The sequence below is a fragment of the Nocardia sp. NBC_00403 genome, assembly GCF_036046055.1.
In the GTDB taxonomy this organism is placed as follows: Bacteria; Actinomycetota; Actinomycetes; order Mycobacteriales; family Mycobacteriaceae; genus Nocardia.
The window spans coordinates 4,423,447-4,479,727 of record NZ_CP107939.1; the positions used below are offsets into that span (position 1 = coordinate 4,423,447).

Below are 56,281 nucleotides of genomic sequence, written 5' to 3' on the forward strand. Positions count from 1 at the left end.
GCTGGGCGTGGTGATTCGGGTGTAGTCGTGGAGTCGATTGCGGGAGTAGTCGATGTCGAGTTGCGCACGTACCCCGGGCGCTGCCGTCGCCGAGGCAGAGAATTCGAACATGTCGAGCCAGTGCTCGGCTGCTGCCGGATCTTCGAGCGTGCGGGGTGACAGATTGAGGGTCGCCTTGATCGCCGCCGCGTACTGGGGTGGCAATCGAACGTCCTGATCGTGGAGCGCCGCCTCGCCGGCATTGAGTGCGAGCAGCATCGGATGTGGGCGACCCGCGGTCGCCATCATGACCGCGTGATCGACCAGTTCGGGGTGTTCGAGCGCCAGGTCTTGCACTACGAGTGCCCCGAGTGAGGTGCCCACGACATGCGCAGGCGCACCCAAGTATTCGATCAACGCGGCCGAATCGGCCACCATATCGCCGAGGGTGATGCCGTCTGCGCCCTCCTCGGACGGAGCGATCCCTCGATTGTCCACCGTCGCCACCCGGAATCCGGCCGCTACCAGGGCGGGCACCTGGTAGGTCCGCCACACTCGACCAGGACTGCCGCTTCCCATGATCAGCAGGACCAATGGCCCCTCGCCGACCACGTGGTGGCTCAATCGGATTCCATTGACGATCGCTATCGACATGAGCTTGTGAATACCACCTGGTCCGCGGGCTCGGCGAGCCGCGTCGAGCCCGACTTCCGGGCCGAAAATAGCAAGCGTGGCCGTGCTTCTGCGGCCGCTGCTTCCCAGTGATGGGAGGGGTGATCAGCTATGGACCAGACTTCCTGCGTACCCGGCGGGCCAGAGCCGATCCGGGGTCGGTCGGCATTCCCGTCGACTCGCGCCGCCGAGTCGAAGGGCTGCGTCGTGAGGAGGTCGCGCACCTGTCCGGCGTGAGCGTCGACTATTACGTGCGCTTGGAGCAGGGACGGGCCACGCAGCCCTCCGCGCAGGTCCTGGACGCGCTTTGTCCGGGTCCTCGGGCTCGACGCGGTGGAGAGCGAGCACCCGCCCCGGCTCGCGCGCAGGACGCAGCGTGCGGCGAAGTCGGCGCCGGGGGCGGGTTCGGCCCGAGCTGGTACGCGTGCTCGATCTCATCGCCGAGGGCCCCGCGTTCATCGTCGACCACCGGCTCGCTGTGACGGCGGCCAATCCGCTCGCCGAAATGCTGTACAGCCGCCCGATGAAGGGCCTGAATTTCGCCAGGCACATCTTTCTGGACGAGGACGGCCGCACCCGCGACAAAACCTCCGGTCAGCGGGCGACAATGGAGTCATAGGACATCCTTCGGACATGGTGGCTTCGTGTCGCGAACACTGTTGGCTGCACCGGGATGGCTTCGAGCTCGACAGGTCGCGTTCCTCGATGCGGCAAGGTCGGGGTTCGTGACTCCAAGAACTCGTCGACCCCCGCACGTACAGTGGACCTGGCAGGTGGATCGGCGCGGCCATCGGCAGTCCGATGGTGCGCATCGACCTCGGCTGATCGGAGACGGACTGGTCGGTGCTGTTCGCAGACCCATCCGACGTTGCCGACGCGCCGAAGCCCTTATATGCAGGCAGCGACGCAGCATGACGGGTGGCGTATCCGCAATGGACCGAACCGAGGCCAGACTTGTCTGACCGGACGTGAGCTCCGATGACCGATACCGAGCAGCCTGTCGAAGACCTGCTCGATCTTGCCTATCCCTATGCGTTGGATGCGGTCGACGAGCCTGGGCGACGGTATATCGAACAACGTGTTGCGAACGCCGACGCGGCGACGGCAGCGGCGTTCGCAACCTCGGTACGCGCTATCCACGAGACGCTTGCCGTCATCACCATTCTGGACGAGTCGACACCGCCGCCCGAGCTGGCGGTGCGCGTATTGCGCGCGGTCGCGAAGCAGACCGCGGAGATCGCGAGGCGCCGGGCCGAGTTGTTCGGCAGGCGGCGGTCGCAGCGACTGCGGCGGTCGGCCGCGGTTGGCGCCTTGATCGTCGGCGTGGGTGTCGCGGTGCTCATCGGGCGGCGCCGGCGGCGCGCAGCGTAGCGGGAGCCCGTCGCAATGACAGCGGTTCAGTCGTGTGCGTGCAGCCGGGCCTGTACTTCCGGGCGTCGCAATGGCGGCAGGCTTTTAGGCGGAACCTTGCGGTCCGGCAGCTGGTCGAGCAGTCGAGTGGTGGCCGCCGCTATATCGGCGACGGCGGCATCGACCGCAGGGCGGGTCGATGCGGAGATGCTGGACAAGCCGCCGACCTTGCGGACGTACTGCAGGGCCGCCGCATGTATTTCCTCGGGCGTCGCCGCGGGCTCCAGCCCACGAAGACCGGTGATGTTTCGGCACATGCTTCGAGGTTAGCCCTCAGTTCCCAGGGGTTCCCGTCGGCGGGATCGGCAGGGCGCGGGCCAGTCGGTCCAGCCAGTGGTCCATCTCGCCGTGGACTTGCGGGTGCCCGCGCCGGAATTCCGTCCAGTCCACCTGCCAGTGGCGGATCGCATCGGGGCCGAATCCGTGGCGGTGGGTACCCAGCACTTTGCGCAGAAGTCGGGGTGTCAGGTGAGTCTGTGGGGATTCGGCGAGGAGCACGGCGTCGTAGAGATCCTTGCCTGCGGCCTGCCCGGTATCGGTCGCATCGAGGTGCAGCCACAACAGCTTCCATGCCAGTGACAGTTCCCGGCTTGCCGTGACGACCGGTGTCGGTGGGCCGCCGTCGGCGCGCGGGACGGCCGTCCAGACCGGTGCGTCGGGCAGCGTTTCGTCCGAGGCGAAGTCCAGCTGTATCTTGCCCGACACTTTGGGGTCGTCGGTGTACCACGGCACAGTGAGTCGCTCGCCGGGAGTGTCGTAGCTGACTTTGTAGTCGTAGGTCCATTGCTCATCCGGGTCTACGCCGTATGCGCTGAGCCACACGCCGCCTGCCGTATGCGGTTCGCCGCGTATCGCCTCGACCACTGCGTCGTACAGCGAGATCGGTGTGTATTCCTCGGATCGCATCCAGCGCAAGCCTTCCGGGGGCAGCATCGGGCGGAACCCGAATGTTGCGAACTCTTCGTCTGCCCACATCCGGTACCGGGCGGCCCCATCCGTGGCTTCCGGCCACTGCTGCACCGCCGCGATGTCATCGACGTAGGGGAATGGATGCAGCGGATCCGGAAAGGTGGTTTCGGCCGGTTTGGGCACGATCCAGTCCAAATCCCCTGGTGGCCGCGCCAGCTCGCCCACCCATGCCGGCAGCGTCATACTGCCGCGCAGCACCAGCCCCGCACCGACCTCCGAACCGGCGGTCAGCGCCAGCATGTGGTCCAGCGCGATGCGGTGGGCCTGCTCCGGAGTCATCACGCCGCGGCGGCAGGCTCGATGATCCAGCCCGCGTCGAGGGCCGGATGGTCGTCGTAGACGACGAACTCGCGTTCCACCTCGATGGCCGGAAATCCGGCGGCTCGGAGGACTTCGAGCAGTATCTGGAGCCGACGGCCTGCCTCCGGCAGACCGATGTCGCGACAGCGCTGGGTCACGAACCGCTCGTGCCGCCCGCTGCCCGCAGCTCGGCGGGCGTTGCGTGAAAGGTGTGCGGCGTGGGGTTCGGTGAGCTCGCGCACACGGGACAGGTCGGTCTCGTCGCGCAGGATGAGCTTGACGTGGTGCTCGAAGTAGCAGCCCGCGGGCAGCACGGCGGCCTCGGCTGCCGTCTGCGGCACGCCCTCGTTGAACGGGCTCGCCTCGATTTTCGCGCGCGTCACCGGAAAACCGGCTGCCTGCAATGCTTTCGAGTATTCGCGCACCGCCTGAGCCAGGTCATCGACTACCCCGGATCGGGTGAACGTGAGCATCGGCTGATCGGCTACCGCACCACGATCGAGCTCGATGCGCGTGTAACGCATCCCGTTGGCCGCGGCCCAGTCGATCAGCCGGGATTCCTCCGCTGCGGCGAGCAGGACAGTCAGGTGCGACTCGAATTCCCCGGCGAACGTATGTTCGACAAACACGGAAGTAACCGTAGCAAAATCGTGCCGGGGTGCCCAGACGACAGGACTGGGGCCATCGCACACTCGGGCTGAGCGGCCGCGCGGACAGCCCAGTCGGGTTCGTGCGTCAATTCTGTTCGCTCAGTGGCTATTTCGTAGGGCCGTGCCGATGGCGCAGCCGATGAGCGCGCCGACCGAGAAGAACCGGATTCCGATGAAGATGCCGATCACGCAACCGATGGCCGCGCCCGCGAAGATGCGCCCGGCGCCCCCGGCATAGTGCATCGAGGCAAGGCGCGGGTGCTAGTCGGGATCGAGCGTTCATCTGGGCCATTTCGAAGGACTGATGTGCACGGCACGACTTCGAGCACGTCGCCGGGTGAGGGGTAATCGAAGCGGTCGGCGCGGAGATTTCCGGTCGGATCAGCCGAGCTCGTTCGGGAAATCGGCAGCAAACGTCGAGTTCGCTGCTGTCGGACGGTCGGTCGAGTCACGCAATTGCGGCGGCGGGAATATCCTCGAAGTAACTAACCGACAGTTGTATCGAGGTCGTCGTGGCGCATATCGATCCGCTTTCCACGCAACGCGGCCTGACCTCAGGGTTCGCGGCGGAGCTCGATGCCGTCGGGTTCGCCGAGGCTGTCGAGATCGGTCGTGGCGGGTTCGGTGTGGTGTATCGCTGTTTTCAGGCGGAGCTGGATCGGGAGGTCGCGATCAAGGTGCTCACCGCCGAGTTGGAATCGGAGAATCTCGAACGGTTTGTCCGTGAACAGCTGGCCATGGGCAAACTCTCGGGCCATCCGAACATTGTGAGCGTGTTCGAGGTGGGGTCGACGGCGGCCGGGCGGCCCTACATCGTGATGCCGTATCACCCGCATGGTTCGTTGGATGCTCGAATCCAGGACCATGGGCCACTCGGCTGGCAGGACGTGCTGCACGTCGGAGTGAAGATCGCGGGGGCGCTGGAGACCGCGCACCGGCGCGGAATGCTGCATCGCGATGTCAAACCCGGGAACATCCTGTTGAACGAGTACGGCGAGCCGCAGCTCGCCGATTTCGGAATTACCCGCTTGGTCGGCGGTTTCGAGACGACCGCAGGGACTGTCACCGGTTCGCCCGCCTTCACCGCACCGGAGGTGCTGCAGGGCCGCACCCCGGATGCGACGGCCGATATCTACAGTCTCGCCTCTACGCTGTTCTGTGCGGGCACCGGTCATGCCGTGTTCGAGCGGCGCAGCGGCGAACAGCTGGTCGCCCAGTTTCTCCGCATCACCAAGCAGCCGATACCGGACCTGAGCGATGCGGGTCTGCCCGCCGACGTGACGCGCGCGATCGAACGCGCCATGTCCCGTGACATCGGCGAACGGCCGACTACCGCAGCGGAATTCGGTGAGAGGCTCCGCGAGATCCAAGCCAGGTACGGGCTTGCGCCGGACGAGATGCCGATTCCGTTGGCCGCCGCGGAACCGGTCGGACATCGCCAGGCCGCCACGCCGACCGGAACGGGTCGGCGTCGGACTTCGGGGAGGTCTTCCGCGCGGGCGACCCCACCCGTGCCGGCGACGCGATTGCGGCCGCCGGTGCCGACGCGCCCGCTGGTCGGGCGAGCGCGACTGATAGAGCTGCTGCGGGCCGGGCGTGGCCGTCGGCTGGCGGTCATCCACGGCCCCACTGGTTTCGGCAAGACCACACTCGCGGCGCAATGGTGCGAGGACCTGACCGCCGACGGGGTCGCGGTGGCGTGGCTGACCGTCGATGACGACGACAACAACGTCGTCTGGTTTCTGTCGCACCTCATCGAGGCCATTCGCGCCGTGCGTCCCGCACTCGCACAGGAGCTCGGCGAACTGCTGGAGGAGCACGGCGACGAGGCCGAGCGTTACGTGCTGACCTCGCTGATCAACGATATCGACCGGCGCGGTGAGCAGTTGACCGTCGTGATCGATGACTGGCACCGGGTACTCGATCCGACCACCACGGGGGCGTTGCGCTTTCTGATCGAAAGTTGCAGTCCGGCCCTGCGCACCGTAGTGACCAGCCGCAATCAAACCCGGCTGCCCATGAGCTCGATGCGGGCGCGCGACGAGCTGGTCGAGATAGGTACCGCGGCCCTGCGTTTCGATGTCGAGGAGGCCTATGCCTTCCTGGTCGACCTCGGTGGGCTCGAGCTGGACCGCGGCGATGTCGAGGACCTCACCGAATCGACCGAGGGCTGGGTCGCAGCGCTGCAGCTCGCCGCGCTGTCATTGCGCGGCAGTGACGATCCCGGCGCACTGATCGCTCACCTGACCGGACGACACCATGCCATCAGCGAATTCCTTGCCGAGAACGTCCTGGACACCCTCGAACCGGGGACGCTCGATTTCATGGTGGCGACCTCGATCACCGAACGCATCTGTGGCGAGCTGGCCGCGGCGCTCACCGGCGTCGCCGACGGACAGGCGTTGCTGGAGCGGATCGAGCAGCAGGACCTGTTCCTGCGCAGGCTCGACGACGAGCAGTGGTTCCGATACCACCACCTGTTCCAGGAATTCTTGCGGCAGCGGCTGGAACGCGATCGGCCGGAACGGATTACGCAGCTGCACCGCGCGGCGTCGCAATGGTTCGCCGAGCACCGGCAGGTGAGCGAAGCGGTCGACCACGCGCTGCTGGCCGGTGACGAGCTGCGCGCTGTGGAGATCGTCGAAACGGACGGGATGTCACTGCTCGAGTACGGGCAGTTCGCCAGCCTCATCGGGCTGGTCGGCAAACTACCCGCGACAACCATCGAGACTCATCCTCGACTGCAGCTGGATCTGGCATGGGCGAACATCCTGTTGCACCGCGCCGCAGCCGCGGAACGGGCACTGCGGCTTGCGGAGTCGAGGTTGGACAGCGCGGGCCTCGACGAGACCGTGACCGCGAATCTGCGCGCCGAAGCGGGTGTTGTGCATGCGGTGGTGACGGTGCGCGCGGATGTGCTGGCCGGTGTCGACGACATGCTGCGGCCGTGCCTGGCCCGTGCGGACGAGATGTCACCGTACGTCGTGGCCATCGCCGCGAACGTCGCGTCCTTCGCGGCAGGCTATCGCTTCGACTTCGATGAGGCGGTGCGTATTCAGGAGTGGTCCGCACCGTACATGCGGCAGAACAAGGGCTACTACAACAATGTGAACGGGTTGTGTTTTCTCGGACTCGCCGCCAGCCTGCGGCTCGACATCGCCCATGCGGAACAGTATTTCCGGCGGGCGATGAAGGTGGCCAAACAGTCCGGCGGCAGCCACTCCTACGGCGCGCGCCTGGCCGGATCGCTGCTGGGCGAGCTGCTCTACGAGCGCGGCGAGATCATGGAGGCGGAACGGCTGCTCGACGAAGGCTACAAGTTGGGGCCGGAGGCGGGTGTCGTCGATTTCAAGCTGGCCCGCTACGTGGTCGGCGCCCGCATCAAGGCGTTGCTCGGCGACCGGGCTGCCGCGATCCGCAGGTTGAACGAGGGCGCCCGTGTCGCACGGTCGATGTCGTTGCCGCGGTTGCGCGCCGAGGTCGAGAACGAGCGGTTGCGGCTCGGGTTGCCGCCGAACCCCGACACCGGTCCGCTGCCGGTGGTCGACTACGCCGACCGTCGTACCCCCGCCGACCCGATCGACGAATTCACCGTGCTGTACGAGGAATTCACTGCGATCCGGCTGCTGCTGACCGAAGATTCGCTGGAGCGGACCGAGCTCGCCTGCGCGTGGGCGCAGGAATGGGTGGACCGGCTCGAAGCGGTCGATCGTCCCCGAGAACTGTTGAAGGCGCGCCGATTACTTGTCGCCTGCCTGGCCGCCGCCGGCCGGACCGATGCGGCGAAGGCGTTGCTGGCCACCGTCACCGCCCAATGCGCCGAGCTCGGCTCGGTCCGCTACCTACTCGACGGGGGACCCTATGTGCTGTCGATGCTGGCGGAGCTGCGGGAGGAGCAGACCGCGGGTCGCTGGCAGCCCGGCTGGCCGGACGTGCCCGAGCCGTTCTTGCTCAGGTTGGTCAATGCCGATGCGGCACAAACGATCTGATGCCACGACTTCCGAGATTATTGCGGGTCGGGTCGGGTCGGGTCGCGCTGTGCGCTGTGCCGTCAACTCTTTCTCGCGATGTAATAGCTGTTGAAGATATCGGCGTCGATGTGTTCGATGTCCACCGAACCGAACCCCGCTTCCCGCAGCATCCGGGTGGCGACCTGCTCACCCCACATCGTCCCGAGCCCTTCTCCGCCGAGCGCCAGCGACACGGTCATGCAGTGCATTGTCGAGATGGCGTACATACCCGGTCCGAGCGGGTGTTCCATATTCTCCTCGAGGTTGCTGGAGGCTCGAATATCCACCATCAGGAAGGTGCCGTCGTCTTTCAGCGCGGTAGCGACGCCGCGCAGCACCTCGGTCGGGTGGGCCTGATCATGGATCGTGTCGAACGCGGTGATCAGGTCGAATCTGTTGGAGGCGTCGAGATTTGTGACGTCGCGAACCTCGAAACTAGCGTTGGTGAGCCCCAAGGCCTGAGCCTCCGTGCGGCCGGCCGAAACACCCTCCTCGGAAAAGTCGTAGCCGACGAACCGGCTGGCGGGAAAGTGCCGGGCGAGCAGGTTGACGGCGTGTCCGCTGCCGCAGCCCACGTCGGCCACGTCGATGCCCTCGCGGAGCCGCTCGGGAAGTCCGGGGGCCAGGGCCATGGTGACGTCGATCAGCGCGACGTCGTGAATCGCCGCGCTCTCCTCCGCCATGACCTGCTGAAATCGGCCGTACTTCGAATAGGGGACACCGCCGCCGTGCCGGAAGCAGTCGACGATTTCGGGCTCGACGCTCGCGGCCAGCGGAATGTACTGCGTGAAGGCCGCGATATTGTCCGGACCCGCCGCTCTGGTCAGTGCGGCGGCGTGTGCGGGTGGTAGTGCGAACCTGCGATCGCCAGGGCGGTAGTCGACGATCTTGCCGACGGTGAGACCGGCCAACCATTCGCGCACATATCGCTCGTTCAAATTCGCGGCTCGGGCAATGTCGGCACTCGTCGCGGGCGGTAATCCGCTCATCGTGTCGAAGAGGCCGGTCTGGTGGCCGATGCTGATCAAGAGGGTCAGAAAGCCGTCATTGAGGATCTCCAGCATTCGCCCACCGAACGCCTCTGCGCGCGCGGCGAATTCCGGATCGGCATCTGGCGTGGGACTGGCCGGGGTGCGGATATGTGTGCTGTCCGACATGGCTACTCACCGCTTGGCGTGGTCGGCGACGCCCTGCCAGTCGACCACTCGACGTAGTTGAATGTGATGCGCATCACAGGCTACCTGTGGCGTGTGTCAGCTGCAAGATAGCTGAGGGTCGGCCGAAGGCGGCGGGTCGTGGCAGATGTCCACACGCGAACCGGATCAGTGCAGTTCCCAACTGTCGGCAGGACCGCGTCGCCGTCCCATCTGGCGCCGTCTGAAGAACACCTCTTCCACCGATACCGAGGGAATCTCGTTCGTCATTGCGGCCAGTCGGGTGTCGAGGTGTAGTTCGTGGATGCGCAATTCCAGGCCTGCGCGACGTTCCGGTGGCAACGTCGCCCAGACCGCTCCGATCTTGGCGTGCACCTCGGCATCGGCGGCCGCGAGTACCGGCAGCAGCATCGGCCACAGATTGGCTTCGGTGGCGATAGAGGGCAGCGCTGCCACGGCCTGGTCGGACATGTCCGCGAGCATTCGCGCGGTCCGTCGCTGGGCGTCGGCGTCGACGCGCCCGACCAGTTGGAACAGCCCACCCCAGATCGCGGGTTCGCTGCGGCCGTCGAGCTCTTTGATGATCGCGGCGAGCGCCGCCTCATTGCCGACGACAGGATTCGCGGCAATCCGATCCAGCGCGGTCGGGCTCGAGTGGCTGATGAACGTGAGCAGCTCCGGTATCGCACCCACGTGGATGGCGGTGACGATGAGGTTGCTGATCGATTCGGTGGATCCGATGGTGACCATGATGTCGCCGATCGCGGTGATCACGTCGTCGTCGCAGCGCGCGAAGGCCGAAAGCGCCGCGAGTTGGAGACTCGACGACCCGACGAGGACGGTGTGCACGATCCGCGGAATCCGCTGCCATTGACCAATGAGCAGCCTGCGCAGAATGGCGCTGATGCTCTCCGCCGAGAACGCGTACGCGGCGGAGAAGATCAGGCCCTCGTCGTCGTGCGCGCCTTGTTCGATGGCATCGATCAATGCTGGTGTCGCATAGGCAAGAAAGGGCCCGGCCGTGATGTAATCCCTGCGCCGCAGTACCTCGTTGAGTACATTCACGATCGGTTCGGGCGGTGCGACATCGGCGATCTGGCCGACGGTACGCGGATCCATGTACGGTGCGCAGTCCGCCGCGTAGGACGTGCCGAGCAAGGAGACCGTTTCGGCGGCTTTCTTCGGATACACGACGCCGATAGCGCCCGCGGCCCTGCCCGTCATCATCGGCGGCACGATCCGCTGCACCAGCGGCATCGAGATGCCGAGCGGAATGATCGGCACCAACTTGCTGATTCGGTGAAATGTCTCGGCGTGCTGATCGAAGACGATGCCTGCCATACGTTGCTGCAATTCGTGCAGATGCTCGGCGCCGAGGCGTTCCAAGTGCGCCAGTCGCTCCGCTGGGACGTGCAGTGTGCGCGCCAGCAGCATGATCTGGGCGCGAATTACCAGGTCGCTCATCAGTGGCGGCGGTCCCCGAACATAATCCGGCGCGCCGGTCCGCGCAGTGGCCGGGGCAGCGAGCCCACCACCTTATCGATGGACTGCGACAGTGCGTCTGCCTCGTGTTGCCTGGCCGCGCGGAACAACATGAGCAGGTCGGCGGCCTCCTGGTCGGAGAGTAGGTCGAGCGTCGCCAACGGCCCGCGTAGTTCGTGTTCGAGGTCGGTTCTGACGTTCATGCTGCTCCTCGTTGTGCATAGCCTCCGGCAGCCCGGATTACCCGCGGAGACCGTCGTTGAATCATAGGCGTGGCCACGGAGTCCATCGCGAGGTTTTCACATCGAGGCACCGGAATGGTTTCCGCGAGACGAGCTCTCGATCGTTGCCTGTCCTTCGGGGGAGCGAACCGACCGATCGCCTTGGCGCTTGTTCAGATGAAAGTAGGTGTGGCAGAACATCATTGGGCGTACGATTCTGTGTTCGCGACCAGGTTGCTGCCATTTAGTGACAATCAAATCATCTCTGCCCCAATAGATTTGGCGGACAGTCTCTATTTTACGGTAAAAAGACTTTGGAGTCCGGTAATGCCCAGAACAGTTCTTGTGCCAGGTCAGAACGCGAATTTCGGAGCGGGCGTGCTCGCAGGAGACTTAGTGGTCACCACACCGACAGCGGGGGCCTTTGCCGTCACGCTGGAGGGTGCGGCTCCGGTCGCGCACGCGCCCGGTGTCGCAGGCGGCGTGACGATCGCTGTCAACGGTTCGGCCGTCACGGTTGCCAATACCACGCCGGGTGTGGGCTCGCCTGCCGGGGACATCGTCCTGAACTGCTGACCGGCTGGTGCGCTACCGGCCAGGTGGTGCGGCTCCGGAGCGGGCCGCGCGGTGCGGCGCGGGTGACCGGACTGCGAGCAGATCGGTCACCTCGTCGACAGGCATGGGTCGATGGAACAGCCAGCCTTGGGCGGTGTCGCAGCCCAGATCGTGAAGTCGGCTGGCCTGATAGCTGGTCTCCACACATTCGGCGGTGACGGTGAATCCGAGGGCGTGACTGAGTTCGATGATCGATTCCAGTACCAGCACGTCGGAGGGGCTGGCCGCGTCGGGGGTTCGGATGCGGTGGACGAAGGGGCCCGCCAGTTTGATCACATCGAGCGGAAGTTGGCTGAGGTAGGCCAAATTGGAGTAGCCGGTGCCGAAATCATCGATCGCGATGTGGACACCCAGCGCGGCCAGCGTCCGCAGGGCTTGCAGTGGGCGTCCGCTGGTCTGCATGAAGGCCCGTTCGGTCAGCTCGAGTTGCAGGCTGTCGGGTGGGATGCCGGTGTCGGACAAGACATGTTGCACACGGTCCAGCCACGTGGGGTCGGAGACCTCGGCGGCCGAGACATTGACGCTGACGGTCGGCGTGCTGCCGGGGTAGCGGTCGTGCCAGTCGCGGCTGTCGCGGCAGGCCCGTTCGAGGACCAGCGCGCCCAGCGCGCCGATATGGCCGTTGTCTTCGGCGAGGTCGACGAACTGAGCCGGGGTGAGCACCCCTAGCACGGGATGTCGCCAGCGCACCAGGGCTTCCACCGCCACCATCTGCGCGTCGGCGAGGTCGACGATCGGCTGATAGTCGAGGAAGAGTTCGTCGCGGGTCAGCGCCGCGGGCATGGCAGCCGAGAGTTCGGTGCGGGTGTGCTCGCGCCTGCCCCGGTCGGCGTCGAAGATCACGTAGCGGCCGCGGCCTGCGGCCTTGGCCCAGTACATCGTCGTGTCGGCGGCCTGCAGGAGTTCGTCGGCGCTGGTGTGCTCGGTGCGGGCTGCCATCACGCCGATGCTCGCGGTGACGGTCAGGTGGTGGCCGTGGATGTCGAACGGTTGGGTGAAGACGTCGAGCACGGTCTCGGCGACCTCGCTCGCACCCGCGGATTGTGGGACCAGGATGACGAATTCGTCGCCGCCCATGCGAGCGACGAGCTGGCCGGGCCGGGTGGCGCAGGCGCTCAGGCGGGCGGCGGCCTGCACGAGTAGTGCGTCGCCGATCGCGTGTCCGAAGGTGTCGTTGACGATCTTGAAATGGTCGAGGTCGATGTAGCAGAGACCGAAGCTGCGGGTGGGGTCGGCGAACGCGGCGGTGAGGGCGTCGATGAAACGGGACCGGTTCGGCAGGCCGGTCAGTTGATCGTGGTGGGCCCGATAGTTCAGATGTTCCCGCAGTGCACGCCATTCGGAGATGTCCTCCACCAGCACCAGCGTGTACTGCGGGTCACCGTGCTCATCACGGATGAGTGAGACGTTGAGGTTGGTCCACACCGTGTGGCCGTCGCGATGGAGGTACGCCTTCTCCAATTGCACGTTGTCGTGGTCGCCCCGCAGCAGCGCCAAGTAGAGGTCCCACATGCCGTGATCGTCGCTGGGGTGCACCAGATCGGTGCCCGAGAGCTCGCGCATTTCCTCGGGCAGATAGCCGAGCATGGTGGCGAACGCGGTGTTGACCTCGATGATCCGGCCGCTCAGATCCGAAAGCCCGGTGCCGATCCCGGCCTGGGTGAACACCGCGCGAAACCGGGCTTCGCTGGCTCGCAGTTGTTGCTCGACGCTGCGTCTCGCGACGATCTCGGCGGCTCTGACGCTTTCCTGCTCGGCGAGCAACCAGGCGCGGAAGGCCCTGACGTAGCCGTTGGCGAAGGCTGCGAGCATGTCGGCGAGACGATCGGGCGGTATGACGGCCGCCGCGCCGAAATGCGTGCCGAGCACGGCAATACTGCGACCCAGCACCTCATCCCCGACGAAATGCGATCGAGCGAGCTCGGCCCCGAGCTCGGCGACCCTGGCGGCCGGTTCCGGCACCCCGGCGATCGCCTCGAATTCACCTGCCAGCCTGGCCAGCAGCGCACATGTTTCCTCGGCACTCATCGGCACCACATGGTCTCGGACCCCACCTGTGAGTGCAGCCGTCCAGCGGCCGGCCAGGGCGTGCGGGTCGTCCGAATCCGGCCCGGGCCCGGCATCCCAACCCATGGGTCATGATCCTAACCGCGTTGGCCGCCGCGCGTGAACTACAGCAGGCTGAGCGCTGCTGGGATACTATGGCGGCGCCTCCGCCCTTTGGGTGCGGGCGTGGCCGAAATATGCGCGGCACGAAAGGATTTCATAATCCATGACCAGACCGAGTTGGGCTCCCGATGACATTGATCTGGATCGCCCGAGCGCGTCGCGGGTGTACGACTATTTCGTCGGCGGCATGCACAACTTCGAGATCGACCGGCAGCTCGCACAGCAGATCGAGGCGTTCACGCCCGACGTCGCCGAGACCATGCGCGCGAACCGAGACCTGTTGCGCCGCTGCGTGCGCTTCCTCATCGATGCCGGGATCAGCCAGTTCCTCGACATCGGGTCCGGAATTCCCACGGTCGGCAATGTGCACGAAGTCGCCCAGGGGCGTGACCCGTCGGCCCGCGTGGTCTACGTCGACATCGATCCCGTCGCGGTCGCGCACAGCCGAGCGATCCTCGGCGATGACCCGAACACCGCAATCATCCAGGCCGACATCAGCGACCCCGACGCCATCCTGTCAGACCCCCAGGTAGCCAAGCTGATCGACTTCGACCAGCCGGTGGCGGTCCTGCTGCTCGGCGTGCTGCATTTCGTCTCGGATGCGGCCGACCCGCTCGGCTGCGTGGCCGGTCTGCGCGACGCGGTCGCCCCCGGCAGCTTCCTGGCCATCACCCACGCCACCTCCGATGGCCAGCCCACCGAGGTCCTCGAGGCGCAGAAACTCTCCGGCCGCACCTCGACCGAAATCGTGCTCCGCTCGAAGGCCGAGATCACCGAGTACTTCGACGGCTGGTCGCTGGTCGAACCCGGACTCGTCCACTTGCCGCTGTGGCGGCCCGACAACCCCGACGACATCGGTGCGCATCCCGAACAGTCCGGTGCCTATGGGGGCGTGGCACGTAAACACTGACGAGAAGTGTCGTGGCGCGATCTTTTCACCTCTGTTTAACCCGCGTCTCATCACGAGGTTCGCCCAAGGCCGCGCTGTCCCGGTCGGGGCATGTTCTTCGTGAATGCACGATTGCGGCCATAGTTTCCGTGTTAAGAGTGATTCGTGGTGGAGGCAATCGAGCCAGTCGGCAGTTCGGGCGTGGGCGACGCGGCCTGGTTGCGCCTGGAGGATCAGGTGCGCTGGTACGCAGACAAGAGCCGGCGAGCCCAAAAAGCTTATAAGCAAGTAAAACTCGGTCAAATCGCAGTCGGTGCGATCGTTCCGGTGCTGGCAGCGACGGGTGTGGCGGGCTACGTTACGGCCATCGTCGCCGCGGCGGTGGTCATCGCGGAAGGGGCGCAACAGCTGTTCCAGTGGCAGTCCGATTGGATCCACTTTCGTGCCGCCGCAGAAGCGCTCAGACATGAGCGGTTTCTCTACCTGGCCGAAGCCGGTCCCTACACCGGAGCGGACCGACGCCGGATACTGGCCGAACGGGTTGAGGCACTTACTGCCGGGGAGAACAGAGCATGGGCCGTCGAGCGGGCGGGTCCGGACCGGTCGAATCCGACCGCGGGGAACCGGGCGCCGGTAGACTGAGTCCGTGGGGGCGTCCCGAGGCGCTGGGTCCAGTTCTTCTGTGAGGCAATGGAATGCGCATCCGTGCCGGTGGGTCGGTATTTCTCAGTCATACCTCCGACATGGCCGGATACCCGGCGGACCGATCGTTCGTACAAGTAGCTATCGATGCGGTGCTGAAGGCCGGTCTGCGGCCGGTCGATATGAGCCACTTCGCGGCATCCAGCGACGTCCCGGCCGAGTATTGCGAGCGGCGGGTCCGCGAATGTGATGTCTATCTGGGCCTGATCGGTTTCCGGTATGGCAGCCGGGTACCGGGAACCGCCGAGGACCTCTCGTATACCGAACTCGAGTTCGCCGCCGCGACGCGGGCGCGTATCCCGCGGATCATTTTCGTATTGCATGAAGACGCGCCGATACCTGTTCGGCTGCTCGATCGCGATCGCGACGACATCGATGCCTTCCGGTACCGGCTGCAACATGCCGGACTGATTGTCCGAAAATTCGAGTCGGCGCAAGACCTGGGCGCGGCGGTACTGCACGCCCTGTTCGAACGCCAAAACGAACAGCAGGCCGCCGATGACGTTTCGGGCTTCCCGTCGGTTGCCGCGCGTCGGCCGTGGATGGCGCCGCCGCTGGACCGCATGGTCGAACGCCCGGAACTCGGCGGTTGGCTGATCGATGCGCTCTGTGCCCCGAGCCCTGTCGACGTCGGGTTGACGACGGGGCTGCGCGGCGCGGGCGGGTTCGGCAAGACGATGCTCGCCAATTGGGTTTCCCACCAAGCTGAAATAAAGCAGCGCTACCCGGGTGGGCTGCTGTGGGTGGCGCTCGGCCAGGAGGTACACGGCGCGGACCTGGCCGAGCGCATCAACGACATCGCGTACCTGTTGGACGGGAAGCGGCCATCGATCTCGGAACCTGATATCGCCGGTGCGGAACTGGGCCGACTACTCGACCAGCGCCCGCCGGTGCTGATCATCGTCGACGACGTCTGGGAGGAATCGCAGCTGCGACCGTTCCGCTACGGCGGGCGGGAATGCACCCGGTTGGTTACCACCCGTATGCCAGATATATTGCCGAGCCGCTGTGTGAGCATTCCGGTCGACGAGATGTCCACCGCACAGGCCGGCGAACTGGTCGGCAGTGGCGTCGACGGGCTCCCGCCACTCATCATTGATGGGTTGATCCGAGCGTCGGGCCGGTGGCCGGTGCTGCTCAACCTGATCAATGGAGCGCTGCGCCATCGGGTTTCCCGGGGGGAGTCCCCGCAGCATGCCGCCGCGGATGTGCTGGCGCTGCTGGCGAAACAGGGGCCTTCGGCACTCGATACCGCCAGGTCCACGGAGCGAGCGCGGGCAATCGAAGCGACCATGAACGCAAGCCTGCGTCTGCTCGACCACGAAGACCTGGGACGCTACCTCGATCTGGCAATCTTTCCGGAGGACGTGGAGATCCCGATTCCGGTGCTGGAGATGCTGTGGCCGGGCCGTCGGGGCGACGCGCTGTGCGGGGAGCTGGTCAACCTCGGGCTGGTTGCGGACTATCGGCTCGATCCGCCGGGCCCTCGGTTGATTATCCACGACGTGATCCGGGCATACTTGCGCGCGCACCGCAGTCCGACAGAACTGCGAGACGCACATGCCCGCTTGATAATCGCGGTGCGTGCGCGATTGCTTCCGTCCGAGGAGACCCCACCGACGCCCTGGTGGCTGTTGCCCGCGGAGGATTCCTACCTCTGGCGCTTCGTGCCGTACCATCTCGCCGAGGCACACCTGATCGACGAACTGGCCGCCTTGGTCTGTGACCTGCGCTGGACCGAGGCAAAAACCCGGCTACTCGGTTCGGTGATCGGTGCCGCGGCCGATGTGGCACTGGTGGACTCCGGTGTCGCCAACGTGCTGCATAACGTGCTGAACCGGTCGTCCCGCCTGCTGGAACCGATACCACCGCCTACCACGCTGGGCGCGACGCTGGCCAGTCGAGTGCACGGAATGCCCGAACTGGCAACGGTTTTGGACCGGTACCTGCCCTCTCTGCCCGCCCCCCGGCTGGAGCCGCGGTGGCTGCTACCCGACCGGGTCACGTTTGAGGACACCACAAGCGCGGCGGTCGGCGCGGTGACCAGTTGCGCGTTCTCTCCGGACGGCGTGCTGCTCGCGACCGCGTGCGGCGACGGCACGATCCGATTCTGGTGCACTGCGGATGGATCCCTGAACTCGATACTGCCCGGCCATGCCGGTGAGATTTTCTACTGTGTCTTCGCACCGAACGGCCGACTGGTCGCGGCTGCCAGTACCGACGGCCGGGTGTGGCTGTGGGAACTGGCCACCCGCACGCTGTGGACCGTCCTCGTACACGCCGAGTGGGTGACCAGTTGCGAGTTCTCCCCGGATGGACGACTTATCGCGACGTCCAGCGATGACGGCGTCGTCCGGCTATGGTCGGTCGCCGATGGCACCTTGTCCGGCACCCTCACCGGTCACATCGGCCGGGTGACCGACTGCACGTTCTCCCCGGACGGAACCCGCATCGCCACCACCGGTTTCGACACCACGGTGCGCTTGTGGGAGGTGGCCACCGGGCGGCTCGAGCTGGTGCTGCGCGGTCATCGCAACAATGTGTGGGGCTGCGCGTTCTCCCCGGACGGAACGTTGCTCGCGACCACGGGGCACGACAGCACCGTCCGATTGTGGCGCTGCGCCGACGGGACGGAATCGGCGGTGCTGATCGGACCCGACATGTGGATGCGCAAATGCGCGTTCTCTCCGGACGGAACCCTGCTCGTCGCCGCCGCAGGAAACGGGGCGGTGCCGCTGTGGCGGGTATCGGACCACACCGAGTACGGCACCATGACCGGGCATACCGACTGGGTCCGCGAGTGCCACTTCTCGCCGGACGGAAACCTGGTGGCCACCACCGGGTTCGACGGAACAGTACGGCTGTGGCAGGTGGCGGACTGCACCGCACAGCTGGTACTCGGTGGTTCGTCCACCAGAGTGAACGGTTGCGCGATATCCCCCGACGGGAAGACACTTGCCGCAGTCGGCAACGATCAGACCGCGCGGCTCTACGAAGTGTCGAGCGGACGCGAACTGGCTACGCTCCGTGGACACGTGGACTGGGTGCGCGACTGCGCGTTCGCTCCTGACGGAAGCCTGGTGGCAACCGTCGGTAGCGACGGTGTGGCGCGACTGTGGGAAGTCGACTCCGGGGCCGAATGGGCCACGCTGCACGGCCATTCCGACCGGATCCGCCGCTGCACCTTCTCGCCGGACGGCAGGCTGCTCGCCACCGCGAGCAGTGACCGCACAGTCCGCCTATGGGATGTCGATGCCCGCCGCGCGGTGAAAGTGCTTACCGGCCACCAGGAGTGGGTGGAGAGCTGTGCTTTCTCCCCGGATGGAAACCTGCTCGTGACCACCGGGTTCGACATGAAGGCCCGAGTGTGGCGGGCTCCCGACTGGACCGAGGTGGCCGTGCTGTCGGGGCACACCGACAGCGTAACCCACTGCGCCGTTTCTCCGGACGGAGCGTTGCTGGCCACTGCTTCCGACGACCAGACGACGCGAATCTGGCGGATCGCCACCGGTGCGGGCGAGACTGTGCTCGAGGGCCACACCGGATGGGTCGAGAACTGTGCGTTCTCGCCGGATGGTGGCCTGCTCGCCACAGTCAGCAGTGATCAGACGATACGGCTGTGGGACCTCGCGACCGGTAAATGCCATTGCGCGCTGCGGCTCGCCGCGCCACTGCTCGGCGTCGCCTGGCATCCGGACGGCACCCGCCTGTGCGCCGTCGGAGACGCTGGGATCTACCTTCTCACGTACCGGAGATGACGCCATGGTTCACGGCCGAGACCCGGGTACCGGCTGCGCAGACGGGCGTCGAATCTATATCCATCGACACACATTGCGCTGCCTCATAACTCAGGCACCCGAGCTGGGCCCGGAGGTGTGCGATGTACTGGCCGTAGTGCGCGCTGCGAAGCTGATCCACCATCACCTCGTCGAAACAGGCGGCCTCCTCGGCTTGGTGCGCCCGGTGATCGCGGAGCGGTTCGACGACTCGTTCTCCTGGAAGGCACCGCTGTCGTCGCTGTTGCACCGACTGGCATACCGTCCGTGCTTCCCGCGGGACCGCGGGGCCGTGTGGCCGGTACTCCAACCGGAGGAAGGTGTGGTAGCCACCTGTACCGAGGCCGGTTACTACACATTCGCCACTGGAGATGCCGCGGCGGAGCGCATGTTCGCCGATCATGTACCGATGGCAGAACTGCAGCACTCGCTGGCCGCCGGTCGAGGGCCGGGCGATCTCACCCTCATCAAGGGTCGGAGCTTGGCTCGCATCGACCCACGGCTCGGAGTGGGCCGGGTGGGCCATCGATACGCGGCGGCACTGGCCGCCGGTACGGCCGACGGGCACCGGGCAGACGAGGTCGACGCACACAGCCGTGCCGACTGTCTGGCACGGGTACAACAGCTCGCTGATACGGTGCTGCCCGATGCCACCGCCGACGAACGTCGGGTAGTCGGCGACCTGACCACGTCGCTGGCGCGTTCCTTCCAGCTGATGAATAGCCTCTAGCGGAGATAGGCAGATGACCGGCGACCTCGAGAACGTGGAATCCCGTCTGCGTAGCCAGCCGGGGCAATCGAATACCGATCGGGCGCTGGGCACTTTGGATGCCAGGCTGCGGATGTGGGAGCAGGAGCGCGGCTATTCCGGTATCGCTGTTATCGCACGCGGTGGGGTGCGGGAGTTCGAGGGTTGTTATGGGCTGGCCAATCGGTCCGAAGGCATTCCCGTCAGTACGGAAACCCGCTTCGGTTTGGCGTCTGTGACGAAGATGTTTACCGCCGTCGCCGTGGCCCGATTCGTCCGCAGCGGGCTGGTCTCCTTCGACACGGCGGTGCGGGATATCCTCCCCGCTGGCCGCTGCCCGACCACGCTGCGCCCCGACGTCACCGTCCACCATCTGCTCAGCCATACCTCCGGTATCGCGGACTACTTCGAGGAGGGCGACGACTACGCAGCGTTATGGACGGACCGGCCCAACTACCGGATCCTGTGCCCGGCGGACATGCTTTCCCTGTTCGCGAACCTCGCACCGCATGGGCGACCCGGACAACGGTTTCAGTATTCCAACGCAGGCTTTGTCCTGCTCGGGCTGATCGTCGAGGAGATCGCCGGGGTGCCCTATCCTGACGCAGTCGCGGAGTCCGTGCTCGAACCCGCCGGTCTCACCTCGACCGGCTTCTTCGCGTTGGACGAGGTGCAGACGCACCTCGCCATCGGCTACCTGCCGCCACGAGAGGCAGGTGGGCCGTGGCGGTCGAACATCTACTCGATCCCGTCGATGGGTGGTCCCGACGGCGGAGCCTTCGCCACCGCCGCCGACCTGGACCGGTTCCTGCGCGCCTATGCCGATGGCACTCTGCTGGGTGAGCAGTTGCGGGCCGCAATGCTCACGCCACGCTGCGTGGTGCGCGACGGTGTGGAGGTGGGCTACGGCGTATTCCTCTACGGCGGTGGCCGATTCGGGCACACCGGCGAGGATCCCGGCTGTGAGGTGATGGTTCAGCACCTGCCGGAGTTCGACACCAGCGTTATCGCGCTGTGCAACATGAACGGCTTTGCCCACGAAATCGGTGACCTCATGGTCGAGTTGGTGCTGAAAGGTTTCTCTAGCCGGTAGATCTCGGGTCGGAGCCACATGCGAACGGGCTGATGCGGAATGTGTTGCCCCGGAGATGCGTTTCGTCAGCGATGCGCTTGTAGTAGTCGACAATCGCTTTATCGGCGAAGCGGATCTCGACCGGAGGTTCGAGGGTGACGCCGCAGCGCTCGGCGATCTCCAACCGCCCCTGGTCAGTTGTGCTGATCCCAGCGTCCAATCGCGTCCCGCCCTGATTACGGACGCGGTTAGTCCAGCAGTGGTCGGGTCGGCCACAGCATCCACCTCCTGGGTAGGCTGTGATGATCGTTCCGTTGCAGGCCACGGTAGCCGCCGGGCGGGAGTAATTGTCAATACCTGTGGTTCGAGAGTGTTTCCAGTCAGGGATGGCCGGGGTGTACTCGCGATAGCCACCCGGACAGTCGGGATCGCCGTGGCCGGTCCATCGCGGGGAGCGCGTGTAGGAAGTCTGTCTCGTCTTTGGTTCGTCGGGCTTTCGCCTTGAACAGGAGTACGACCTCGGGGATCACGTAGGGATTGCCGTCGGCGGTGCGGAGAATCAGCTCGTCGTAGGGCAGGGTGATCGATGCGTCGCGGCGGCACACCCATCGATCGCCACGGTGTGGCTCGCGGAACACGTCGAGGCGATATAGCCCGGTCGCCGGTTCGCGCAGCCATGTCTGATGCTGGTTGTCCGCTTCCTCGGGAAACGGCCAGGCGTGCCCGTCGCCGACGACGTCCCATTCGTAGCCGGGGAACGCGTCCACGATCTCGGCGAATCGTGCACGTGGAACTCCGATTTCGAGATCGGAGTGCTCACGTCCGAGGCCGCCGACAAACAGATCCAGCGCCCACCCGGCTGCGACATACCAGCATGGCGGGGTGCTCGACAGCCGTTCGGCGGCTTCGGCGGGAGTCCATGCTTGCCAGAGTTGGTCGCATTCCTCGACGGACAGCGGGCGTCCGGCCATCTCAGGTGGCCTCCTTCACATCGGACGGGTCGACCGGCCGTTCCACGAGTTTGCCCTTCTCGAAGACGGCTTCGGCGCGGACGAGAGCGACCAGGTACCCGGCGTTGACAGCGCGCCGCCAGCTGCAGAGCGGCCGGGGCGTCGGCGTGCTCCTGGGGAGATAGCTGGTGCGCGTTGGTTGCTTTCGTTCGCTCATCCGGATTGGTGCTCGATCCCGTGGCCTGGGTCGGGAAGCTCTTCATGAGACCTGACCAGCGTGGTGATGTACTGCATGATGGGTCCGATCTGCAGGTGTGTCTGCGGTTGCAGTTCACCGGGTTCGGGTGGCACGTAGGGGTCGGGTGTGCCCGGCTTGATGGGCGGCTCGAGCACGAGCGACTTGAGGAATGCGCCGGCCCCGGCAGCGACCGGGTGTAGGACCCAGGCATGGGGGAAGTCGACCGGATGCTCCTCGCGTGGATCCCACTCCAGGTTGTAGAGGATCGGCACGTTGGTCGGAGCCCAGGTGGAGTAGAAGTCGTCCTGCTGGAACAGGTGAACTTTCCATTGATGCCACTTTGCGGCCTGCAGCCGGTTGCCCTGCATGCACAGGACCATGTCGCGGCCCGAGTCCTCGTCCGTGCCCAGCAGGAAGCCCGACATGTCCATACCGTCGATCTGCCGGTCTCCCGGGACCGTGCCACCCGCGGCCGTCACCAGGGTGGTGAAGAAATCGACCTCGTGCACGAGTTCGTTGCTGCCCCGGCCTGCGGGCACCTTTCCAGGCCAGCGCACCAGGCACGGTGTCCGATTGGAGCCCTCGAGGGTGGTGAACAACCCACCCCGCCACGGCCCGGAGAATCCGTGCCACTGACCGCCTACCGGATCCGGGTCGATCGCCGGGAGGTGGTTCGTGGTGTCGGCGCCGTTGTCGGAGGTCCAGACAACGATCGTGTTCTCGGCGATGCCCAGTTCGTCGAGCTTGTCGAGGATCGTGCCGGTGAAGGCATCGATCTGGGTGAGAATGTCGGCCCAGTTCCCTCGCTTGGTTGTGCCTGCATACTGCGGGTCCGGGATGGACGGATTGTGGACCTGTGTGTAGGGCAGGTAGACATAAAACGGCTTGTCCGTCTCCGTGGCGCGGGTCATGAAATCGCAGGCCCATTCGGTGATCTTCCGATCGAATCCGGCCCGGAACTCGGCGTCGTAGTTCGAGATCTTCTCGGACTTCTCGCCTTTCCTGCGCGAGTAGATCGGCTGCGGTTCCAGAGGGATCTGCGTCGACCCCGCATATGGGGCGGCGGTCACCGCGCCATCGGGGAAGTAGGACTGCATGGTCCACAGCACTTCATCGGCCGTGCGCGGGCACCACACCGCCTCGTCGAACCCGAAGTCGACCGGGCTGCGATGCTCGGGGTCACTGCCCAGGTGCCATTTGCCCCACATCCCCGTGGCGTACCCGGCGTCCGAGAGCGCCTGGGCGATCGTGATCTCCCACCGGGTCATCCCGTCAGGGCCGCCGGCGATGGGCACTGTCTGGGTGCCGGAACGGATCGCATGGCGGCCGGTCAGCAACGCCGAACGGCTCGGCGTGCATTGCGCCTCGACGTTGAAATTCAGCAGCTTGAGGCCCTCCTCGGCCAGGGCGTCGATCCGCGGTGTGGGTGCACCGCGCAGCACCCCGCCGCCATAGCATCCGAGCTCGCCCCACCCGAAGTTGTCCCAAAAGAAAAACACGATGTTCGGCTGCTCGTTCATGCCTCACCTCGCCTGCGGTCGTGACATTCGCCGTCCGGTCGGAGCCGAGCACACGTCCTGTACCGGGAGTGACCATCCCCGAGGGTGTCGGGACCTTCCGGGCGGCTCAGAAGGGCCGACACAGAAACGGTAATCGGTCGGACGCAGCCGGATCAGTAGTTTGGGAATGGATCGCCTGGCTGGCCCGCTGATGCGATCGAACCTGGGCCGCGCGGCGGCGGGCCCTGCTGATCTTCTCTGTCGGGGTTGTCTTCCCGGCCCGTACACGCCGCCCGTCTCGCGTTGCCGCTGGGCGCATTCGTCACCGTCGCCCCGGCGAGTCAATAGGTGTTGTGTCAGGTCGCGAGGGTGATGGGTGCTTCGGGTGGCCCTGAGACCAGCAGGGCGGCCAGGAGAGAACGCAGATCGCCGGGCACCAGTCGGTCGCTGGTCGCGTTCAACTCGTCCTGTGTCCACCAGCGGTGGCCGGTGATCGAGGTGCGCTCGTCCTCGGTGAAACCAGCGGTGTCGATGTCGAAACTGCCGACCCGGGCGAGGAAATAGTGCTCCTGGCAGCCTGACGTCGTTCAGCGACCGAGCACCATATCTGCGCCGAACGACTCAGAACCAGTACGCCCTCATCGTCTCCAGGAATTCGGTCGTGATCGGGTACCTCGAGCGATCACCGATTACGCTGTCGATGCCGCACCGGGGGCACAGCGCAGTCTGCCCTTGCCCTGCATCCTCGTCGGTCCATTCCCGAATCTCCGTGGGCGGGAAGGTCGCGCAACAGTGGAAACAACCGCAGATGGTGCTCTCGTCGAGCTCGACGCGATGCAGACTGGAATGGCTGTGAGCTCCTCGAACATCAGTGGGCGCTGCCGTATCTCGGTGATGCGGATCGTGCCAGTCCATTGCCCGATCATGGCACACAACAACCGATCGAGCGCGTAGACAAAGCTGCCGACATCATGCACATGTCGCAGGATCCAGTGATACGGATAGGAACTCTCTCGAGCCTCGGGTTCGCCTGCTCATGGCGCTAGGTAGAGCTGTTCGCAGGGGAGGCGGGGTAGGCCGCTGCCGTCACCGGGGACCACGGAAACGTTGTCTATGTAGCGGTGGATCCGCTGGTCTTCGATCAGTCGATACGCAGCATCCGGGTGTGCGGCGTAGTGCAGGATCACTCCTTGTAGGTCTATCCGCAGATGCACATCCGGTTCAGCGGGCCACGGCACGGTCATCGCATCCGGTTTCGAAAGTACTCGCAGTTGTTGCGCGTCACGATGATTGCGGCAACCCTGGTGGAACACTCCAGTGGATCGCAGTACTGGTGGACGCTCAGCGCCTTCTCGGCATCGGCACGGCTCGACACCGGCCAAGGGGGGTTGTCGTGGCGCAGTTTGTCTTTCAGCGCAGACGGCCGGGCTCTGCTGTCGAACTCGGGATGGTCCCCGCTGTCGTAGGGGAGAACAAGGAACAGGGTTGCGCTCATCGCATCTCCCGTGCTGCGCATTCGGCCAGCATGGTGAGAACGGTTGCCATGGTCGGCCGGAACAGATCCCTGATCGGCGTTGCCTAACCACGGACACCGTCTCCAGGCGACGGCAGGATGATCGGCCTGCCCGGTTCGACCAGCACCGAATCGGTGCGCCGCAACAGATCTCGCATTGCAGGGTCGTGTTCATCGATGGGATACGCGCCCGTCAAAATCGTCAGTCGCCGCACCGGATGCCAGATCGTCGGCCCACTCATCCGCCAAGCAGCCAGCTCTTCCTGGACTCGGTAACCCCAATATTCAGCGAGCATGAGCGCGCGAAGTGTGCCGCCGATGGTGACGGCGAGTCTGCCGCGTTCATCGACGTGGCAGGGGAGTGCGCACGCGGTGCGGCAGTAGTGGCATCGGCCGAGGACTTCCTCGGCAATCGTGGGCGCGGGCATCCTGACTCCTGGTCAGCTTGGTTAGCAAAGTAAGTAGCGTCCGGGGACGTGAGGAGGGGTAATCCGAAGATCCGGGCGCGTGATCAGTACACACCTACCGGCGGTGTTCCAATGGGTCATTTTGGGATCCCAAACGATCTAGGCGAAAAGCCCAGCGGCGATCCCGATGCGGATGCCAGAATCTTCCCAACATGGGACGCGCGGACATCTCAGGACGGAACGTCAATGCCGGACAACGCAAGCAGCACACTCCCACGACGTCAACTCGGCCGCTATCTCAAGGAAGGCCGCGATGCGATGGGCATGACCTTGGAAGACGCTGCCCAGCTCATGCAGTGGGGAAAGAGCACGCTACAGCGTCTAGAGCGTGGACAATCGGACCGCGTACGAGACGTTGATGTCCGCGAATTGTGCCGCATTTACGGTTTGGACGACGACCGCACTGCCGCTCTCGTGGGACTCGCGCGGCAGGCCGCCGTGAAGTCGTGGTGGCATGAGTTCGGTGATGTCATCCCGGCGAATTTCAGCATCTACGTTGGCCTGGAAGCATCCGCGCATAGATTGACCACGTACCAGCCCGACCTCGTACCCGGTCTACTCCAAACTGCGGACTACACAGAGGTGCTCGCTCGGGCAGCAAATCCAGACGATACGGACTCGGAGCTGGACAGCCGCGTTCGGCTCAAACTTCAACGCCAAGCGCTCATCACGCGGGGCACCAAGCCGGTTCGGTTGGAAGTGATCCTTCACGAGAGTGTCTTGCGTCGAGTAATCGGAAGTCCGAAGATCATGGCGAAGCAACTTCGACACCTCGCAGACGCGGGCACTCGCCCGAACGTATGCGTGCGAGTTCTGCCCTTCGCTGCCGGTATGCCGACGGGCGACCAGATCGGCCCGTTCGTAGTCCTCGACTTCGGTGTCGACAGCCAGGGCAAATCAGTTGAGCCGACGATCGTGTACGCCGAGAATTACACCGGAGACATGTATTCGGAGAAGGTAGGTACCGTTCAGCGGTACGTACAGGCGTACGACATCTTCCAACGCACATCGTTGGATGAGAGCAGTAGCAGGATCCTGCTAAGGGATGCAGCAAGGGAGCATGAGCGTGAACGCTGACCTGTCCGGAGCCCGCTGGTTCAAGAGCAGCCGCAGCGGCGGCAGTAAGGAATGCGTGGAGATCGCGCACCTCAACGGTGGCATGGTGGGTGTTCGTGACTCCAAGAATCCGACCGGTCCGGCGCTGGTGTTCACTCCTGGGGAGTGGGACGCTTTCATGGCTGGGGTGCATGACGGGGAGTTCGACCACCCGTAGTCACATGGGAGCCCGTATCTTTGATGTTCGAATGAGATACGGGCTTTCCGCTGTTCGGGGTGAGTGGTGGTAGATGGGATCCCTGAGGCGCTGAGCTCGAGGGTTACTCGAATCTGACTTCCCAGCGTTTGATCCCATTGAGCCAACCCGAGCGCAGGAGCTCGGGCTCGGAGACCTGGGTGATGTCGGGAATGGCGTCGGCGATGGCGTTGAACATCAGGTCGATCTCGAGGCGTGCCAAGTTTGCGCCGAGGCAGTAGTGGGTGCCCGCGCCGCCGAAACCGACGTGTGGGTTGGGGTCGCGCAGTATGTTGAAGGTGAAGGGGTCGTCGAAGGCTGTTTCGTCGAAATTGGCTGAACTGTAGAACATTCCGACTCGCTGGCCCTTTTTGATCGCTTGGCCGCCGAGTTCGACGTCGCGGGTCGCGGTGCGCTGGAAGGCGGCGACGGGGGTGGCCCAGCGCACGATCTCGTCGGGTGCGGTGCGCGGGCGGCGTTCACGGTAGAGCTGCCATTGGTCGGGGTGGTCGACGAAGGCTTTCATGCCGTGGGTGATGGAATTGCGGGTGGTTTCGTTGCCTGCCACCGAGAGCAGGATGACGAAGAAGGCGAATTCTTCCGAGCTGAGATGCTCGCCGTCGATGTCGGCGTGCACCAGTGTGGTGACGATGTCCTCGGCCGGGCATTTGCGCCGCTCCTCGGCCAAATTCCAGGCGTAGCCGGTCAATTCGAGCTGTGCGGTGGCCGCGTCGCCCGCGAATTCCGGATCATCGGCTCCGATCATCTGATTCGACCAGTGGAACAGTTTCTTACGGTCCTGCTGGGGGACTCCGAGTAGCTCGGCGATGGCTTGCAGTGGCAGCTCGGAGGCGACCAGTTCGACGAAATCTCCGCTTCCGATGTGTTTGGCATCGGCGACGATGGCGGCGGCCCGCTCGGTGAGTGCGCGCCGCAGGCTCTCCACCGCACGCGGCGTGAATCCCTTCGAGACGATGCGGCGGCTCTTGGTGTGCGCGGGCGGGTCCATATTGAGCATGATCACCTGCTGCACCTCGATCTGTTCGCGGGTGATCTGCGGCTGATACCGGATGATCGCGGTGTTCTCGGTGGAGGAGAAGATTTCCGGGCGCCGCGAAATTTCTTTGATGTCTTCGAGCTTGGTGACCACCCAGTAGCCGCCGTCATCGAACCCGCTCACACCGTGAGGCTGCGCGTTCCACCAGACGGGCGCGGTGCGCCGCAGTTCCGCGAACTCCTCGACCGGTCGGCCTTTTGCCCACAGGTCGGGGTCGGTGAAATCGAACCCGGCGGGTATCGACGGTGTGGCCATGGCCACCTCCAACTGAAACGTGTTCTAAACCACTATTCAAACACGGGAGAGGGTCGTGGCGGGGCGGTTCGGGATGGTGGCGCGGTACCTGCCCGGCGGTGTGCCGATCTCTCGTGCGAAGGCCTTGCGAAATGCGACTTCGGAGTCGTATCCGAGTTGGCGCGCGATGACTGCGACTTCTTGACCGCTGGCGAGAAGTCGGGTCGCGTACTGCATGCGCCACCGGGTGAGGTATCGAATTGGTGGCTCGCCGACGAGGTCGGTGAAGCGAGCGGAAAACGTCGAACGAGACAGGGACACTGCGCCGGCCAGTTCATTAACGTTCCAGCGGCGTTCGGGATCCTGGTGGATCAGGCCGAGAGCGCGGCCGATCGTAGGGTCCGCAAGCGCGCGAAGCCACCCATGAGCCTGCTGCGGTTGGTGCTCCAACCATCCTCTGATGACCTGAATGAAGAGGATCTCGGTGAGCCGTCGTAGCACCGCCTGTGCTCCGGGTCGCGGCGCTGCGGATTCCGTGGCGATCAAGGCCACGATGTCGCCGAAGTCGGGTGACGCGTGGCCGTACGCCGCTGGGATATGGATCAGCCGCGGCAGCGACAATAAGAGCGGCCGGTGGTGCTCATGGTCGAGCCGGAACGCTCCACACAACATGACCGTTGCGGAACCGCCGCTGCCGAACGGGAAGATCTGATGCTCGCGACTCGGCTCGTACTCCAACGAGACCTGCTGTATCAGCGGTGAACCGGGATCGTCGCAGATCGTATGCGCGTCTCCGTACGGAAAGACGACGACGTCACCAGCGGCGACGGGTACCGATGCCACCCCATTCTCCTGAGCCGCATCCGGCACCATCAGGTGACCACCCCCGGAGCCGATGATGTGGAAGGTGCTGTCCGGGCTCGGCGTGAAGTCGAACCGCCATGGCGGCGTGATCTCGGTGCGTGAGTACAGCCATGCCCGCAGCCGCAAGGAGACCAGTACGTCTGTCAACACATCGATGCCCGCCCCAGCGGTCGGATTATCAGGCATGAAATCAAGACTATATGACATAGAAACGCCGAGCATGGCTGGTTAGCGTGAATCCATGCATCCTCTGACTCTTCATCTCACACGCGGCGTTGCCGCCTCGACCCTGGACGATGCCCGTGCGCTGCACAATTCGTTCACCGGCGACGGCCCGCAGCCCGGGAGCGAAATCGCCCGTGCCCTCGGCGACCTGAGCCACAACGTCTACACGCCGGCCAAAGGCATCGAAGGCGCATTGGCCGCCGGCCCCGGCGAGTTGCTATTCGTCGATTACTGGGCCGATGCCAACGGTATGGAGACCTTCTTCGCCAACCCTTTCGCGCAGGAGGCGGGGGACCGGCTGTACGCCTCCCGCGACGAATCGGAATGGGATTGCGCGCCAGCTGGATTCGGCTTCAACCTGCCGGTCCCGTTCGGCATGGCACCGCAGTTCATCGGGATGATGCGGGCTCCCGTCCGGTCTGCCGACGAGACCATCGCCGCCGTGGGCAAGCTCGTATCGGCGGGACTCTCAACCGCACGTCGTCGCGGGCAGATCTCTCACGCGCTGTTCATTCGTCACGCCGATAGGGCCACCCAACGCCCAGCGGCCAACATCCGCAGGATCCGCGGCGAGACATATGCCCAACCGGCCCCAGCGACAGAGATCCTGGCCCTCGACTGGTGGTCGACCCTCGACGGGTTGCAGGAACACTACAACGACGCCGCAGTGATAGGCAGCCTCAACGATGCCGTTGCGGGGCCACCCGAGACAGTCGTGTGGCAGCAGGAAGCAGGATTTTCCGAATGGTGAGACCCCGGCTGTCCTCTTCGGTGCGGTGTCGTAAACGGCCTTGCGGAATTGTCCGAACCGACCCTGCTGTTCGGCCGCCCGTGCGACATCCTCGGACTCGTTGCCGAAGATCGGAAATTTGCGCCTCTCGATCGACAGCACACCGCTGTCGATATATTTCTGGATCAGCACGGGTTCAGTGTTCTCGGTGAACAGGCGGCTATACGAGCATTGGAAGTCGGAGTACTCGATGGTCACCACGGGCGCCTTCGCCGACCCCTGTGTTCCGAATCCGCAGCACCATTCCTGACAGACGAGAGGGCCCGCGGCGCGCTCCCGGGCGAGTGGACGTCAAGGGTGCTTCCGGTACTCCAATGAAGTCGTGTCCGCGCAGGTGAGGACGAGTAGGGCACTACCCGTGTTATTGCGCGGGCGCGGTCATACCTTCGGTGGGTAGCGGGTGACATCCCAGCGGCGGTGAGCGATGGGCAGCGCAATCGTCGCAGGGAGGGACGCTCGTCCCATCACAGGAGAAAGGTTGCGACGATGACTGTCGAACTGGGTGACCATGCGTGGTACTTCGACGGAATGATATCGATGGACAAGAATATTCCACGGGCTCAATGGTTTCCGGATTCCAACCCAGCGGTTCCGACCGACTATCAGGAACACGGTATGGAGATCTTCCATTACGTATTCCACGACAACGACACCATTCTCCGTGGTCAGCCGCACATGAAACACGGCAAGGGGAGTTTCGCCTGGCTCAACAACAACCCGGGCAACATCACCAAGACGAACTTCGACTTCGGCCAGTATTCGGGAAAACTGAACTGGCACAACTTCCTGATCTTCCCCGACCGGCAAACCGGCTTCGACGCGATCGGCCTGCTGCTACAGAGCGATTTCTATGTCGATCTGTCGATCCTGGCTGCCTTCAGCAAGTATGCACCGGCGTCGGACGGCAACAATCCCGCCCAATACGCCGCCGATGTCGCCAGTGCCGCAGGCGTTTTCACCTCGACGACGATCCGCGAGCTGGATAGCTCTCAGCTGGAAATGATGCAGAACAAGATCGAATCCATCGAGGGCTCGGTCGAAGGCGACACCCTGAGCTACGACTCCGACGACCTTGATCAGGCGATCAAAGACCTGATCGCCTGATCCACCCTATCCATACCCGCTGTAGCCGGCGCGCGCTGAGATAAGGAGACGCGCATGGCACTCACTCCGATCCCCGACCTCGGAGACCTGCTTCTCGTTGCGCTGCAGGATGCGCAACAAGCAACCCCGGAACACGCGATCGACCTCATCGAGGCGATGCCCGAGTTCCATCCCAGCGCAGAAGACCTTCAACCGGACCCGGCGCGGGCGAATATCCTGCGATGGCAGTCGCGCGTCTACTCGGCCCGGCGGTATCTCGGTGACGAGGGCTTCGTGCTGTCGAACCGCCATCAATGGCGTATCACCGAATCCGGGAAGTATGCCGCCCAAGAGGCGCGGCGCCGCTTGACGAACCCCGACCTGCCCTCTGTGACGCAGAGTCCGGACCAGCGCAACCCCATCCAGCCCAGTGTGATCACCAGGCCACTGCTCGATCCGGATGTGCGAGCGCGCGTGCTCGATCAGCCGAGCGACGACAGCGAACCGCTGTCGGTTGTCATCGAATTGAATGTCGGCTACCCGGGTGGCGTGAAGGCGGCGACCGCCGCGTTGACGGGGCTGCTCGACCAGCTCAACCATGGGGAACGCAGGCCTGCGGCGGTCGAGCTGTTCGACGAGTATGTGCGTGCCAAGATGACGATGGAGCAGGTCAAGCGGCTGGTCGAGATCGACCATGAGCAGCAACCGAATACCCACGGGCAGAACGTGATTCATCGCATCTGGCCCAACTTCCCGGTCAAACCGCTGATCGATGTGTCGGGACGCACGGTCAAAGCCGATGCGGCGCGGCGCTCGTTCGACGCGTGTGGGCGCGGAATTCGCTGGGCGGTAGTCGATTCCGGGATCGATCGGACGCATCCGCATTTCGATGCCGGGAAAACCGTACTCGCCGACGACGTCTTCCCATTGCATCGTGACTTCACCCAGTCGGTGAATCCGGGCCCGGAGACTGCCGACGCGGCACTGCAGGACGGGTTGGGCCACGGTACCCACGTCGCAGGCATAATCGCGGGCTACCTCCCGAATTCCTTCCCCGGCGAGAACCTGCGGGTGGTCACCGAGCAGTACACCGAACTCGATGCGCGGCCGCTGCGCGGTGTCCGGCAGGTCGAACCCGCGGCGGTTTCCGGTATGGCGCCGCAGGCGCACCTGGTCAGCCTGAAGGTGCTGCGCTCGGAGGGCGCCTCCGACATGATCTCGGTGATGGCCGCGCTGCGGTATGTCCGGGAAGTCAACGGCGACAACGACAGGATAACGAAGATCCACGGCGTCAACATCAGCTTGGGCTACGAGTTCGATGCCGAATGGTTCGCCTGCGGGCAGAGCCCGCTGTGCAAAGAGGTCGACCGCTTGGTGCGGTCGGGGGTGGTCGTCGTGGTCGCGGCGGGCAACACCGGATACGGCCGGTTCAGTGCGCGGGAGCGGCAGACCAACGTCGGTCTCACCATGACGATCAACGATCCCGGCAATGCCGCGCGCGCCATCACCGTCGGGTCGACGCACCGCGAATCACCGCACACCTATGGGGTTTCGTACTTCTCGTCCAAGGGGCCGACCGGCGACGGCAGGCTCAAACCGGACCTGGTCGCACCCGGCGAGCGGATCACCTCTTGCGCCACCGGGAAAGCGGCGGCCAAATGGGGCATCACCGATATCCCGCCCGGCGTCGCCTGCTACGGCGCCGACACCGGTACGAGCTTTGCCGCACCGCATGTCTCCGGAGCGATCGCCGCATTCCTCTCGGTGCGACCGGAGTTCATCACCGAGGCCGAGGAGATCAAGGAGATCTTCGTGAAATCGGCAGTCCCGCTCGGCAGGGAGCGCTATTTCGAGGGCGCTGGTCTCGTCGACCTGATGCGCGCACTGCAATCCGTCTAGAACATCGGAGTACACAATGACCAAGGACATCGGTGGGCTGCCACTGCTCGAGCTCAGGATCGACGAGAACGGTGATGTCGACCCCGATGGCGAGCGCGCGCTGGCCGCTGAACTCGACACGATCGAACCAACGGATCTGCTTGTCTTCACCCACGGCTGGAACAACACGCCGAGCGTGGCGAGCCGCCTGTACGAGGCCTTCTACGCACAGCTGCCGCCACTGCTGGCCGCGCACGGGCTGCCGGATCGGAAGATCTTGCTGCTCGGTGTTTTCTGGCCCTCCAGCCGCTGGTCCGACGAACCGATTCCCGACTTCGAACCGGCCGTGGCCGTCGATCTCGGGGGCGGCGGAGGCGCCGCGGGCCTCGGTGACGGACTCGAATTCCCGCCGCCCGCACCACCGAACGCGGACATGCAGGCGATGATCCGTGCGGCGTTTCCCGATCAGCAGCGCGCCGCCGTCGACGAACTGCTCGGACTGCTCGTCGAACGTCCCGACGACGGTGCGGCGCTACAGCGCGCACGCGACCTCATCCAGACGATCGCCGCGGCGACCACCGGCGACGGTGACGGCGAACAGGCCGACGAACCGCCCTTCATCGCGCAGCCCGATCCGGGCGCAGAGCTGTTCTCCCGCTTCGCGACCCAACTCGAAGACCTCGGCATCGTCACCGGTGGCGCCGGTGGGGCGGCGGGATTCGGTGATACGTTCGGCCGACTCTGGCACGGTGCGCAGGAGGCCGCCCGCCAACTCACCTACTTCCAGATGAAGCATCGAGCGGGCACCATCGGCGAACGCGGCCTCGGACCGCTGCTCGGACGGCTGATCGCGCGACGGCCCGCGCTGCGTATCGATCTGATCGGCCACAGCTTCGGCGCGCGCGTAGTGTCCTACGCGCTCGCCGGGCTGCCTGCGAACAGCACAGTCCGCTCGGTCACGCTGCTGCAAGGGGCGTTCTCCCACTTCGCCTTTGCCGCGTCGCTGCCGTTCGACGCGCGGCGCAGCGGGGCGTTGAACGGCAAGGACGCGCGGGTCGAGGGCCCGGTCACCGCCTGCTATTCCGAGCACGACTCCGCCGTCGGCGCGCTGTATCCGCTGGCGTCGCTGCTCGGCCGGGAGGAGGCCGCAGGCTTCGACGATGCGACCTACCGCTGGGGCGGCATCGGTCACGACGGGCACCAGCCCGACGTCGCGGTCACCGCGTTGCTCGACGTGGGAACCCGGTACGACTTCGACGGCGCCAGGCTGGTGAATATCGACGCGGCCCGCGTTGTGAAGAAGGGCTCGCCACCGTCGGGAGCCCATTCCGACATCATCCATCCCGAGCTCGCCTGGGTCGTAGCGTCCGCAGGGGGCCTCGTCGGCTGAACCGGCCGCCGACCGGGTCACTCGGAGCCGAAGCCCGCGAACATCTTTCGCTTGAGCGGTGGCACGGCCTGCGCCACCCGGAACACCGTCCTGCCGATAGCCCGCCCGACGGAGTTGTCGGACACCGTCTGCTCGGCGGCGGTCAACGAGTCGCGCACTGCGGCGAAACCGTACTCGATCATCTGCGCCTCGTAGTCGTGGATGGCGGCGCGCAGCGATTGCTCGTCACCGGCCGCGGCGACCAACTCGGCGCACAGCAGTTGGGCGTCGCGCAACGCGACATTGGCGCCGATGCCGCGGAAGGGCGTCATGCTGTGGATCGCGTCGCCGAGCAGGGTGACATGCGTGGTCTCCCACGGCGGCACCGGAACCGACGTGCGGATCGGGATGAGAGTGACCGTGTCGGTATCGGATCCACCGATGAGTTCGCGCAATTCGGGCGCCCACCGGGCGGTGAGCCGGTTGACCATGTCGTGCAGTTGCGCGGCGTCCAGCGATTCCAGCTCGACGTCGCCGGGATAGTCGCCGCGTTTGGCGGCGTAGGCCCAGAAGACGTACGGCTGGGTGTTGTCGAACAGCGCGCCGGGGACGAGCGCGGCCGCGCCGTCGTTACCGCCGATACCGGAGTACTGCGGGTCCGGCCGATCGAACTCGTGCGGCGCGATGAACATCCCACATCCCTTGGGCGGCATGACCGCAAGGGGAGAGGCCAGGAACTTCGGTGTGAGCCGTCGCCTGCTGTCGTCGGTCAGCGTGAATTTGCCTGCGACGGTGACGATGCCGGTCTCCACGCGCTGCGCCTGCGGAAGGCGTTGCGCGCGAACGCGCGACGTCCCGCCGTCCGCGCCGACCAGGACATCGCCGACGGTCGAACCGCCGTCGGCGAAGTGGGCCTCGATCCGGCCGTCGGGCAATTCGGTGTAGCCGGTGACGGCCTTGTCGTAGTGCACCACCGCGCCGAGATCGGCAAGCAGGATCTGGCGCAGGGTGATCCGGCTGATGCCGTAGTTGCGATCGACCTCGTCGCGCTCACCCCCGAGCACCTCGGAATCGAGATCCAGCAGGTCCTTCATCTGCTCGGTGACGAAGCCGAAGCGGGTGGACCCCTTGCCGGAGCTGGCGATGAACGCCCGGTAGGCGGTCTCGGGCAGCAGGTCGTGCAGCGCCCGGCTGCCGCTCGGGTTGATGTGGATGCGGAACCCTTGCACGCGGTCGGTGCGGTGGCGGTCGCGTTCGTACACCGCGACGTCGATTCCCGCCTTGCGCAGGCCATTGGCCAGCGCGAGACCGCCGATGCCGCCACCGGCGACGATTACCCGCAGGGACTTGTTGGCAGACATGAATTTTCCTTCCAATCTGTGCAATGCACGAACACTGTTATTCCTGGCTCCAGCCGAAGGCCCTGGTGCGCCGCCCGGCGCGTTGCTGCTGCTGCGCGCCGTGCGCCGCCCAGGACTCGATCAACCGGTCGAGCAATGCGGTCAGGGCAACCACATCGCCGGCCGGCCAGTCGGCGACAACCGCGCCGAAGACCTGCGTGCCGACGTCGAGAAACTGCCGCAGCTCCGCGCGGCCCGCGTCGGTCGCCTCGAGCAGCACTGCGCGTCGGTCCTCCGCGTCCACGCGTGTCTGTATCAGGCCCGCGTCGGTCAACGCCTTGACGTGTCTGGTGATGGACGAGGGCAGGGCGCTGAGCCGTTCGGCCACCTCGCCTGCCCGCAGCGGACCGTGCTCGACGGCCAGCTGCAGCACGCCGACTCGGACTGGATCGAATGCCTTGGCCATGCCGGTGCGCATCGCGTCGGAGAAGCGCGCGGTCGTCCTGGCCAGTTCGGCGATCTGGTCTTTATTTGCTTGCATGAAACAATAGTAGATTGTTTGATTGCGTGAAGCAACTATCGTTAGCCAACGGAATAACCAGAATGTGCTGGTTCTTCTGGCGGAGAGATGACAGGCTTAACCGGTGAACCATCCTCCGGATACTCAGGCGGGGTCGGACCCGTCGACCGACAAGCTGGACGCAGCGGTGTTCAAGGTGGCGGGCGTGGTCGTGCTCGGCGCGATCATGTCGATCCTCGACATCACCGTCGTGACCGTCGCGATCCCCACGTTCCAGCTCGAGTTCGAGACGAGCTACGCGATCGCGGCGTGGACGATGACGGGCTACACCCTCGCGCTGGCGACCGTCATTCCGCTCACCGGGTGGGCCGCGGACCGGTTCGGCACCAAACGTCTGTACATGATGGCGCTGACGTTCTTCGTGCTCGGATCGGTGCTGTGCAGCTTCGCCTGGAACATCGAGTCGCTCATCGCCTTCCGTGTGATCCAGGGCATCGGCGGCGGCATGCTGATGCCGCTGGGCATGACGATCATGACCCACGCCGCGGGCCCACAGCGGGTCGGTCGCGTGATGGCCGTACTCGGCGTGCCGATGCTGCTCGGCCCGATCGGCGGCCCGATTCTCGGCGGCTGGCTGATCGACGCATTCAGCTGGCACTGGATCTTCTTGATCAACCTGCCGATCGGCGTCATTGCGCTCGCCCTGGCATTCATCGTGTTCCCGTCGGACAAGCCGGAACCCTCGGAGTCGTTCGACTTCCTCGGCATGCTGCTTGCCTCGCCTGGTCTTGCGCTGTTCCTGTTCGGTGTGTCATCGATTCCGGAACAGGGCACGATCGCCTCGGCGAGGGTGCTCGCGCCCGCGGCCGTCGGTCTGGTACTCATGGTCGCGTTCGTCTTCCACGCCCTGCGCACCGAGCATCCATTGATCGATCTGCACCTGTTCCGCAACCGGTCGCTGACCTTCGCGGTCCTCACGATGGTGCTGTTCGCGATCGCCTTCTTCGGTGCCGGACTGCTGCTGCCGAGTTACCTGCAGCAGGTCCGCGGTGAATCCGCGCTGGCCGCCGGATTGCTGATTGCGCCACAAGGCCTCGGCGCCATGCTGACCATGCCGATCGCGGGCCGCTTCGTCGACAAGATCGGTCCGGGCAAGATCGTGCTCGTCGGTATCACGTTGATCACGATCGGCACCTCGTTCTTCACCCAGCTGCAGGCGGACACCTCCTACATCGCGATGTGCGGCGCGCTGTTCGTGATGGGCCTCGGCATGGGCTGCACGATGATGCCGATCATGACCGCGGCGATCCAGACGCTGACCCACCAGCAGGTCGCCCGCGGCTCGACCCTGATGAACATCATCAACCAGACCGCGGGCTCGATCGGCACCGCGACCATGTCGGTGGTGCTGACGAACCTGTTGAAGGACCAGCAGTTCGCCGGGCCCGCGATCGCTTCCAACTCCAATCCCGCTATCGCGGGTCAGCTTCCGCCGGGTGCGATCGAAGCGGGGCTGAAGCAGGCTGCCGAGGCATTCAGCCACACCTACATCGTTGCGCTGGTCCTCATCGTGCTGACCCTGGTCCCGGCATTCTTCCTGCCGCGCACGAAGCCGAAGAATCCGGAGGTCGCCGACGCACCGGCGGCCCTGGTGCACTGACCACGCCCCACCCGACTGCGACGCGGCCGGGCATCGGTGTTCCCACACCGATGCCCGGCCGTTCGACTGTTCGGCAGTCGCCTACGCGTACAGCGCGACGAAGCGTTCGAGGGAGCGTTCGATGTCACCCTTGAGCGCGCGGGCGACGCCGGAGCCGATGGGGCCGAACAGGGGCGGCCCGCCGAGATCGATGGAGACGGTGACCGCGGAACCCGCGCCCTTAGCGGCCACGAGCATTTCGAGGCCGAACTTGGTGCCGCCCTTGCCGGCTCCGGTCAGCGCCAGCCGGCGCGGGGGCTCGGCGGCCTGCACTGTCCAGGTCACCCGGTTGCGCAACCCTTTCGCCGAGGCGACACCGACGAGCTTCGTGCCCACCGTGAGCTCGCTGGGAACCTCGCTGCGCCACGCTTCGTGCATGGTGAGCCACTTGTCCAGCTCGGTGAGGTTGGAGGTGTGCGACCACGCCTGTTCCGGGGAGATCGGCACGTCGACGGAGACCTTCAGCTTTGCCATTCGGGCATGGTATCCGGTACCCGCGGTTCTGTAGCAACCTGCTCGACCGGGGTTGTCGAGGGCGTGCCGCGACCGTGTGGCGAAGAGGGAAAGGGCCTGGCGACAGCCCGATCCGACACTGCATCGTGTGAGATGCACTCCGCTGCACCGAAGCTCGTTCCCACACATGAACTCGTATCAGGAGAGACTTCCTGGCAATGCTGCTAATGTGACCGAGTCGTCGGGGTAAATGCTTGTGCGCCTCCGCTTGCCGTACCAGGCGCTGGCCTCCGACGCGGACCTGATCCGACCAGGGTTGCTCATGGTCGGCGTCGCGAGGAAGGCGAGACGAAGCGCTGTGGCAGAAGCCTGTGGCACCCAATGGAACCGCACAGAAGTCTCGACACAGACCGTGACGTGGCCCGGCTTGTCCGGTGAGCCTAGAGCCCGAAAACGACGAGAGAACTGATGAATCAAGATATCGCCGTGGTGCTTTCATGGATCCTCGCCCCCGCGCTGGTGCTTGCCGTGGCGGCGGCGTTGTACTTGGCGCAATCCGCCAGGCAGCAGCGGACTCGCGCCGCCGCGCTGGCCCGGGAACATGAGGCACTGACACAGCAGAACCGAGTGCTCGAAGAAGCAGTCGAGCACCTTGCCGTCACCACACTGCCCTCGGTGTCCGACGCGGTCCGCCGCGGTGAGGTCGCCACGCCCTCGATCGAAGTGCCTGCGGGCATGGAGAATTCGCGGTTCGCGCAGCTGCTGCGGTGGATTGCCGAGCGCTACGCCGACGAGCTGAGACTCCTGCAGATCGAGACAAGGGAGTCCGTCAACCGCGAGGCCGAGGAGCAGGCGAAGACGGCGGTCAAGACCGCGCAGGAGTCGGCGCGAGCCGAAGTCGAGTCGTCCTCGCGGGCGGCGACCAGCGCGGCGGTGCGATCCTTCGGCACCTCGGTGGTCAGCCTCGGCGCGGACGTCAGCCAGGTGGTCAGCGCCGCGCTGCGCGAACACCGTGACGACGAGGTCTACGCGACCCTCACCCGCATCGACCACACCGTTCAGCAGATGCTGCGCCAGGCGCAGTCGTATGTGATCGTGTGTGGTGGCCTGCCGGGGCGCCGCTGGCCCGCGCAGGCGCTCACCGACGTCGTCGGCGGCGCGACCGGTCGTGTGCGCGACTACCTGCGTGTGCGACCCACCCAGCTCGATCGCATCGTCATCAGCCGCGCGGTGGAACCGCTCGTGCACACGCTCGCCACGTTGCTGGACAACGCGCTGCGTTATTCGCCGCCGACGTCGTACGTCGACGTCAGCTTCCAGGAAGGTCATCACGGCGTCACCGTCATCGTCGATGATGCGGGCGTGCGGATGAACCCCGAGCAAATGGAAGAAGCGCGGCAGGTGCTCGCCCATGAGCGCCCGGTCGACATCCACCAGCTCGGCCCGTCGCCGAAGGTTGGTTTCCCCGGCATCGCGGCGTTGGCCCGCCGTTACGGATTCACCGTCTACATCGATGGCCCCAACGTGTACGGCGGTATGCGCGCGATGGTGTACATCCCCGAAGCGCTGCTGGTCGCACCACAACCCGGCAATGGCGGTGTTGCCGCCGTCGCTCCTGCTGCTGCTCCAGCGGAGCCATTACCGGTACCGGTCGCGGTCGGCGCGCACGAACGGTCGGACGAGGAGCAGGCGTTTTCTGTGCATGACATCACCAGTGGCGGCCTACCCAAGCGGCGTCGCCGAACCACGGCACCGGCTGCGGCTCCCGCAGGCGCGGCGCGCTCCGACACCGAACCCGGACTTGCTCGCCCCGATGTCGCGGCAGCCTGGCAAAGCGGTTCCAAGACTGGCCGCGCTGCCGCAACCGACAGCCTGCCGATCGCCAACAACACCCCATCCGACCACACCGAAGGGATGACATCCTGATGGGCACACCGATTACAGCGGGGGCCGACAGCGCCAACAAACTGGGCTGGCTACTCGAGGATCTGAATGCCCCGGGTGTCCGATTCGCCGTACTGCTGTCCGATGACGGCCTGCGGATCGCACACTCCGGTGGAGTGTCCAAAGACGATGCGGAACGTTTCGCGGCCGCGGCATCGGGTCTGCGATCGCTCGGCAAGGCGCTCGGCGAGTTCTGCGGCGGCATCGACAACGGCGTGCGGCAGAACATGACCGAGTACGACCAGGGGATGATCCTCATCACCGCGGCCGGTGAGGGCGCGCTACTCGGCGTTGCCACCAACACCGACGCCGATGTCGGCTTAGTCGTGCACCGCATGAACGAGCTTGCCGGGCGGGTCGGGCGCGAGCTCGGCAGCCAGCCACGTGGGAGGGCTGATAGCGGCGGCTTGCCGTGAGTGTCACGCAGTCGAGCGCTGATATGGCGCAGTCATGAGTGGGTCGCGGCGGGATCCCGATCTGGTCCGTGCGTATGTGCGGACCGGGGGACGAACACGGCCGAGTCGTGAATTGGACTTGGTGACTTTGGTGTTGGTTGCCAAGGACCCGACACCGGGCGTCAGTCCTGACGCCCGGCAAGTGCTGAACCTGTGTAGCCGTCGCAGCGCGCTTTCGGTGGCCGAGATCGCGGCCTATCTCGATCTGCCGCCGTCTGTAGTGAAGATCGTCGTGGCCGATCTGCTCGACAGCGAATACCTCGTCATGCCCCGACCGGCCGCTGTCGTGCCGGAAATCTCTTTGCTCGAGGAGGTACTCAATGGACTCCGTGCTCTCCCGGCCTGAGGGCGATGTCGACTATGTTCCCGACACCGTAACCAGGTCGGTAAAGCTACTGGTCGCAGGGAATTTCGGTGTCGGCAAAACCACCTTCGTGAACAGCCTCTCCGAGATCAAGCCGCTGCGCACCGAAGAGACGATCACCGAGGCAAGTGTCGGCGTCGACGATATGGCGGGGCTGCCGGGAAAAACGCAGACCACCGTCGCCATGGACTTCGGCCGCATCACGCTGAATCCCGAACTCGCGCTGTATCTTTTCGGGACACCGGGCCAGAAACGCTTCGTCCCACTGTGGGAAGAGCTGGCGCGCGGTGCGCTCGGTGCGCTGGTGCTGGTCGACACCCGGCGCATCGAGAAGGCCGACGAGGTGCTTTCGGTGCTCGAGGAACGCGGTGTGCCGTATTCGGTAGCGGTCAACCAGTTCGAGGGCGCTAAACGCTACCCCCTCGAGGAGATCCGGGACGCGCTCGATCTCGCGACAGGCACCCCGTTGACGTCACTCGACGCGCGTAACCGGAGCACGTGTCTGCGGTCCATGATCACGCTCGTCGAATTCCTGTTCCAGCGTCAGCAGTCACGTAGGTAAACACGCCCGTGTTCGGATCCTGTCCGGTACCGCACGGTTCGCCAGAGTTCGCGCACGCCTGAATTGCGGCCCCTCTGACTTCTTGGTCAGAGGGGCTTCGTCATGTGACAAGGTCTTCAAGGACCGAACTGTTGACGCGTCTGCACACAGAGGAGACGAATGGAACTCGGACTGCATTACTGGAACTATTCGCATCCGGCGGAGCCGAGGCTGATCGCCAACACGCTCGCCGAGACCGCGCGGATTGCCGAGCAGGGCGGCTTCTCGCAATTCACGGTGATGGACCACTACCTTCAGATGGAGCATCGGGCGACCGCGGACGAGCCGATGCTCGAGGGGTACACGACCCTGGGGTATGTCGCAGCGGTCACCGAGCGCATGCGGTTGGGGCTCTTGGTGACCGGCGTGATGTACCGCTACCCCGGATTGCTGGCAAAGATCGTGACCACGCTGGACGTATTGTCGGGTGGTCGCGCACAGCTGGGAATCGGTGCGTCCTGGTACGAGCGCGAACAGCTCGCGCTCGGAGTGCCGGTGGTCCCGATGGCCGAGCGGTTCGAACGGCTCGAGGAGACGCTGCAGATCTGTCTGCAGATGTGGAGCGACAACAACGGGCCGTTCGACGGCGAGCACTATCAACTCGCCGAAACCCTCTGTGTCCCTGCGCCGTTGAGTAGCCCGAGGCCGCCGATCCTCATCGGTGGCGGCGGCGAGCGGAAGACCCTGCTGCTGGTGGCGCGCTACGCGGATGCCTGCAACCTTTTCGCCTCCGACCTCGAGGAGGTAACACGCAAGCTCGATATCCTGCGGGCGCATTGCGAGGCGGAGGGGCGCGACTACGAGAGTATTCGCAAGACCGCGGTGTACGTCGAGCCGGTTCTCGACAGCCCCGACGCCTTCCTGGAAGCGGCCGAGCAGTTCGCGGCGTTGGGCATCGAGCAACTCGACATCATGCCCGATCGGAACCCGATCGAATTCACCGAGCAGGTTGCCGGACTGGTGCCAAGGGTTGCTTCGATCTGATCTAGTGATCCGGTGGAACGAAGCTCGTGTTCGACCGCCCGGCGTCACGGCACAATCGGTTCGACGTCGGGTCGTCGGTCGGCCCACGGGCGGGCTTGTTCGAGTTGAGTGGCTACGCGCAGGATGCCGAGTTCGTCGTAGGGGCGGGCAATGATTTGGGCGCTGAGCGGTAGTCCGGTGCTCGACCAGCCTGCGGGGATGGAGGCGGCCGGGTTGCCGCAGACGTTCCAGATGGCGGTGTAGCTGGTCATCGGGACGCTGCGTTGTAGCGCGCGCAGGACGCCGGCGCCGTCGAGCCTGCCGATGGGCGCGGGAAGGTGCGGCATGGTCAGGGTCAGCAACAGGTCGTAGGTGTCGAAGATCTGATTGATGGTCGCGGCGAGCTGTTCACCGCGGTGTTCGGCCCAGCGCAGGACCGGTTGCGGTGCGAGGACGCGGGCGATGGCCGAGACCGTGCGGGTGCGTCGTTCGAGCAGGTCCGGGCGATCGACCCGGACGGCCTCCTCACGGACCCCACCGAGGAACTGGGGGAAGAAAGCCGATGCCACATCGGGGTAATGCGGGTTGAACTCCTCGACGTGATGGCCGAGCTCGGCCAGCGCCTCCGCGGTCGAGCGCACTGCCGCAACGCATTCCGGGTCAGGCCGGATACCCGGCACGGCGGAGCGCAGCGTCACCGCGATTCGCAGCGGGGTCGCCGGCTCGATCGAGGCGAAGCTGAGGTCGGGAGCCTGCCAGCGGTCGGCCGCGCCGCTGCCGCTGATGATGTCGTAGAGCAGTGCGCTGTCGGCGACCGTTCTGGTGAGAACTCCCAGGGTGCCCAGCGCCCGCCACAGGTCGCGGTGCGGCGCCGTACTGACCCGTCCCCGCTGCGGCTTCAGCCCGAACAGGCCGCAATACGCCGCAGGTATCCGGATCGAGCCGCCGCCGTCGCCGCCGGTGGCGGCCGCGACAATGCCCGCGGCGACGGCGGCCGCGGAGCCGCCGCTGGAGCCACCCGGCGTGCGCGTCGGATCCCACGGGTTGCGGGTGTAGCCGTGCGCCGCCGACTCGGTGAACGGCCAGGTGCCGAACTCCGTCAACGCGGTCTTGCCGACGATGATTGCACCGGCGGCCCGCAGCCGGCGCACGATCTCGGAGTCGGCCGCGGCGGGTGTCGTCATGGCTGCGCCGCCGAAAGTCGTGGGGACGCCTGCGACATCGACTTCGTCCTTGATCGCCATCGGCACGCCGTGCAGCGGCCCGAGCTGATCACCGCGCGCCTGCTGTGCGTCGAGGGCCTCGGCCTGTGCCAGCGACTGATCGCCGAGAACCCTGGTGAACGCATTGAGCCGCGGCTCGAGCCGCTCGATCCTGGCGAGGGTCTGTCGCGTCAGCTCGACCGCCGACACCCGACCCGAGCGGATCGCCTCGGCCTGCTCGGCGACCCCGGTGAAGGCGAGTCCTTCGGTGCGGGCGCTCGTATCCTCGCTCATCACGTTCCTCTCGGTCCCGGACACCGAGCGCGACGGAGGTCGCACCGGTGCGACTGGCTGGACGAATGCTCAGGTGCCTGAGTACACGCCGACTCGCCGAAGGTGTCAACCAGGGCGGCAGTACGGCGGCAGTATGTCCCCGGTCCGGCCGTTGAGCAGCTCAACCCTCGCTGCTGTGGCGATCGCCGATGAAACGAAGCACGGCCGCGTCGGCGGTGGTGAGGCGATCGACCTCCGTGCCGCCGGTGCAATCGTAAAGGCCGACCGTCACCCTGCCGGATCGTCGGCCGATCACCCGCCACACCGCGCCGGACTCCTGCCAGCGGCGCAGGATCGCCACCACATCCGGCGTGCTGTCACCTGTTCGGTCGGGCATGGGTGCTGTTCCTTCGAAGAGCTCTCTCGGCATCAGGCTACGGCGCACCGTGTCGGCCGGTACGGCTCAGGCGGCCGATGGTGCCGTCTGCGGTTGCGCTGACGAGGAATCGTGCGACGGCTCGAATCCCTTGACGATCAGATACCCGGCGAGTCCGACTTCCCATGCGAACACCGGGAGCGCCGCGGCCGTGCCCCAGGCGGAGATCTGTTCGTAGCGGCCGAACATGACGGCTGTCGCCGATGCGCAGATGAGCGCGCCGCCGGCGAGACCGAGCATGGCAAGCAAGCGCGGCACGAGCCGGGATCGGTACACGAGAGTGGCGAGCAGCAGGCTGTTGACTCCCAGGATGACGTTGGGGCCGAGCAGGAAAGTCCAATCATGGATGGCGACAAGGGTTTTGCCGACGGTCGCCAGTGCGGTGTCGCCGTGGCGGCCGGTTCCCGTGAGGTCCTGTCGCAAGGTCACCACAGACAGCACACTGATGATGCCGACGGTGATGACAGCGGCTTCCAGCAGACGGCCGCACACGTAGCCGAGGGCCACGCTGTGGTTGTGCCGTGCCAGGACGGGATACAGCGTGACCGCGGTGCCGATGACGGCGACAACAAGGATGAGCTCGGCGAGCCCGCCCATCAGCACGCGATCGTCGGCGCCCGCACCGACGATGTAGTCCGTGTCGTGCAGGACCGGTTGGTACAGCGCAAGTCCCGCCATGGCGGTGACCTCTGTGATCAGGAATAACACGCCTGCGGTCACTGCCGCCGTCCTCGTCGAGCTCATCTGCACTCCTCCATCGCGACCAAGGTGTACGACGTACACCGGGATGTTCGAGAATGCTAGGTGTACGATGTACACCTCGTCAAGAGGAGGATCGGTTGGCCGACAAGACGCAAGCGCGCCGCACCCCATTGAGCAGAGACCGGGTGCTGCGCGCCGCGGTCACGCTCGCCGACGACGCCGGCATCGACTCCCTCAGCATGCGCACGCTCGCGCAAGAACTCGGCGTGGTGCCGATGGCGCTGTACAAACACGTCAGCAACAAGGAGGAACTGCTCGGCGGCATGGTCGACGTCATCGTCGGGGAGATCGGTTCGCCGGAACCGGCAGTCGATTGGAAGTCCGCGGTCCGGCAGCGAATTCTCGCGGCACGGCGCGCGTTGCTACGGCACTCGTGGGCGTCGCGCGTGATCGAGTCGCGTGCGACGCCCACGCCGACGGTGATGGCGTACATGGATTCGATGATCGGGACGTTCCTGGCGGGTGGTCTTTCGGTCGACCTCACCCACCACGTGATGCACGCGCTGGGAAGCCGCATATTCGGTTTCAGCCAGGAACTGTTCGACGCTCCCCAGGACCTCGATCCGCAGCGGCCCGCGCTCGGTGAAATGACGACCCGCTACCCCCACATCATGCAGATCGCGAGCGCGAATCACGACCGGCATTCCGTCGTAGGCTCCGGTTGCGACGACCAGTTCGAGTTCGAATTCGCGCTCGATCTGCTGCTGGACGGATTCGAGCGACTGTGGCGGCTGGGCTGGAGTTCCACCGGCCATCGAGCGGATCACCTGTGACGAATCCCGGATGGACGCGGCCGATCAAGTTCTCGAGAAACACCAATGGTTCGGCTGCACTTACGGCGCTGGCGGGTCGAGGGGGACCAGCATGAAGAGCAGGTCGGTGTCGCCGATACGGACGATGGAGCCGTCGGCGAGCGGGGCGCTGTCCATCACTTGGACTCCGTCGACATAGACACCGTTGGAGGACATCTGGTCCCTGATGACGTGCGCCGGGCCGTTGCTGACGATCACCGCATGGTGGCGACTGACCTTCGCGCTCTCGAGCACGATGTCGTTGTGCCGCAACCGTCCGATCCGGGTGAACGGGCCGTTGACCTGGTATCGACGCCCGCTCGGATCGCGAAGAAACGCCTGGTGTTCGTGCGAGTCCTGATCGATGATCGTGGTCGCGCGGAAGACGGCGGCGGCCGCGACCGGGCGGGCGTCGAGCGGCTCCTGCCGCACTATGCGCGCCTCCAACTCACGAAGGGTCCGGCCAGGATCGATGCCGAGTTCCTCGGCCAGTCGCACCCGTATTCGCCGCACCGCCTCGAGGGCGTCCGACTGCCTGCCGCTCAGATATAGTGCCGTAATCAGCTTCTCCCACAACGGTTCTCGCAACGGGTAGGAGTCCACGAGTAGCGTCAGCCCGGAGACGACCGTATCCACATCGCCCTGAGCGATATCGGCCTCGGCGCGCGCCTCGATGACGCCGATCCGCTCGTCGTCGAGGGCGGCGGCATAGGTGTCGGCGAATCCGAGCCCACGCAGGTCCGCAAGGACGGGCCCACGCCATTGCCCGAGTGCGTCGGTCAGGAATTCGCTTGCCGCAGCGAAACTCCCGGCGACCAGCGCCCGTCGCCCCGACTCGCGCAGCGCATGAAATCGGTACACGTCAACGGCATCCTCGCTTACCGTGACCCGATAGCCCGCCCCGACATGCGCGAGCAACGGCCGTGCATCGAGGCCGGCATCTCGTATCGGCTTCCGCAGATTCGACACGATGGCATGCAGGCTCACCTGCACATCCGGCGGTGGATTGCCCTCCCACACCGCCTCGGCCAGCGCCTCCACCGACACATGCCGGTTGGCGTTGAGCACCAGATACGCCAATACCGCCCGCTGTTTCGGCCCGCCCAAATTCTGGGCCACGCCATCGATCCGCAGCTCCACCGGGCCGAGCACGCCGAATTGCGCCCGCATTTCGTCCACCGCCGAATACCTCCTGACCTGTCGCCGACGCAGGCGGCGGCCGGCTCATGGCGACCCGGCGCGGCGCTGTCGCCGACGCTCTCAGTCTTCCTTGATCCGAAGGTATTTCGCATGTTGTCGATCGAAATGGAGCGTTCGCGCATCGGTAGGCGCGCCGTCGTCTGGACCGCAACGGCTCGGGCTGCCGCACGGATCTACGGGGCGACGATCGCGAAGTTCGGGTTGGGCTTGTCGAACAATCCCGACAACTGCTTCAGCGCGGCGATATTGCCCTCGACGGTGATGTCGCCCTTCATCACTGCCTCTTGCATGCTCGCGCCCGCGAGCATGGTCTTGGCGAACGCGCCCCTGGTCAGAGTGACGGTCGCGTCCGGTGCGGGCAGATTGTCCCCGGCGGTGCGGGGGTAGTGGATGAGGACACCGTTGCGCAATTCGGTTCGTTGCACGCGGTTGTCGGCGTCGCGGAAGCGCCAGTCGGCGACGAGGGCGATGTCCCAGGCCTTCGGCCCGTCGAGGAACAGGGAGATCGCGTCGAAGGCCTGGTCCACAGTGAGCGCCGACAGCATCCCTTGCGCATTGGCCTTGGTCGGGGTGCCGAAGGGGCCGTTGCGCAGCTCGTAGGCGCCGCTGAGGTAGAAGTTGCGCCAGGTGCCGTTCTCGGCGCCGTACGCGAGTTGCTCGAAGGCGCTGGCCTGCAGGTGCTTTGCCTTGGTGTTGTCGGGCTCGGCGAAGATCACGTAGTTCACCATCTGGGTGACCCAACGGTAATCGCCTGCGTCGTAAGCCTTTTGCGCCTTCTTCAACACCGCGTTCGCGCCACCCATTGCCTCGACATGCCGTTTTGCCGATTCGACCGGCGGATGTTCCCACAGGTGTGCGGGATTGCCGTCGAACCAGCCCATGTACCGCTGATAGATCGCCTTGACGTTGTGACTCACCGAGCCGTAATAGCCATGGGTCGACCAGTTCGCGGCAATCGCGGGCGGCAGCTGGATCATCTCCGCGATCTCGCTGCCGACGTAACCCTGGTTGAGCAGTCGCAGCGTCTGATCGTTGAGATAGCCGTAGAGATCCCGTTGCAGCGACAGGAATTCCACGATCTTGTCGGTGCCCCACATCGGCCAGTGATGCGAGGAGAAGACCACGTCCGAGTTGCGCGCGTATAGGTTGATCGACTCGGTCAGATACCTCGACCAGACGTGCGGGTCACGAACCAGCGCGCCGCGCAGTGTGAGGATGTTGTGCATGGTGTGCGTGGCGTTTTCGGCCATGCAGAGGATGCGGCGGTCGGGGAAGTAGAAGTTCATCTCCGAGGGCGCCTCGGTGCCCGGTGTCAACTGGAACACCATGCGCACCCCGTCGATGGTCTCTTCCTGACCGGTGTGGGTGACGTCGACGGTCGGGTCGATGAGAGTGGTGGTTCCGATCGAGGTTGTCTGGCCGAGACCCGTTCCGACCTGCCCCTTGGGTCCGCGCGGCAGGGCGGCGCCATACATGTAGGCGGCCCGCCGCGCCATCGCGGTGCCCGCGTAGATGTTCTCCGCCACCGCGTGTTCGAGAAAGCCCGACGGCGCGAGCACCGGGCAGCGTCCCGCGGCGACGTCTTCCTTGGTGGTGACGCCCATGGCGCCGCCGAAGTGGTCGACGTGTGCGTGCGAATAGATCAGGCCGGTGACCGGGCGATTTCCGCGATGGGCGCGATAGAGGGCGAGACCGGCCGCCGCGGTCTCGGTGGAGATCAGCGGGTCGATGACGACCACCCCGGTATCGCCTTCGATCAGCGTCATATTGGACAGATCGAGGCCGCGGACCTGATAGAAGCCGGGTGCGATCTCGTAGAGCCCTTGCTTGACGGTCAGTTGGGACTGTCGCCACAGGCTCGGATTCACCGACAGTGGACAGGGATCACGCAGGAAGCTGTAGGAATCGTTGTCCCACACCATTTTTCCGGCGGCGTCCTTGACGACACCGGGCTCGAGCGCGGCGACGAAGCCGCGATCGGCATCGGCGAAGTCGGCGGTGTCGGAGAACGGCATGGTGGCCGAGACCTGCCGGTTCGCGTCGGCGATGTGTCCGGACGGGTCGGTGGGCGACGAGGACGGGTGCACCTCGTCCGAGTCGCCGCACGCGGTCAGCCCGGCGCCGACTCCCGCCGCGGCGAGTGCCGCCGCGCCGACGCCGAACACTCCACGTCGGGATACGCGCGCTCCTGGCTTGCCGCCCGCGTTCCCGCGATCATCGTCGACCATTGCCGATCTCCTGTCTCGATCCGATCGGCTGCGAGCAACCGCATGCGAGATTGCTGCCTAGTAGCCCACCTTAGGCGCTATTGCACTTGAACTGCAATATAGTGGAAGGTGTCGAGTACGGAGTAGTCGGGGCGACGGTAGGGGTGGTGCACAAGGCCCGCCGCCCCTGGTGTCCACTGCGCCACCGAAGCGGCGCCGCAGGTGTCTACCCGGGTCGGCGGGCCGAGTTGGGTCAGGCGGTGACAGGTGCTTCGTCTTCGGAGACTCCGGCAGGCGGTGGTGTGTCTTCCACTGTCCGCTTCGGTCCGGTGAACCAACGCCTGGCCGACACAAACCACCAGATCCCGATCGCGCCGACCACGACGACGAGCGTGATCGGTGCGTAATTCACGGTGTTCCAGGTGAATTCGCTGTTCCACGGGTAGCCGCGGTCATCGGTCGGCAGGATGAAGAGCAGGCTGATGAACACGATCCATACCAGTGCGACGACGCCGACCGGCCGATACCAGGGGCCGAGTTGCCAAGGGCCGGTGCGGAATCTGCTGCCGTGCCACTGTCGCAACAGGATCGGGATGCCATAGGCGATATAGAGGCCGATGGTCGCGACGGAGGTGGCGGCCGCGTACGCGGTCGGCGCATTCGCCGCAGGCACCAGCATCGAGGGAATCAGCAGCACGAACGCAAAGAAGGAGATGAACAGCACCGCGTTCACCGGCACCTTCCGGGCCGAAAGTTTGCTCCAGAGCGCCGATCCCGGCACCGCACCGTCGCGAGAGAACGCGAAAAGCATGCGCGACGCGGAGGTCACCGAGGCGTATCCGCAGAACAATTGGGCGATAGCCGCGATGATCAGCAGCAGCCCCGACCAGAACGAATTCAGCGAATTCTCCAGAATGTAGATCACCGGGTAGCCACTGTTCTTTTCCGGATTCAGCGCGTCGTCGAGATTCGGTATCGCGAAGGTTACCGCCATGATCAGCAGATACCCGGCGACGGCCGAGACGAGGATCGTGTTGATGATGCCCTTCGCCGCCGTGCGCGCCGCGTCGTGCGTTTCCTCAGACATGTGCGCCGAGGCGTCGTAACCGGTGAACGTGTATTGGGCGTGCAGCAAACCGAGCAGGAAGCTGAACGCCACCCCGCCGAAGCCGACCGCACTGTTGTCGACGGTTTCGGTGAACACGAACCCGACGCTCTGGTGGTGGCTCGCGCCGAACCCGAGCACGATGACGAAGATCGCCACCCCGCCGACATGCCACCACGCCGAGATGTTGTTGATCACCGCCGACAGATGCGGCCCGATCGCGTTCAGCACCGCGTGCAGCACCAGAATGGCGATGTAGACGAGAAAAATCGCGGTGCGATCGGTTCCGATGTCGATGCCGATGACATTCAGCACCGCGGTGGTGAAAATGGCCGCGCCGTAATCGATGGCCGCGGTCACCGCGATCTGGCCGATCAGGTTGAACCAGCCGGTGAACCATCCCCACACCGGGCCGCCGAGCTCCGAAGCCCACCAGTACAGGCCGCCGGAAGTCGGATAGGCGGAGGCCAACTCGGCCATGGCAAGTCCGACGAACAACACCATCACCGAGACCAGCGGCCAACCCCAGGCCATGGTGATCGGTCCACCGTTGGCCAGACCGATTCCGTAACTGGCCAATCCGCCCGTCAAGATCGAGACAATGGTGAAGCTGATGGCGAAGTTCGAGAATCCGGACCAGGATCGGGATAGTTCTTGTTTGTAACCGAGTTCGGCGAGCCTGCGTTCGTCGTCCGACGGTGTTGGGGATTGCGGTGATTGGGCTTCGGTCATTTTTGCTCCCGGGTGAAAACGCTGCCCTCATACGGCGTTTGCCAGAAGATAAGTGTGAAGCGAACGCTGGTCAATCGCAGGAAAACATCGAAACCCGGCGGATTCACGATCGACCCGCGCCTGTTACCTGTCGCCTTGTCTACCCAGGAGCGCGCACCGCCTTCACAGCGTCGGTGGGCGACGGGCTGGTGGTCGGGGTCTCCACAGGACTTCCACACTATGAGCCGGTGATCTGCGCAACCGGTTCCTAGGGTTTGTGGGCAGAAGGAGCCTGAACGGGCCGATCGTCTGCTCGGCGGGGATCCGGCCGGGTGCAGGAGGTTCTGATGGATAATTCGAATGAGTTCTCGAGGTGGACCCAGGAATTCGATGCGAAGGCAGTTGCGCGCGCAGCTCCCGGCGATCCGGAGTGGGGGAGCGGAGTTGGTGCTCGTGGTCGCCGAGATCGTCGCTGCAGAGGAAGCAGGATGTCAATACCGTGCCCTTCGCGATAGTTCGCGGGTGCGCAGGGCGCAGCTGTGATGGCGACTGTGCGTGCGATGGCGTGTGCGACTGCGGCTGTCGAAGGCCGGGGTTCTTGTCCAGTACGACTCACCGCCGTGCTCGTGCATATCAGGTCCGAGGTCCGCGATTCGTGGTATCGAGGACGTATGAAGCCGACCGGTTCCTTTTACGACGTGGTTGTCGTCGGTGGTGGTCACAACGGGTTGGTGGCCGCTGCCTACCTGGCGCGGGCGGGGCGGTCGGTGCTCGTGCTCGAGCGGCAGGCTTACACCGGTGGTGCAGCGGTGTCGGCGCGGGTGTTCGCGGGCGTCGATGCGCGGGTGTCGCGGTATTCGTATCTGGTGAGTTTGTTGCCGCAGCAGATTGTGCGGGAGTTGGGATTGCGGTTTGCGACGCGGCGCAGGCGGATCTCTTCGTTCACGCCGGTGGGTACAGGCGGGTTGTTGATCGACACCGGGTCGGCGGCTCGGACACGGGAGAGCTTCCAGCGGCTCACCGGGTCCGATCACGATTTCGAGGCATGGCAGCGGTTCTACGGACGGACGGGTGTGCTCGCACAACGCGTGTTCCCGACGATGACCGAGCCGTTGCCGACCCGTGCGCAACTGCAAGACATCGTCGGCGACTCCACCACCTGGTCGGCGTTGTTCGAGCGTCCGCTGGGGGAGACGATCGAGGCGGAGTTCGCTGACGACACGGTGCGGGGTGTCGTGCTCACCGATGGGCTCATCGGAACCTTCACGCACGCACACGATCCGGAGCTGCGCCAGAACCGCTGCTTCCTCTATCACGTGATCGGTGGCGGCACCGGCGACTGGGATGTGCCGATCGGCGGTATGGGCGCGCTCACCGACGCACTCGCCGTCGCCGCTCGTGCCGCAGGCGCCGAACTGGTCACCGACTGCGAGGTGACGGCCGTCGAAACCGATGACGTCACGACCGAAGTGCGCTTCCGCGACGGTGCGGTGGCAGCGGGCCACGTGCTGGTGAACGCGGCGCCGCACGAGCTGCGACGCCTGCTCGGCGAGCCCGATCAGCCGAAACCCGAAGGCTCCCAACTCAAAGTGAACATGGTCCTACGCCGGCTACCGCGGTTGCGTGACGCGGCCACCGATCCGGGCGAGGCATTCGCCGGGACCTTCCATATCGCCGAATCGTATACCCAACTGGACCACGCCTACCGGGAAGCGGCCGGTGGGCACATCCCCTCCGCGCCACCGTCGGAGATCTACTGCCACACCTTGACCGACCCCTCGATCCTCGCGCCGGATGCCGCCGGTCTGCACACGCTGACCCTGTTCGGGTTGCACACGCCTGCCAGGCTTTTCGACACCGACCCCGAGGCGGCGAAGGCCGCAGCGGTGCAGGCCACTCTCGCACAACTGGATGCGGTACTCGCCGAGCCGATCACCGATTGTCTCGCCCTCGACGAGCACGGTTCCCCGTGCATCGAGGCGAAATCCCCACTCGACCTGGAACACGAGATCGGCCTACCCGGCGGCCACATCTTCCACCGCGACCTGGCCTTCCCGTACCGAGCCGACGACGCGGACGACGATCCCGCCGCCCGCTGGGGCGTGTCGACCGGACACCGGACCGTATTCCTTTGCGGCGCAGGCGCAGTGCGCGGCGGCGGTGTCAGTGGCATCCCCGGCCACAACGCGGCCATGGCCGTACTCGAATCGCCGGGAGTCAACTGAACGTCGACTCCAGCCCGAGCGATTCGTGCACCAGCGATGATCGGCTAGCTGTACTGACCATGGACGTTGGTGACGGCGTGGCGAGCTGACATGGCGAAGACCTCCGAGTGAAGTGCGAGCTGTCTAGGAACGCATTCACCTGTCGGAGGTCTTCGTGTCTCACCGTAATGCCCCGCTCACGGAGTTGGGCCGGTTGCGTCTTGCTCGTTGTGTCGTCGATGAAGGTTGGCCGCTCCGCCGGGCGGCCGAACGGTTCCAGGTCTCGGCCACCACCGCGTCGAGGTGGGCGGGTCGCTATCGCCTGCAGGGCCCGGCGGGCATGGTCGATCGGTCCTCGCGACCACATCACAGCCCGCGCCGGACACCGACTCGCACCGAACGCCGCATCATCAAAGTTCGTGTGCTGCGCCGATGGGGACCGGCCCGCATCGCCTACCTACTGGGCTTGCATCCCTCGACGGTGCACCGGGTCCTGACCCGCTACCGGCTGGCACGGCTGCGCTGGCTCGACCGCGCCACCAGCCAACCGGTACGCCGCTATGAACACGATGCCCCGGGCGATCTGATCCACATCGACGTCAAGAAACTCGGCAAGATCCCCGACGGCGGTGGCTGGCGCAAGCTCGGCCGTTCCGCTGGCAACCGAAATTCCCAGGCGCACAAGCTAACCAGGGTCAACAATGTTCACGGCAACCCGATGCACGGCTACCACTACCTGCACACTGCCCTCGATGATCATTCCCGGCTGGCCTATACCGAACTCCTCGGTGACGAGCGCAAGGAAACCGCCGCCGCGTTCTGGGCACGCGCCAACGCCTGGTTCACCGCCAACGGCATCATCACCCGAAAGGTGTTGACCGACAACGGGTCCTGCTACCGATCCCGCACCTTCGCCGAGGCCCTAGGGCCGGTGGTCCACAAACGCACCCGTCCCTACCGGCCCCAAACCAACGGCAAGGTCGAACGCTTCCACCGCACCCTGGCCGACGAGTGGGCCTATGCGCGGCTCTACCGCAGCGATGTTGAACGATGCGCAGCCTTCACCACCTGGCTCCACACCTACAATCACCACCGCGGCCACACCGCACTCGCAGGCCACCCGCCCGCTAGCCGCGTTACTAACCTCTCAGGTCAGTACAGCTAGCGCACCCCGGATCCACTGACCGGACCGGATGAATGGGACATGGTGGCGGGGCCTTCTCGACGTTCGCCGCAACTGTGTCCCGTTCGCCGGGGATAGTAGGTTGGGATGGGGAACGGAAAGGGGTGGTGATGGGGTTGCGGACGGATCTGACCGAGATGTTCGGGATCGAGCATCCGATCGTGCTCGCGCCGATGGGTGGTGTGGCCGGCGGGGTGTTGGCGGCGGCGGTGTCCGAGGCGGGCGGGCTCGGGTTGATCGGCTCCGGCGGGGGTGATCGCGAGTGGCTCGATCGCGAATGCGGGCTTGCTGCCGCCCGTACTGACAAGCCGTGGGGCATCGGCCTGTTGATTTGGGCGGTCGACAGCGACATCGTGCTGTCGGTAGTCGAGCGGCGCCCGCACGCGATCATGCTGTCGTTCGGTGACCCGGCCCCGTACGCCGCGATGATCCGCGACGCCGGAATCCGTCTGCTGGTGCAGGTGACCACCATGGACGAGGCCAGCCGCGCGCTCGATGCGGGAGCTGACGTGGTCATCGCACAGGGTGGCGAGGCGGGCGGGCACTGCGGTGCTCGGGCGACGCTGCCGTTCGTGCCGAGCGTTGTCGACCTGGCCGCGGGCACGCCGGTGCTCGCCGCAGGCGGCATAGCCGACGGTCGCGGTCTCGCCGCCGCGCTCACCCTGGGCGCCGCGGGTGCGCTCATCGGAACCCGTTTCGAGGCGACCCATGAGGCACTGATCTCGGCGGCGGAAGCCAAAGCGATTGTCGCCGCACGGGCGAGCGACACCGAGCGCAACCGGGCCCTCGATATCGCGCGGGGGTCTCCGTGGCCCGCCGAGTATCCGGCCCGCACCCTACGCAACGTATTCCTGGACCGCTGGCACGGCCGCGAGGCGGAACTGGCTGGTGATTCCGTTGCGCTACAGGAATATCGAGATGCGGCCGAAAGAGAGGACCCGGACTACGTACCGGTGTGGGCAGGCGAGGCCGTCGATCTCATCACCGGGCTCGAGTCCGCCGCAGACCTGGTCGGTCGCATCAGCCGGGGTGCCGAGCAGGCGATCCTGCACGCCGCGCAGCGGTGCATTGCCACTTCGGAATGACCAGTGACGGTGAGCTGCCGGGCTCGTCGATAGTCGATCAGGGCGCATCCCCGCCGCCGGCGCTGCGCGGTCCCGCTCACCGTGTCGATCCGAGTCCGCGCGGCTGACCTGCGGCAATCTCGACGAATCGCCTGGGCGATCGGGCCGCTGAGCTGCGGTCGAGCCGATATCATCGTTCGCACGGCGCAACTGCCCAGACAGGTTCTACTTGGTGATTTGCGCACACTATATGCCCTGGTAGATCGACGATTCGAAGTATCGCGCCGACGCTCGGGCTCCAGCGTCGAGCGGCGAGGACTTGAATGACGACCTACCGGACCATCGGAACCAGGACAGCCACCACAGCACGCCGTCGTCTGCGTGCGGTGGCCGGTGCGGCGACGCTAATGACGGCGATGGCCGCCATCACCTTCGCCACCCCGACCGCGGGCGCAGCGGTGCGACAGCTCGGCGTCTTTCCCGACAACGCCTACGGGCTCGCCACGAACTACGGCACCGGCTGCGCGT

The 56,281-nt window shown here is 65.4% G+C and carries 54 protein-coding genes and 1 pseudogene (2 of these 55 running past the window's edge); 27 read left to right on the forward strand and 28 right to left on the reverse strand.

Annotation, left to right across the window (positions count from 1 at the left end; translation table 11 throughout):
• A protein-coding gene (locus tag OHQ90_RS19600) for an alpha/beta fold hydrolase (protein ID WP_328399487.1) crosses the window boundary here: on the reverse strand, nt 1-633 show its 5' portion. 189 nt of this gene lie to the left of the window's left edge; the window shows 633 of its 822 coding nt (coding positions 1-633); it begins with the start codon at nt 631-633; the stop codon falls past the left edge of the window.
• Between the two features lie 110 nt (nt 634-743).
• Here OHQ90_RS19600 and OHQ90_RS19605 point away from each other — a divergent pair, with 110 nt between their 5' ends.
• The 3 genes from OHQ90_RS19605 to OHQ90_RS19610 all read left to right on the forward strand — a co-directional run bounded on the left by OHQ90_RS19605 (nt 744) and on the right by OHQ90_RS19610 (nt 2,022).
• Nucleotides 744-1,133 (forward strand): helix-turn-helix domain-containing protein, encoded by a 390-nt coding sequence (locus OHQ90_RS19605; protein WP_442941138.1) that lies wholly within the window; start codon nt 744-746, stop codon nt 1,131-1,133.
• A complete protein-coding gene (locus OHQ90_RS39450; protein ID WP_442941139.1) occupies nt 1,076-1,270 on the forward strand; it encodes an MmyB family transcriptional regulator in 195 nt (64 codons plus the stop codon). The genes OHQ90_RS19605 and OHQ90_RS39450 overlap by 58 nt, the downstream gene beginning before the upstream one ends.
• Before the next feature lie 359 nt (nt 1,271-1,629).
• Entirely contained in the window at nt 1,630-2,022 is a 393-nt protein-coding gene (locus OHQ90_RS19610; protein WP_328399489.1) for an RskA family anti-sigma factor, read from the forward strand.
• 26 nt (nt 2,023-2,048) lie between these two features.
• Here OHQ90_RS19610 and OHQ90_RS19615 read toward each other — a convergent pair whose 3' ends face one another.
• The 4 genes from OHQ90_RS19615 to OHQ90_RS19630 form a co-directional block, all read right to left on the reverse strand.
• Nucleotides 2,049-2,318, reverse strand: a complete 270-nt coding sequence (locus tag OHQ90_RS19615) for a DUF2277 domain-containing protein (protein WP_328399491.1) — start codon at nt 2,316-2,318, stop codon at nt 2,049-2,051.
• A 16-nt stretch (nt 2,319-2,334) separates the two neighbouring features.
• Entirely contained in the window at nt 2,335-3,309 is a 975-nt protein-coding gene (locus tag OHQ90_RS19620) for a nucleotidyl transferase AbiEii/AbiGii toxin family protein (RefSeq protein ID WP_328412949.1), read from the reverse strand.
• Nucleotides 3,309-3,959 (reverse strand): hypothetical protein, encoded by a 651-nt coding sequence (locus OHQ90_RS19625; RefSeq protein ID WP_328399493.1) that lies wholly within the window; start codon nt 3,957-3,959, stop codon nt 3,309-3,311. Before OHQ90_RS19625 ends, OHQ90_RS19620 begins: the two co-directional genes overlap by 1 nt.
• A gap of 120 nt (nt 3,960-4,079) precedes the next feature.
• On the reverse strand, nt 4,080-4,223 hold the full coding sequence (locus tag OHQ90_RS19630) for a hypothetical protein (protein ID WP_328399495.1): 144 nt from the start codon (nt 4,221-4,223) through the stop codon (nt 4,080-4,082).
• Between the two features lie 269 nt (nt 4,224-4,492).
• On the opposite strand from OHQ90_RS19630, the gene OHQ90_RS19635 reads away from it, so the two are divergent.
• Complete coding sequence (locus OHQ90_RS19635; RefSeq protein WP_328399497.1) at nt 4,493-7,969, forward strand: protein kinase domain-containing protein; 3,477 nt, start codon at nt 4,493-4,495, stop codon at nt 7,967-7,969.
• Nucleotides 7,970-8,031: 62 nt separating this feature from the next.
• Here OHQ90_RS19635 and OHQ90_RS19640 read toward each other — a convergent pair whose 3' ends face one another.
• From OHQ90_RS19640 to OHQ90_RS19650, 3 genes are all read right to left on the reverse strand, one after another.
• Nucleotides 8,032-9,147, reverse strand: a complete 1,116-nt coding sequence (locus tag OHQ90_RS19640) for a class I SAM-dependent methyltransferase (RefSeq protein ID WP_442941140.1) — start codon at nt 9,145-9,147, stop codon at nt 8,032-8,034.
• A gap of 165 nt (nt 9,148-9,312) precedes the next feature.
• Complete coding sequence (locus OHQ90_RS19645; RefSeq protein ID WP_328399499.1) at nt 9,313-10,608, reverse strand: hypothetical protein; 1,296 nt, start codon at nt 10,606-10,608, stop codon at nt 9,313-9,315.
• A complete protein-coding gene (locus OHQ90_RS19650; RefSeq protein WP_328399501.1) occupies nt 10,608-10,829 on the reverse strand; it encodes a hypothetical protein in 222 nt (73 codons plus the stop codon). Before OHQ90_RS19650 ends, OHQ90_RS19645 begins: the two co-directional genes overlap by 1 nt.
• A gap of 345 nt (nt 10,830-11,174) precedes the next feature.
• Between OHQ90_RS19650 and OHQ90_RS19655 the strand changes: the two genes are divergently transcribed.
• Nucleotides 11,175-11,423 carry a hypothetical protein gene (locus OHQ90_RS19655; protein WP_328399503.1) on the forward strand — a complete coding sequence of 83 codons (249 nt, stop codon included), beginning with the start codon at nt 11,175-11,177 and terminating at the stop codon, nt 11,421-11,423.
• Nucleotides 11,424-11,435: 12 nt separating this feature from the next.
• Here the strand turns inward: OHQ90_RS19655 and OHQ90_RS19660 are convergent, their stop codons facing one another.
• A complete protein-coding gene (locus OHQ90_RS19660; protein ID WP_328399505.1) occupies nt 11,436-13,595 on the reverse strand; it encodes a putative bifunctional diguanylate cyclase/phosphodiesterase in 2,160 nt (719 codons plus the stop codon).
• A gap of 139 nt (nt 13,596-13,734) precedes the next feature.
• On the opposite strand from OHQ90_RS19660, the gene OHQ90_RS19665 reads away from it, so the two are divergent.
• The 5 genes from OHQ90_RS19665 to OHQ90_RS19685 all read left to right on the forward strand — a co-directional run bounded on the left by OHQ90_RS19665 (nt 13,735) and on the right by OHQ90_RS19685 (nt 20,839).
• Complete coding sequence (locus tag OHQ90_RS19665; RefSeq protein WP_328399507.1) at nt 13,735-14,541, forward strand: SAM-dependent methyltransferase; 807 nt, start codon at nt 13,735-13,737, stop codon at nt 14,539-14,541.
• Nucleotides 14,542-14,685: 144 nt separating this feature from the next.
• On the forward strand, nt 14,686-15,162 hold the full coding sequence (locus tag OHQ90_RS19670) for a DUF4231 domain-containing protein (protein ID WP_328399509.1): 477 nt from the start codon (nt 14,686-14,688) through the stop codon (nt 15,160-15,162).
• Nucleotides 15,163-15,215: 53 nt separating this feature from the next.
• Nucleotides 15,216-18,980 carry a DUF4062 domain-containing protein gene (locus OHQ90_RS19675; RefSeq protein ID WP_328399511.1) on the forward strand — a complete coding sequence of 1,255 codons (3,765 nt, stop codon included), beginning with the start codon at nt 15,216-15,218 and terminating at the stop codon, nt 18,978-18,980.
• Between the two features lie 136 nt (nt 18,981-19,116).
• On the forward strand, nt 19,117-19,728 hold the full coding sequence (locus OHQ90_RS19680) for a hypothetical protein (RefSeq protein ID WP_328399513.1): 612 nt from the start codon (nt 19,117-19,119) through the stop codon (nt 19,726-19,728).
• Nucleotides 19,729-19,741: 13 nt separating this feature from the next.
• Nucleotides 19,742-20,839 (forward strand): serine hydrolase domain-containing protein, encoded by a 1,098-nt coding sequence (locus tag OHQ90_RS19685; protein WP_328399515.1) that lies wholly within the window; start codon nt 19,742-19,744, stop codon nt 20,837-20,839.
• On the opposite strand, the gene OHQ90_RS19690 is transcribed toward OHQ90_RS19685, so the two are convergent.
• The 7 genes from OHQ90_RS19690 to OHQ90_RS19720 form a co-directional block, all read right to left on the reverse strand.
• The gene (locus OHQ90_RS19690; protein ID WP_328399517.1) at nt 20,829-21,002 is read right to left on the reverse strand and encodes a hypothetical protein; all 174 of its coding nucleotides are present in this window, start codon (nt 21,000-21,002) and stop codon (nt 20,829-20,831) included. The two genes, OHQ90_RS19685 and OHQ90_RS19690, sit on opposite strands and share 11 nt — an antisense overlap.
• A gap of 196 nt (nt 21,003-21,198) precedes the next feature.
• Nucleotides 21,199-21,789 (reverse strand): hypothetical protein, encoded by a 591-nt coding sequence (locus OHQ90_RS19695; protein WP_328399519.1) that lies wholly within the window; start codon nt 21,787-21,789, stop codon nt 21,199-21,201.
• A gap of 1 nt (nt 21,790) precedes the next feature.
• Nucleotides 21,791-21,985, reverse strand: coding sequence for a hypothetical protein (locus OHQ90_RS19700; RefSeq protein ID WP_328413449.1), 195 nt, complete (start codon nt 21,983-21,985; stop codon nt 21,791-21,793).
• On the reverse strand, nt 21,982-23,526 hold the full coding sequence (locus OHQ90_RS19705; protein ID WP_328399521.1) for a sulfatase-like hydrolase/transferase: 1,545 nt from the start codon (nt 23,524-23,526) through the stop codon (nt 21,982-21,984). The genes OHQ90_RS19700 and OHQ90_RS19705 overlap by 4 nt, the downstream gene beginning before the upstream one ends.
• A 1,013-nt stretch (nt 23,527-24,539) precedes the next feature.
• Complete coding sequence (locus OHQ90_RS19710) at nt 24,540-24,749, reverse strand: hypothetical protein (RefSeq protein ID WP_328399522.1); 210 nt, start codon at nt 24,747-24,749, stop codon at nt 24,540-24,542.
• Nucleotides 24,746-25,000, reverse strand: a complete 255-nt coding sequence (locus OHQ90_RS19715) for a hypothetical protein (protein ID WP_328399524.1) — start codon at nt 24,998-25,000, stop codon at nt 24,746-24,748. The genes OHQ90_RS19710 and OHQ90_RS19715 overlap by 4 nt, the downstream gene beginning before the upstream one ends.
• Before the next feature lie 83 nt (nt 25,001-25,083).
• The gene (locus tag OHQ90_RS19720) at nt 25,084-25,446 is read right to left on the reverse strand and encodes a hypothetical protein (protein ID WP_328399526.1); all 363 of its coding nucleotides are present in this window, start codon (nt 25,444-25,446) and stop codon (nt 25,084-25,086) included.
• A gap of 225 nt (nt 25,447-25,671) precedes the next feature.
• On the opposite strand from OHQ90_RS19720, the gene OHQ90_RS19725 reads away from it, so the two are divergent.
• Entirely contained in the window at nt 25,672-26,562 is an 891-nt protein-coding gene (locus tag OHQ90_RS19725; protein WP_328399528.1) for a helix-turn-helix domain-containing protein, read from the forward strand.
• A complete protein-coding gene (locus OHQ90_RS19730) occupies nt 26,552-26,758 on the forward strand; it encodes a DUF397 domain-containing protein (RefSeq protein WP_328399530.1) in 207 nt (68 codons plus the stop codon). Before OHQ90_RS19725 ends, OHQ90_RS19730 begins: the two co-directional genes overlap by 11 nt.
• 103 nt (nt 26,759-26,861) lie before the next feature.
• On the opposite strand, the gene OHQ90_RS19735 is transcribed toward OHQ90_RS19730, so the two are convergent.
• A complete protein-coding gene (locus tag OHQ90_RS19735; protein WP_328399532.1) occupies nt 26,862-28,088 on the reverse strand; it encodes a cytochrome P450 in 1,227 nt (408 codons plus the stop codon).
• 36 nt (nt 28,089-28,124) lie between these two features.
• Nucleotides 28,125-29,117 (reverse strand): AraC family transcriptional regulator, encoded by a 993-nt coding sequence (locus OHQ90_RS19740; protein ID WP_328399534.1) that lies wholly within the window; start codon nt 29,115-29,117, stop codon nt 28,125-28,127.
• A 55-nt stretch (nt 29,118-29,172) separates the two neighbouring features.
• On the opposite strand from OHQ90_RS19740, the gene OHQ90_RS19745 reads away from it, so the two are divergent.
• Nucleotides 29,173-29,907, forward strand: coding sequence for a hypothetical protein (locus OHQ90_RS19745; RefSeq protein WP_328399536.1), 735 nt, complete (start codon nt 29,173-29,175; stop codon nt 29,905-29,907).
• Nucleotides 29,908-29,928: 21 nt separating this feature from the next.
• Here the strand turns inward: OHQ90_RS19745 and OHQ90_RS39455 are convergent.
• Nucleotides 29,929-30,156: pseudogene (locus OHQ90_RS39455) on the reverse strand (DsbA family protein); the annotation flags it as partial.
• 276 nt (nt 30,157-30,432) lie between these two features.
• On the opposite strand from OHQ90_RS39455, the gene OHQ90_RS19750 reads away from it, so the two are divergent.
• Genes OHQ90_RS19750 through OHQ90_RS19760 form a run of 3 tightly spaced genes read left to right on the forward strand, consistent with a single transcriptional unit; the run spans nt 30,433 to nt 34,297 of the window.
• Nucleotides 30,433-31,050: a hypothetical protein gene (locus tag OHQ90_RS19750; RefSeq protein WP_328399538.1), complete on the forward strand. Its 618-nt coding sequence runs from the start codon at nt 30,433-30,435 to the stop codon at nt 31,048-31,050.
• A 54-nt stretch (nt 31,051-31,104) separates the two neighbouring features.
• Entirely contained in the window at nt 31,105-32,928 is a 1,824-nt protein-coding gene (locus OHQ90_RS19755) for a S8 family serine peptidase (RefSeq protein WP_328399540.1), read from the forward strand.
• A gap of 16 nt (nt 32,929-32,944) precedes the next feature.
• Nucleotides 32,945-34,297, forward strand: a complete 1,353-nt coding sequence (locus tag OHQ90_RS19760) for a serine-threonine protein kinase (protein ID WP_328399542.1) — start codon at nt 32,945-32,947, stop codon at nt 34,295-34,297.
• A 17-nt stretch (nt 34,298-34,314) separates the two neighbouring features.
• On the opposite strand, the gene OHQ90_RS19765 is transcribed toward OHQ90_RS19760, so the two are convergent.
• A complete protein-coding gene (locus OHQ90_RS19765) occupies nt 34,315-35,637 on the reverse strand; it encodes an FAD-dependent oxidoreductase (protein WP_328399544.1) in 1,323 nt (440 codons plus the stop codon).
• Nucleotides 35,638-35,674: 37 nt separating this feature from the next.
• Nucleotides 35,675-36,157, reverse strand: coding sequence for a MarR family winged helix-turn-helix transcriptional regulator (locus tag OHQ90_RS19770; RefSeq protein WP_328399546.1), 483 nt, complete (start codon nt 36,155-36,157; stop codon nt 35,675-35,677).
• Between the two features lie 103 nt (nt 36,158-36,260).
• Between OHQ90_RS19770 and OHQ90_RS19775 the strand changes: the two genes are divergently transcribed.
• Nucleotides 36,261-37,796 (forward strand): DHA2 family efflux MFS transporter permease subunit, encoded by a 1,536-nt coding sequence (locus OHQ90_RS19775; protein ID WP_328399548.1) that lies wholly within the window; start codon nt 36,261-36,263, stop codon nt 37,794-37,796.
• An 81-nt stretch (nt 37,797-37,877) separates the two neighbouring features.
• Here the strand turns inward: OHQ90_RS19775 and OHQ90_RS19780 are convergent, their stop codons facing one another.
• Nucleotides 37,878-38,309 carry a type II toxin-antitoxin system Rv0910 family toxin gene (locus tag OHQ90_RS19780; protein ID WP_328399550.1) on the reverse strand — a complete coding sequence of 144 codons (432 nt, stop codon included), beginning with the start codon at nt 38,307-38,309 and terminating at the stop codon, nt 37,878-37,880.
• 447 nt (nt 38,310-38,756) lie between these two features.
• Here OHQ90_RS19780 and OHQ90_RS19785 point away from each other — a divergent pair, with 447 nt between their 5' ends.
• The 5 genes from OHQ90_RS19785 to OHQ90_RS19805 all read left to right on the forward strand — a co-directional run bounded on the left by OHQ90_RS19785 (nt 38,757) and on the right by OHQ90_RS19805 (nt 42,636).
• Nucleotides 38,757-40,214, forward strand: a complete 1,458-nt coding sequence (locus tag OHQ90_RS19785; RefSeq protein WP_328399552.1) for an ATP-binding protein — start codon at nt 38,757-38,759, stop codon at nt 40,212-40,214.
• The gene (locus tag OHQ90_RS19790; protein WP_328399555.1) at nt 40,214-40,648 is read left to right on the forward strand and encodes a roadblock/LC7 domain-containing protein; all 435 of its coding nucleotides are present in this window, start codon (nt 40,214-40,216) and stop codon (nt 40,646-40,648) included. Before OHQ90_RS19785 ends, OHQ90_RS19790 begins: the two co-directional genes overlap by 1 nt.
• Nucleotides 40,649-40,682: 34 nt before the next feature.
• Nucleotides 40,683-41,033 (forward strand): DUF742 domain-containing protein, encoded by a 351-nt coding sequence (locus tag OHQ90_RS19795; protein ID WP_328399557.1) that lies wholly within the window; start codon nt 40,683-40,685, stop codon nt 41,031-41,033.
• On the forward strand, nt 41,008-41,613 hold the full coding sequence (locus OHQ90_RS19800; protein WP_328399559.1) for a GTP-binding protein: 606 nt from the start codon (nt 41,008-41,010) through the stop codon (nt 41,611-41,613). Before OHQ90_RS19795 ends, OHQ90_RS19800 begins: the two co-directional genes overlap by 26 nt.
• A gap of 159 nt (nt 41,614-41,772) precedes the next feature.
• Nucleotides 41,773-42,636: an LLM class F420-dependent oxidoreductase gene (locus tag OHQ90_RS19805; protein ID WP_328399561.1), complete on the forward strand. Its 864-nt coding sequence runs from the start codon at nt 41,773-41,775 to the stop codon at nt 42,634-42,636.
• Between the two features lie 44 nt (nt 42,637-42,680).
• On the opposite strand, the gene OHQ90_RS19810 is transcribed toward OHQ90_RS19805, so the two are convergent.
• The 3 genes from OHQ90_RS19810 to OHQ90_RS19820 form a co-directional block, all read right to left on the reverse strand.
• Complete coding sequence (locus tag OHQ90_RS19810; RefSeq protein ID WP_328399563.1) at nt 42,681-44,111, reverse strand: amidase; 1,431 nt, start codon at nt 44,109-44,111, stop codon at nt 42,681-42,683.
• Between the two features lie 160 nt (nt 44,112-44,271).
• Nucleotides 44,272-44,487, reverse strand: coding sequence for a hypothetical protein (locus OHQ90_RS19815; RefSeq protein ID WP_328399565.1), 216 nt, complete (start codon nt 44,485-44,487; stop codon nt 44,272-44,274).
• Nucleotides 44,488-44,553: 66 nt separating this feature from the next.
• Nucleotides 44,554-45,270, reverse strand: a complete 717-nt coding sequence (locus OHQ90_RS19820) for a DUF4386 domain-containing protein (RefSeq protein ID WP_328399567.1) — start codon at nt 45,268-45,270, stop codon at nt 44,554-44,556.
• A 95-nt stretch (nt 45,271-45,365) separates the two neighbouring features.
• Between OHQ90_RS19820 and OHQ90_RS19825 the strand changes: the two genes are divergently transcribed.
• Entirely contained in the window at nt 45,366-46,061 is a 696-nt protein-coding gene (locus tag OHQ90_RS19825; protein ID WP_328399569.1) for a TetR/AcrR family transcriptional regulator, read from the forward strand.
• 60 nt (nt 46,062-46,121) lie between these two features.
• Here the strand turns inward: OHQ90_RS19825 and OHQ90_RS19830 are convergent, their stop codons facing one another.
• The 3 genes from OHQ90_RS19830 to OHQ90_RS19840 form a co-directional block, all read right to left on the reverse strand.
• On the reverse strand, nt 46,122-47,249 hold the full coding sequence (locus OHQ90_RS19830) for a BTAD domain-containing putative transcriptional regulator (RefSeq protein ID WP_328412953.1): 1,128 nt from the start codon (nt 47,247-47,249) through the stop codon (nt 46,122-46,124).
• Between the two features lie 203 nt (nt 47,250-47,452).
• Nucleotides 47,453-49,294, reverse strand: coding sequence for an alkyl/aryl-sulfatase (locus tag OHQ90_RS19835; RefSeq protein ID WP_328412955.1), 1,842 nt, complete (start codon nt 49,292-49,294; stop codon nt 47,453-47,455).
• Between the two features lie 445 nt (nt 49,295-49,739).
• Nucleotides 49,740-51,323, reverse strand: a complete 1,584-nt coding sequence (locus OHQ90_RS19840) for an amino acid permease (RefSeq protein ID WP_328399571.1) — start codon at nt 51,321-51,323, stop codon at nt 49,740-49,742.
• Nucleotides 51,324-51,973: 650 nt separating this feature from the next.
• Here OHQ90_RS19840 and OHQ90_RS19845 point away from each other — a divergent pair.
• From OHQ90_RS19845 to OHQ90_RS19860, 4 genes are all read left to right on the forward strand, one after another.
• Nucleotides 51,974-53,527, forward strand: coding sequence for a phytoene desaturase family protein (locus OHQ90_RS19845; protein WP_328399573.1), 1,554 nt, complete (start codon nt 51,974-51,976; stop codon nt 53,525-53,527).
• Between the two features lie 154 nt (nt 53,528-53,681).
• Nucleotides 53,682-54,671, forward strand: a complete 990-nt coding sequence (locus OHQ90_RS19850) for an IS481 family transposase (RefSeq protein WP_328399578.1) — start codon at nt 53,682-53,684, stop codon at nt 54,669-54,671.
• Nucleotides 54,672-54,799: 128 nt separating this feature from the next.
• Nucleotides 54,800-55,774: an NAD(P)H-dependent flavin oxidoreductase gene (locus tag OHQ90_RS19855; protein WP_328399580.1), complete on the forward strand. Its 975-nt coding sequence runs from the start codon at nt 54,800-54,802 to the stop codon at nt 55,772-55,774.
• A gap of 302 nt (nt 55,775-56,076) precedes the next feature.
• Nucleotides 56,077-56,281: the 5' end (the start) of a hypothetical protein gene (locus OHQ90_RS19860; RefSeq protein WP_328399582.1), read on the forward strand. 242 nt of this gene lie beyond the right edge of the window; the window shows 205 of its 447 coding nt (coding positions 1-205); it begins with the start codon at nt 56,077-56,079; its stop codon lies beyond the right edge, outside the window.

Excerpts from the sequence above, each read along its gene's own strand:
- OHQ90_RS19605 (WP_442941138.1), top strand. The coding sequence starts at position 744 with ATGGGAGGGGTGATCAGCTATGGACCAGACTTCCTGCGTACCCGGCGG.
- OHQ90_RS19610 (WP_328399489.1), top strand. The coding sequence starts at position 1,630 with ATGACCGATACCGAGCAGCCTGTCGAAGACCTGCTCGATCTTGCCTAT.
- OHQ90_RS19615 (WP_328399491.1), bottom strand. The coding sequence starts at position 2,318 with ATGTGCCGAAACATCACCGGTCTTCGTGGGCTGGAGCCCGCGGCGACG.
- OHQ90_RS19620 (WP_328412949.1), bottom strand. The coding sequence starts at position 3,309 with ATGACTCCGGAGCAGGCCCACCGCATCGCGCTGGACCACATGCTGGCG.
- OHQ90_RS19630 (WP_328399495.1), bottom strand. The coding sequence starts at position 4,223 with ATGCACTATGCCGGGGGCGCCGGGCGCATCTTCGCGGGCGCGGCCATC.
- OHQ90_RS19640 (WP_442941140.1), bottom strand. The coding sequence starts at position 9,147 with ATGTCGGACAGCACACATATCCGCACCCCGGCCAGTCCCACGCCAGAT.
- OHQ90_RS19645 (WP_328399499.1), bottom strand. The coding sequence starts at position 10,608 with ATGAGCGACCTGGTAATTCGCGCCCAGATCATGCTGCTGGCGCGCACA.
- OHQ90_RS19650 (WP_328399501.1), bottom strand. The coding sequence starts at position 10,829 with ATGAACGTCAGAACCGACCTCGAACACGAACTACGCGGGCCGTTGGCG.
- OHQ90_RS19655 (WP_328399503.1), top strand. The coding sequence starts at position 11,175 with ATGCCCAGAACAGTTCTTGTGCCAGGTCAGAACGCGAATTTCGGAGCG.
- OHQ90_RS19660 (WP_328399505.1), bottom strand. The coding sequence starts at position 13,595 with ATGGGTTGGGATGCCGGGCCCGGGCCGGATTCGGACGACCCGCACGCC.
- OHQ90_RS19665 (WP_328399507.1), top strand. The coding sequence starts at position 13,735 with ATGACCAGACCGAGTTGGGCTCCCGATGACATTGATCTGGATCGCCCG.
- OHQ90_RS19675 (WP_328399511.1), top strand. The coding sequence starts at position 15,216 with ATGCGCATCCGTGCCGGTGGGTCGGTATTTCTCAGTCATACCTCCGAC.
- OHQ90_RS19685 (WP_328399515.1), top strand. The coding sequence starts at position 19,742 with ATGACCGGCGACCTCGAGAACGTGGAATCCCGTCTGCGTAGCCAGCCG.
- OHQ90_RS19695 (WP_328399519.1), bottom strand. The coding sequence starts at position 21,789 with ATGGCCGGACGCCCGCTGTCCGTCGAGGAATGCGACCAACTCTGGCAA.
- OHQ90_RS19700 (WP_328413449.1), bottom strand. The coding sequence starts at position 21,985 with ATGAGCGAACGAAAGCAACCAACGCGCACCAGCTATCTCCCCAGGAGC.
- OHQ90_RS19705 (WP_328399521.1), bottom strand. The coding sequence starts at position 23,526 with ATGAACGAGCAGCCGAACATCGTGTTTTTCTTTTGGGACAACTTCGGG.
- OHQ90_RS19710 (WP_328399522.1), bottom strand. The coding sequence starts at position 24,749 with ATGACCGTGCCGTGGCCCGCTGAACCGGATGTGCATCTGCGGATAGAC.
- OHQ90_RS19715 (WP_328399524.1), bottom strand. The coding sequence starts at position 25,000 with ATGAGCGCAACCCTGTTCCTTGTTCTCCCCTACGACAGCGGGGACCAT.
- OHQ90_RS19720 (WP_328399526.1), bottom strand. The coding sequence starts at position 25,446 with ATGCCCGCGCCCACGATTGCCGAGGAAGTCCTCGGCCGATGCCACTAC.
- OHQ90_RS19725 (WP_328399528.1), top strand. The coding sequence starts at position 25,672 with ATGCCGGACAACGCAAGCAGCACACTCCCACGACGTCAACTCGGCCGC.
- OHQ90_RS19735 (WP_328399532.1), bottom strand. The coding sequence starts at position 28,088 with ATGGCCACACCGTCGATACCCGCCGGGTTCGATTTCACCGACCCCGAC.
- OHQ90_RS19740 (WP_328399534.1), bottom strand. The coding sequence starts at position 29,117 with ATGCCTGATAATCCGACCGCTGGGGCGGGCATCGATGTGTTGACAGAC.
- OHQ90_RS19745 (WP_328399536.1), top strand. The coding sequence starts at position 29,173 with ATGCATCCTCTGACTCTTCATCTCACACGCGGCGTTGCCGCCTCGACC.
- OHQ90_RS19750 (WP_328399538.1), top strand. The coding sequence starts at position 30,433 with ATGACTGTCGAACTGGGTGACCATGCGTGGTACTTCGACGGAATGATA.
- OHQ90_RS19755 (WP_328399540.1), top strand. The coding sequence starts at position 31,105 with ATGGCACTCACTCCGATCCCCGACCTCGGAGACCTGCTTCTCGTTGCG.
- OHQ90_RS19760 (WP_328399542.1), top strand. The coding sequence starts at position 32,945 with ATGACCAAGGACATCGGTGGGCTGCCACTGCTCGAGCTCAGGATCGAC.
- OHQ90_RS19765 (WP_328399544.1), bottom strand. The coding sequence starts at position 35,637 with ATGTCTGCCAACAAGTCCCTGCGGGTAATCGTCGCCGGTGGCGGCATC.
- OHQ90_RS19770 (WP_328399546.1), bottom strand. The coding sequence starts at position 36,157 with ATGCAAGCAAATAAAGACCAGATCGCCGAACTGGCCAGGACGACCGCG.
- OHQ90_RS19780 (WP_328399550.1), bottom strand. The coding sequence starts at position 38,309 with ATGGCAAAGCTGAAGGTCTCCGTCGACGTGCCGATCTCCCCGGAACAG.
- OHQ90_RS19785 (WP_328399552.1), top strand. The coding sequence starts at position 38,757 with ATGAATCAAGATATCGCCGTGGTGCTTTCATGGATCCTCGCCCCCGCG.
- OHQ90_RS19790 (WP_328399555.1), top strand. The coding sequence starts at position 40,214 with ATGGGCACACCGATTACAGCGGGGGCCGACAGCGCCAACAAACTGGGC.
- OHQ90_RS19795 (WP_328399557.1), top strand. The coding sequence starts at position 40,683 with ATGAGTGGGTCGCGGCGGGATCCCGATCTGGTCCGTGCGTATGTGCGG.
- OHQ90_RS19800 (WP_328399559.1), top strand. The coding sequence starts at position 41,008 with ATGGACTCCGTGCTCTCCCGGCCTGAGGGCGATGTCGACTATGTTCCC.
- OHQ90_RS19805 (WP_328399561.1), top strand. The coding sequence starts at position 41,773 with ATGGAACTCGGACTGCATTACTGGAACTATTCGCATCCGGCGGAGCCG.
- OHQ90_RS19810 (WP_328399563.1), bottom strand. The coding sequence starts at position 44,111 with ATGAGCGAGGATACGAGCGCCCGCACCGAAGGACTCGCCTTCACCGGG.
- OHQ90_RS19815 (WP_328399565.1), bottom strand. The coding sequence starts at position 44,487 with ATGCCCGACCGAACAGGTGACAGCACGCCGGATGTGGTGGCGATCCTG.
- OHQ90_RS19820 (WP_328399567.1), bottom strand. The coding sequence starts at position 45,270 with ATGAGCTCGACGAGGACGGCGGCAGTGACCGCAGGCGTGTTATTCCTG.
- OHQ90_RS19830 (WP_328412953.1), bottom strand. The coding sequence starts at position 47,249 with ATGCGGGCGCAATTCGGCGTGCTCGGCCCGGTGGAGCTGCGGATCGAT.
- OHQ90_RS19835 (WP_328412955.1), bottom strand. The coding sequence starts at position 49,294 with ATGCCGTTCTCCGACACCGCCGACTTCGCCGATGCCGATCGCGGCTTC.
- OHQ90_RS19840 (WP_328399571.1), bottom strand. The coding sequence starts at position 51,323 with ATGACCGAAGCCCAATCACCGCAATCCCCAACACCGTCGGACGACGAA.
- OHQ90_RS19845 (WP_328399573.1), top strand. The coding sequence starts at position 51,974 with ATGAAGCCGACCGGTTCCTTTTACGACGTGGTTGTCGTCGGTGGTGGT.
- OHQ90_RS19855 (WP_328399580.1), top strand. The coding sequence starts at position 54,800 with ATGGGGTTGCGGACGGATCTGACCGAGATGTTCGGGATCGAGCATCCG.